49 protein-coding genes (1 of these 49 running past the window's edge) are annotated in these 57,671 nt (G+C 59.0%); 32 read left to right on the top strand and 17 right to left on the bottom strand.

The genetic code is table 11. The features are described from left to right. Both DXD49_RS00245 and DXD49_RS00240 read right to left on the bottom strand, forming a co-directional pair. A protein-coding gene (locus DXD49_RS00245; protein WP_117793880.1) for an ABC transporter ATP-binding protein crosses the window boundary here: on the bottom strand, positions 1-555 show its start. It extends 1,260 nt beyond the left edge of the window; the window shows 555 of its 1,815 coding nt (coding positions 1-555); it begins with the start codon at positions 553-555; the stop codon falls past the left edge of the window. Next, positions 548-1,054: a MarR family winged helix-turn-helix transcriptional regulator gene (locus tag DXD49_RS00240; protein WP_117793879.1), complete on the bottom strand. Its 507-nt coding sequence runs from the start codon at positions 1,052-1,054 to the stop codon at positions 548-550. Before DXD49_RS00240 ends, DXD49_RS00245 begins: the two co-directional genes overlap by 8 nt. Before the next feature lie 689 nt (positions 1,055-1,743). Between DXD49_RS00240 and DXD49_RS00235 the strand changes: the two genes are divergently transcribed. Then, the gene (locus tag DXD49_RS00235; protein ID WP_117793878.1) at positions 1,744-2,568 is read left to right on the top strand and encodes a PfkB family carbohydrate kinase; all 825 of its coding nucleotides are present in this window, start codon (positions 1,744-1,746) and stop codon (positions 2,566-2,568) included. Beyond that, complete coding sequence (locus DXD49_RS00230; RefSeq protein WP_199568905.1) at positions 2,561-2,890, top strand: TIGR04076 family protein; 330 nt, start codon at positions 2,561-2,563, stop codon at positions 2,888-2,890. Before DXD49_RS00235 ends, DXD49_RS00230 begins: the two co-directional genes overlap by 8 nt. A gap of 170 nt (positions 2,891-3,060) precedes the next feature. Here DXD49_RS00230 and DXD49_RS00225 read toward each other — a convergent pair whose 3' ends face one another. The 9 genes from DXD49_RS00225 to DXD49_RS00185 all read right to left on the bottom strand — a co-directional run bounded on the left by DXD49_RS00225 (position 3,061) and on the right by DXD49_RS00185 (position 11,866). Beyond that, complete coding sequence (locus DXD49_RS00225) at positions 3,061-3,507, bottom strand: low molecular weight protein-tyrosine-phosphatase (protein ID WP_117793877.1); 447 nt, start codon at positions 3,505-3,507, stop codon at positions 3,061-3,063. A gap of 161 nt (positions 3,508-3,668) precedes the next feature. After that, the gene (locus DXD49_RS00220; protein ID WP_199407132.1) at positions 3,669-4,874 is read right to left on the bottom strand and encodes a site-specific integrase; all 1,206 of its coding nucleotides are present in this window, start codon (positions 4,872-4,874) and stop codon (positions 3,669-3,671) included. A 72-nt stretch (positions 4,875-4,946) separates the two neighbouring features. After that, positions 4,947-5,552, bottom strand: a complete 606-nt coding sequence (locus tag DXD49_RS00215) for a hypothetical protein (protein ID WP_117734894.1) — start codon at positions 5,550-5,552, stop codon at positions 4,947-4,949. Positions 5,553-5,615: 63 nt separating this feature from the next. Further along, the gene (locus DXD49_RS00210; RefSeq protein WP_117743461.1) at positions 5,616-6,137 is read right to left on the bottom strand and encodes a Rep family protein; all 522 of its coding nucleotides are present in this window, start codon (positions 6,135-6,137) and stop codon (positions 5,616-5,618) included. Between the two features lie 169 nt (positions 6,138-6,306). Further along, positions 6,307-7,251 carry a hypothetical protein gene (locus DXD49_RS00205; RefSeq protein ID WP_147347812.1) on the bottom strand — a complete coding sequence of 315 codons (945 nt, stop codon included), beginning with the start codon at positions 7,249-7,251 and terminating at the stop codon, positions 6,307-6,309. 447 nt (positions 7,252-7,698) lie between these two features. Continuing rightward, the gene (locus DXD49_RS00200) at positions 7,699-7,914 is read right to left on the bottom strand and encodes a hypothetical protein (protein ID WP_117743463.1); all 216 of its coding nucleotides are present in this window, start codon (positions 7,912-7,914) and stop codon (positions 7,699-7,701) included. A 154-nt stretch (positions 7,915-8,068) separates the two neighbouring features. Then, complete coding sequence (locus DXD49_RS00195; protein ID WP_117734898.1) at positions 8,069-8,392, bottom strand: hypothetical protein; 324 nt, start codon at positions 8,390-8,392, stop codon at positions 8,069-8,071. Positions 8,393-8,753: 361 nt separating this feature from the next. After that, positions 8,754-10,292, bottom strand: coding sequence for an ATP-binding cassette domain-containing protein (locus tag DXD49_RS00190; RefSeq protein ID WP_117734899.1), 1,539 nt, complete (start codon positions 10,290-10,292; stop codon positions 8,754-8,756). 824 nt (positions 10,293-11,116) lie between these two features. Beyond that, positions 11,117-11,866: a MurR/RpiR family transcriptional regulator gene (locus tag DXD49_RS00185; RefSeq protein ID WP_158564822.1), complete on the bottom strand. Its 750-nt coding sequence runs from the start codon at positions 11,864-11,866 to the stop codon at positions 11,117-11,119. Positions 11,867-12,164: 298 nt separating this feature from the next. On the opposite strand from DXD49_RS00185, the gene DXD49_RS00180 reads away from it, so the two are divergent. Together DXD49_RS00180 and DXD49_RS00175 are read left to right on the top strand one after the other, a co-directional pair. Further along, positions 12,165-13,490, top strand: a complete 1,326-nt coding sequence (locus DXD49_RS00180; protein WP_089573127.1) for a 6-phospho-alpha-glucosidase — start codon at positions 12,165-12,167, stop codon at positions 13,488-13,490. Between the two features lie 82 nt (positions 13,491-13,572). Beyond that, complete coding sequence (locus DXD49_RS00175) at positions 13,573-15,135, top strand: PTS transporter subunit EIIC (RefSeq protein WP_117793874.1); 1,563 nt, start codon at positions 13,573-13,575, stop codon at positions 15,133-15,135. A gap of 191 nt (positions 15,136-15,326) precedes the next feature. Here DXD49_RS00175 and DXD49_RS00170 read toward each other — a convergent pair whose 3' ends face one another. From DXD49_RS00170 to DXD49_RS00155, 4 genes are all read right to left on the bottom strand, one after another. After that, the gene (locus DXD49_RS00170) at positions 15,327-16,127 is read right to left on the bottom strand and encodes a MurR/RpiR family transcriptional regulator (protein WP_117743849.1); all 801 of its coding nucleotides are present in this window, start codon (positions 16,125-16,127) and stop codon (positions 15,327-15,329) included. A 77-nt stretch (positions 16,128-16,204) separates the two neighbouring features. After that, on the bottom strand, positions 16,205-17,785 hold the full coding sequence (locus DXD49_RS00165) for a PTS transporter subunit EIIC (RefSeq protein WP_117793873.1): 1,581 nt from the start codon (positions 17,783-17,785) through the stop codon (positions 16,205-16,207). A gap of 24 nt (positions 17,786-17,809) precedes the next feature. Then, positions 17,810-19,135, bottom strand: a complete 1,326-nt coding sequence (locus DXD49_RS00160) for a 6-phospho-alpha-glucosidase (protein ID WP_117793872.1) — start codon at positions 19,133-19,135, stop codon at positions 17,810-17,812. Between the two features lie 236 nt (positions 19,136-19,371). Further along, a complete protein-coding gene (locus tag DXD49_RS00155; protein ID WP_233541705.1) occupies positions 19,372-20,610 on the bottom strand; it encodes an MFS transporter in 1,239 nt (412 codons plus the stop codon). A gap of 250 nt (positions 20,611-20,860) precedes the next feature. On the opposite strand from DXD49_RS00155, the gene DXD49_RS00150 reads away from it, so the two are divergent. The 7 genes from DXD49_RS00150 to DXD49_RS00120 all read left to right on the top strand — a co-directional run bounded on the left by DXD49_RS00150 (position 20,861) and on the right by DXD49_RS00120 (position 35,547). After that, complete coding sequence (locus DXD49_RS00150) at positions 20,861-21,718, top strand: hypothetical protein (protein WP_117793871.1); 858 nt, start codon at positions 20,861-20,863, stop codon at positions 21,716-21,718. 77 nt (positions 21,719-21,795) lie between these two features. After that, on the top strand, positions 21,796-22,689 hold the full coding sequence (locus DXD49_RS00145; protein WP_117793870.1) for an aldose 1-epimerase family protein: 894 nt from the start codon (positions 21,796-21,798) through the stop codon (positions 22,687-22,689). An 83-nt stretch (positions 22,690-22,772) separates the two neighbouring features. After that, positions 22,773-23,594 (top strand): transporter substrate-binding domain-containing protein, encoded by an 822-nt coding sequence (locus DXD49_RS00140; protein WP_233541704.1) that lies wholly within the window; start codon positions 22,773-22,775, stop codon positions 23,592-23,594. Positions 23,595-23,603: 9 nt separating this feature from the next. Then, positions 23,604-24,752, top strand: a complete 1,149-nt coding sequence (locus DXD49_RS00135) for an amino acid ABC transporter permease (RefSeq protein ID WP_117793869.1) — start codon at positions 23,604-23,606, stop codon at positions 24,750-24,752. Positions 24,753-24,774: 22 nt separating this feature from the next. Next, the gene (locus DXD49_RS00130; RefSeq protein WP_117793868.1) at positions 24,775-25,560 is read left to right on the top strand and encodes an amino acid ABC transporter ATP-binding protein; all 786 of its coding nucleotides are present in this window, start codon (positions 24,775-24,777) and stop codon (positions 25,558-25,560) included. Positions 25,561-25,632: 72 nt separating this feature from the next. After that, complete coding sequence (locus tag DXD49_RS00125; RefSeq protein WP_117793867.1) at positions 25,633-27,060, top strand: M20/M25/M40 family metallo-hydrolase; 1,428 nt, start codon at positions 25,633-25,635, stop codon at positions 27,058-27,060. A 297-nt stretch (positions 27,061-27,357) separates the two neighbouring features. Further along, positions 27,358-35,547 carry a Spy0128 family protein gene (locus DXD49_RS00120; RefSeq protein ID WP_158564821.1) on the top strand — a complete coding sequence of 2,730 codons (8,190 nt, stop codon included), beginning with the start codon at positions 27,358-27,360 and terminating at the stop codon, positions 35,545-35,547. Between the two features lie 81 nt (positions 35,548-35,628). Here the strand turns inward: DXD49_RS00120 and DXD49_RS00115 are convergent, their stop codons facing one another. Further along, positions 35,629-35,958 carry a hypothetical protein gene (locus tag DXD49_RS00115; RefSeq protein WP_117793865.1) on the bottom strand — a complete coding sequence of 110 codons (330 nt, stop codon included), beginning with the start codon at positions 35,956-35,958 and terminating at the stop codon, positions 35,629-35,631. A 338-nt stretch (positions 35,959-36,296) separates the two neighbouring features. On the opposite strand from DXD49_RS00115, the gene prfA reads away from it, so the two are divergent. The 18 genes from prfA to DXD49_RS00025 all read left to right on the top strand — a co-directional run bounded on the left by prfA (position 36,297) and on the right by DXD49_RS00025 (position 52,902). Beyond that, on the top strand, positions 36,297-37,364 hold the full coding sequence (prfA, locus tag DXD49_RS00110) for a peptide chain release factor 1 (RefSeq protein ID WP_006235697.1): 1,068 nt from the start codon (positions 36,297-36,299) through the stop codon (positions 37,362-37,364). A gap of 589 nt (positions 37,365-37,953) precedes the next feature. Next, positions 37,954-39,204, top strand: coding sequence for a HemK/PrmC family methyltransferase (locus DXD49_RS00105; protein ID WP_117793864.1), 1,251 nt, complete (start codon positions 37,954-37,956; stop codon positions 39,202-39,204). Between the two features lie 68 nt (positions 39,205-39,272). Then, positions 39,273-39,458 (top strand): type II toxin-antitoxin system HicA family toxin, encoded by a 186-nt coding sequence (locus DXD49_RS10020; protein WP_089573106.1) that lies wholly within the window; start codon positions 39,273-39,275, stop codon positions 39,456-39,458. Continuing rightward, positions 39,425-39,916, top strand: a complete 492-nt coding sequence (locus DXD49_RS00095; RefSeq protein ID WP_128620077.1) for a type II toxin-antitoxin system HicB family antitoxin — start codon at positions 39,425-39,427, stop codon at positions 39,914-39,916. Before DXD49_RS10020 ends, DXD49_RS00095 begins: the two co-directional genes overlap by 34 nt. A 134-nt stretch (positions 39,917-40,050) precedes the next feature. Next, a complete protein-coding gene (locus DXD49_RS00090) occupies positions 40,051-40,794 on the top strand; it encodes an L-threonylcarbamoyladenylate synthase (protein ID WP_117734912.1) in 744 nt (247 codons plus the stop codon). A 13-nt stretch (positions 40,795-40,807) separates the two neighbouring features. After that, positions 40,808-42,349, top strand: coding sequence for a glycerol kinase GlpK (glpK, locus tag DXD49_RS00085; protein WP_117793863.1), 1,542 nt, complete (start codon positions 40,808-40,810; stop codon positions 42,347-42,349). A 123-nt stretch (positions 42,350-42,472) separates the two neighbouring features. Beyond that, positions 42,473-43,120, top strand: a complete 648-nt coding sequence (upp, locus tag DXD49_RS00080) for a uracil phosphoribosyltransferase (protein WP_117734914.1) — start codon at positions 42,473-42,475, stop codon at positions 43,118-43,120. Positions 43,121-43,401: 281 nt separating this feature from the next. Beyond that, the gene (locus DXD49_RS00075) at positions 43,402-43,713 is read left to right on the top strand and encodes a hypothetical protein (RefSeq protein WP_117734915.1); all 312 of its coding nucleotides are present in this window, start codon (positions 43,402-43,404) and stop codon (positions 43,711-43,713) included. Between the two features lie 3 nt (positions 43,714-43,716). Continuing rightward, entirely contained in the window at positions 43,717-44,520 is an 804-nt protein-coding gene (atpB, locus tag DXD49_RS00070) for a F0F1 ATP synthase subunit A (protein ID WP_117793862.1), read from the top strand. A 124-nt stretch (positions 44,521-44,644) separates the two neighbouring features. Further along, positions 44,645-44,839, top strand: coding sequence for an ATP synthase subunit C (locus tag DXD49_RS00065; RefSeq protein ID WP_022094262.1), 195 nt, complete (start codon positions 44,645-44,647; stop codon positions 44,837-44,839). Between the two features lie 15 nt (positions 44,840-44,854). Continuing rightward, positions 44,855-45,457 carry a F0F1 ATP synthase subunit B gene (gene atpF, locus DXD49_RS00060; RefSeq protein ID WP_117635548.1) on the top strand — a complete coding sequence of 201 codons (603 nt, stop codon included), beginning with the start codon at positions 44,855-44,857 and terminating at the stop codon, positions 45,455-45,457. Next, positions 45,447-45,923, top strand: a complete 477-nt coding sequence (locus DXD49_RS00055) for a FoF1 ATP synthase subunit delta (protein WP_006235713.1) — start codon at positions 45,447-45,449, stop codon at positions 45,921-45,923. The genes atpF and DXD49_RS00055 overlap by 11 nt, the downstream gene beginning before the upstream one ends. Next, on the top strand, positions 45,923-47,521 hold the full coding sequence (gene atpA / locus DXD49_RS00050) for a F0F1 ATP synthase subunit alpha (RefSeq protein ID WP_117734916.1): 1,599 nt from the start codon (positions 45,923-45,925) through the stop codon (positions 47,519-47,521). The genes DXD49_RS00055 and atpA overlap by 1 nt, the downstream gene beginning before the upstream one ends. 5 nt (positions 47,522-47,526) lie before the next feature. Beyond that, positions 47,527-48,435 (top strand): ATP synthase F1 subunit gamma, encoded by a 909-nt coding sequence (gene atpG, locus DXD49_RS00045; protein WP_117743860.1) that lies wholly within the window; start codon positions 47,527-47,529, stop codon positions 48,433-48,435. After that, complete coding sequence (gene atpD, locus DXD49_RS00040) at positions 48,435-49,889, top strand: F0F1 ATP synthase subunit beta (protein ID WP_006235717.1); 1,455 nt, start codon at positions 48,435-48,437, stop codon at positions 49,887-49,889. Before atpG ends, atpD begins: the two co-directional genes overlap by 1 nt. A gap of 3 nt (positions 49,890-49,892) precedes the next feature. Beyond that, positions 49,893-50,285: an ATP synthase F1 subunit epsilon gene (gene atpC / locus DXD49_RS00035; protein ID WP_117793861.1), complete on the top strand. Its 393-nt coding sequence runs from the start codon at positions 49,893-49,895 to the stop codon at positions 50,283-50,285. Positions 50,286-50,373: 88 nt separating this feature from the next. Next, the gene (murA, locus tag DXD49_RS00030; RefSeq protein WP_117734918.1) at positions 50,374-51,657 is read left to right on the top strand and encodes a UDP-N-acetylglucosamine 1-carboxyvinyltransferase; all 1,284 of its coding nucleotides are present in this window, start codon (positions 50,374-50,376) and stop codon (positions 51,655-51,657) included. Positions 51,658-51,669: 12 nt separating this feature from the next. Next, a complete protein-coding gene (locus tag DXD49_RS00025; RefSeq protein WP_117793860.1) occupies positions 51,670-52,902 on the top strand; it encodes an LCP family protein in 1,233 nt (410 codons plus the stop codon). 251 nt (positions 52,903-53,153) lie between these two features. On the opposite strand, the gene pepT is transcribed toward DXD49_RS00025, so the two are convergent. Next, the gene (pepT, locus tag DXD49_RS00020; RefSeq protein ID WP_117793859.1) at positions 53,154-54,401 is read right to left on the bottom strand and encodes a peptidase T; all 1,248 of its coding nucleotides are present in this window, start codon (positions 54,399-54,401) and stop codon (positions 53,154-53,156) included. A gap of 120 nt (positions 54,402-54,521) precedes the next feature. Between pepT and DXD49_RS00015 the strand changes: the two genes are divergently transcribed. The 3 genes from DXD49_RS00015 (at position 54,522) to DXD49_RS00005 (ending at position 57,407) form a co-directional block, all read left to right on the top strand. Continuing rightward, entirely contained in the window at positions 54,522-54,944 is a 423-nt protein-coding gene (locus tag DXD49_RS00015) for a metal-dependent transcriptional regulator (RefSeq protein ID WP_035138800.1), read from the top strand. A gap of 10 nt (positions 54,945-54,954) precedes the next feature. Beyond that, positions 54,955-55,848, top strand: coding sequence for a homocysteine S-methyltransferase family protein (locus DXD49_RS00010; RefSeq protein WP_117793858.1), 894 nt, complete (start codon positions 54,955-54,957; stop codon positions 55,846-55,848). A 158-nt stretch (positions 55,849-56,006) separates the two neighbouring features. Then, the gene (locus DXD49_RS00005) at positions 56,007-57,407 is read left to right on the top strand and encodes a phosphoglucomutase/phosphomannomutase family protein (RefSeq protein ID WP_117793857.1); all 1,401 of its coding nucleotides are present in this window, start codon (positions 56,007-56,009) and stop codon (positions 57,405-57,407) included. The last annotated feature ends 264 nt before the right edge of the window (positions 57,408-57,671 follow it).

The raw sequence follows: 57,671 nt of genomic DNA, 5'->3' as shown, positions 1-57,671 counted from the left end.
CACGCGCGAGAAGATGGGGCGCACCTTAAAGATAATAAAGAACAGCCCAAAGCCCAGCAGCGGAATGATGACCAGGTAGACCATGGCGACGCTGCCGCCCATGATAAATGCCATGGTAAAGGCGAAGATCAATACCAGCGGCGCGCGCACGGCGATACGGATGATCATCATAAAGGCCTGCTGCACGTTGTTGATATCGGTGGTCAGGCGTGTGACGAGCGAGGAGCTCGAGAACTCATCGATGTTGGCAAAGCTGAACGTCTGGATCTTGTAGAACAGGTCGTGACGCAGGTTCTTAGCGAAGCCGCAACTCGCATGGCTGCAGGTGACGCCGGCAGCGGCGCCAAAAGCAAGCGACGTCAGCGCGATGAGCACCAAAAAGCCCGCGGTGGGAAGCATCTCGGCTACGGTGGCGCCGTCTTTGATGGCATCGATCAGGTTGGCGGTGATAAATGGAATCAGCATCTCGCAGAGCACCTCGCCAAGCACGAGCAATGGCGTGGCAACAGTGACTTTCATATAGTCGCGGATGCTGCCCATGAGGGTTTTAATCATCCAGTTCCTCCCAGGTTACACGGATTTTCTCGAGCATTTCGGCGAGCTGCTCGCGCTCGTCGTGGGTGAGGGCACTAAAGGCCTGCTCTCTAAAGCGAATGCGGGCTGCCTGCTCAACGCGGGCCTTTTCCCATCCCGCATCGGTCAGGCGGATGGTGAGCTGCCGACGGTCTTTGGGATTGCGACTGCGCTCGATAAGACCGCCCAGTTCGAGCTTGGACAGAATCTCGGAAAGGGACCCCGGCTTGAGGTCGAAGTGCATGCCGAGCTCCTGTTGGGACAGCTCGCCGGTCGGCTGCTTGGCGAGTAGGCAGACAATAGGCGCCTTGCCAGATATGCCGCCGCCGTGAAAATGCATGTAATGGCCGCAAAACCCCAGGCCATTGAGGATGCGCTTGGCAAGCTTGTCTTCTGAGCTAACCGCTTCGGGTACATCCGCCGGCTGTGACGGGTCGCCGCCGGGCTCGTGCGAACAAAGGTTAAGAGGTTCATCGCACATGAATTAGTGTTGCTCCTTTCTTTAGTTAGGTAGTGGAATTGTTTTGTGCCTAACCAATCTAGGAGCATGAGAAATGAATGTCAAGGTACCAAACTTATAGTTACGGCGTTTTGCCAAACGCCGTAACCGCTCGACGCTGCAAACGTTCCTAAGCGGCAATCTGGCGTTCAATCGTCGGGCATGGCCACAAGGCCTATGCCCTCCTCTTTCACGCCACCTTGCTCGCTTAGGAACGCTTTCGCTGTCCGTCCTCAATCTGTAGCGCTGCCTGGGTTGGCATTTGAGTGATCCGTGGGGGACGGAGGATAACGGATCATTTTGGGCTGCGGTGACACCCTTCCGAAGCTGCTTTGCCCAAAACTATGCCGGATTACTACGATGAATTCGAAATCTCAGACCTCGGCATTGTTTTCGGAAAATCACAAGCTGTCTACCTGCGGTTTTGCTGGAGTGCAATTTGTTGTGGTTGGAGACTGGCGGTTTATCGTAGTAATCCGGCATAGTTTTGGAATGGTAGTAAATAGGTGGCAGCTACTGTGCCGCTACTGCCGTGATTTGCCTCCCATTTCCGAAACCTTTCCGCAACAATGCGCTCTTCGCGACCCTAGCGACTGCTCACGACGCCTCCTGCGCTACACTTAGTCGCACTGTGGCGCTGCTGCGCCGTGCCCGAACCAAGGGGGACACTCATGAAGAACACTCAGCTGCTGCTGATTAACGATATGTGCGGCTACGGCAAGGTCGCGCTTTCCGCCATGCTGCCGGTGCTGTCGCACATGGGTTACCGTATCCATAACCTGCCGACGGCGCTTGTGTCCGATACGCTCAACTATCCCAAGTTCTACATCCACGACACCACGGAGTACGTGCGTCAGAGTCTTGCCATCTGGGAAGAGCTCGGCTTTGAGTTCGACGCCATCTCGACCGGCTTTATCGTGACCGAGGAAGAGACGCGCATCATCTCGGACTTTTGCCACCGCCGTGCGCAAAAGGGCACCAAGGTGTTCGTCGATCCCATCATGGGCGACAACGGCAAACTCTATGCCGGTGTTCCCGAGTCCACGATCGGCCTCATGAGGCACTTGCTCGAGTGCGCCGACTATGCGGTGCCCAACTACACCGAGGCCTGCCTGCTCACCGACACGCCCATCGCCGAGCAAATCACGCCTGACGAGGCCCGCGTCCTTGTGGACGCCATGCGCGCGCTGGGAGCCAAGTCGGTGGTCATTACGAGCGCTGTGGTCGACGGCACGAACGCCGTCATCGGTTACGACCACGTGGCGGGGGAGTACTTCACGATTCCCTTCGACCTGATCCCGGTTTACTTCCCGGGCACGGGCGACACGTTCTCGGCGGTGCTCGTCGGTCGCGTGATGGCCGGTTGGAGCCTGCAGCGCGCAACGGCCGATGCCATGCGTGTGGTGGCTGAGCTTATCGAGCGCAATGCCGACCAAGAGGACAAGTCCGCCGGCCTGCCCATCGAGGCCTGCCTGGATGTGATTGACCATGAGTAATGCTGACGAGAGCGGCGTCAAGCCTGCGGGCGAGAACAGGCCGCTCGGCGCGCCGCGTGGCAAGCGTCCGCGTATCCGCGTGAGCTGCGTGGATCAGCTGGGTGCGTGCCGCTGCCACCATGGTCACAAGCCCGGCGACGTCTTCGACTTCGACCGCGATCGCGGCAAGATGTGCGCCATGGCCTGTCACGTGGGCTTTCCCTATATCGATATCCTGCGCTATGGCGGAACCGTGCCCGGCAACGAGCCCGGCACGGCAAAGTTCTGCTGCCCCGAGGTCGATACGTTGAACGTTTGGCTCGCCGAGATCGTCGACGAGTAATCGAGCGTAGATTTTCTCCCGTCAAGATAATGAGCGTGGATAATCTCCCGTTTAGAGCGCGCTTGAACGCTCAAAGTGGGAGATTATCCACGCTCAATTTGCATGCGGGAGAAAATCCACGCTCGTTTTATGCCGATGGCGCGGCTCGTGTGTCTGCGCCGCCCGAACGTCTACAGCTGCTCGAGCATGGCCGTGCAGCCGGCGAGCACATCGCGGTACGTGGCATCAAAGTTGCCGGTGTACCAGGGGTCGGCGACGTCGCCGGGTCGATCGGTCCAATCGAGCAGGCGCGAAATCTTGCCGTCGGGGTCGCAACCGAAGATGCGGCGCAGACCGCGCGCGTTCTCGGCATCCATATAGACGATGTGGTCCCAGTCACCATACTCCACGCGACGAACCTGGCGCGCGCGGTGCGCAACGACGGGAATCCCGACCTCGCGCAGCTTGGCGACGGTGCCATGATGCGGAGGGTTGCCAATCTCCTCGGTCGAGGTCGCGGCAGAATCAATGACGAACTCCGCCTCGCGCCCAGCACGGCGCACCAGCTCGGCAAACACCGACTCAGCCATCGTCGAGCGACAGATGTTCCCATGACAGACAAATAGGATTTTGCGCATTGGCTAAAACCTCTCGAATATCAGAGTTTTCGCAGATAATCGCACTGCTTTTTGATCCCTCGTCAAGGACAGAATATCAAATTGATTCATAAATGAGCGGATTATTCTTCTTTCCAGCGTCGTAAGAATTGTCGTAAAGAACGAGGGTTTACGACTTGTTGTCACAATGTTGACCGTCCTTTGCATCCAATTTTCAGCATATCCTCTCTGACGTCGTCGAAATCAAGATGGGTGTATGTGTTAAAAGTCACGTTGATGTCGGAGTGGCCCATGATGCATTTTAGCTTCGCAGGGTTCATTCCCCTGCGTGCCATCTTCGAGCAGAAGGTATGTCGGCAGACATGTGGTGTGATTTTGGGAAGCTCATCCTTGTAGATGCGATTATGTTTCTCTATCGCGTGGTGGAAGTACTTCTCCCAGTGCAGGGCAACACGCGGCATCTCGTTTTTATCAAGAAACAGAAAACCGCTAACACCGTCAACGACCGGCTCACTCGAAGGCTTTAGACGTTGCGCAAGGATACTCCTGAAACACTCTGTCACGGCTTGAGTCATGGGAACATAGCGGATCCCGCTCTCCGTCTTGGGACGTTCGATGTAGTATCGCATGTTGCTGGTCCGCTGAAGTTGCTTGTTTACCCGAATGCTTCCGTTTTTGAAATCAAGGTCTTCGACGGTAAGACCGCAGAATTCAGAAATGCGCAGGCCCGTATTTAGAAGGATGTAGATGGCGTCACGATAGCGGTGAAAGTGTTCATCGCCCTCCACGAAAGCAAGAAATCTGCGTTCTTGGTTAGTGGCCAAGGCCTTGCGTGTAACCATGTCGTTTGTCAGTATCGTTGCGAGCTCGAAATAGAAGGGATTTCGGCGAATCAGGCTGTTCTCCTCTGCCAGTTGAAACGCCGGTCTCAGAACACCACGGATGCTATGGATTGTGCTATAGCGCTTGCCGTGGATTTTTTGCAGGTTGATGAGCCATTCCTTGGCATCAAGGGAGGTGACACCGCATATTCGTCGCGAGCCGAATTCATCTGTAGCAAGAAAATTGAGGATTGTCTTGTAGGCGGCTCGAGTGGATTGTTTCACGGCAGTCTTTGTTTCAGTGTAACGAGATGCGAGTTCGTAGACTGTCATATTGTTCGGCGCGACCTTATCAAGCAGATCGCGCTGAATCTCATGCTCCAACGCGCGCAAGCACGGACTGGCTTTCTTCCCCTTCGGAGTTAGATCATGAGTTGTCAAGGTCCACGAGTAGACGCTCCGCGTTTTACCTCTTGCATCCACATACTTGAAGCAGTAACGGCCGTTTTTTCTCTGGCTTTCCCCGCGTCTGAGGATTCGCCCTTTGCTGTCTTTTCTCACAGTCACTAGCAGGCTCCTTCCTGTTCAGAAAAGAGCCCCGATGCGATATTTCAAGATTATCGCACGGGGCCCGATTGGTTAAGCTGTCAAGTGCGAAACGGTGTCGAGAAGCTCTTTATAAAGAGCGTTGGCGCAGGACGAGGGGGCGAGTCCTCGCGCATAACTCGAATATGGGTTTGTACGAGAGGAACCTTCGACCGGCCAGTATCCGTCGAGATCGTGCCTAAACTCAGAGAGACAGATCTCCCTCGTCTGCATCTCCGCAACGACGGAGAGGCGCCTCTCAAGTTGACCAAATCCGTCGACATCGTTTTGCGGACGATAAGTCGCGGATCGGCGCATCTGTTCTCCATAGAATTCCAAGGGGCTGTAGGGCGTCGTGACGATTACGAGATCGGCGGCTATCGCTTTGTCGGAATATCGGGACGGTGCCATCACCTCATGCTCCATCGCATAGGGATCCGTGATGCGAAGCAGGTCGGCGTAGGGGATGGATGAGGGACGAAGTTCGTCAAGAATCACCGTGTGCTTGCCCTCATACCCCTGAAAGATGTCTCTCGTAGATCCAGAGACGAAGAACGGTTCGCCCTTCCGCTTCGCATAGAGCTTTGCGAGGGTGGACTTCCCCGTTCCAGCAGGCCCGAAGATCCAAACTGATTCCACCCTTCTTTCGCCCTTGAGCATCAACCCCCGCCATTCCCGGGCCTGAACCTGAAGGCGGCGTGCATAAACGTCTTCGATCTGACGCTATGTCCGGGCATATTCGGATCCGGAGAGCTGAGAGATCAAGGACTCCTTGTCGATACGACCTTCGAGAAGGTCATCGAGAAGGACTTTGATGCTGCTATGGGACCTCGTTCGAGCAACGCGCGACTCAATAGAAGCAAGTAGCGCTGGGTAATCGAAATTGGAGCGCACGATTTTGGGGTCGTACTGATGCTTGGATCGTGCGCCATCCGTTCTGTGGCACAGGTAGGAAAAACCGTTTTCCACACCTGCCTTCCAAGCCTCGATGCGCTCAGGTTTATCTCCAAGGAGCTTCGCGATGCTATTGAGCGAGCGCGGATTCTGGAACTCCATCATCACGTGAAGATGCGCGGCTGCCGGACGTCCCGCGTCCGTCGTGTCGCTGTCGTGCACGATGCCCGCATAGCGCTTCGGGGCGAGTGTTTCGATTCTTCGGTACATTTCGTCCACAAGACGGGGCAGGTGATCGAGCTGCTGCTCGTACATCATCGCGCGGGTCTTCATGGGCAGAGAATTGGTCATGGTTCCGAGTCCTTTCTCGTAAATGAGCTATTTCGGGACGATTTTGGAACGCGCCCGAGGGTGCGCCTTGGGATAACAAGCTCCCCAAGGCGCATAAATGAGCAGAATTTCAAGTAATGGAACAATCGACGGGGTCCGCTTTTGCTGCGCGAAGCGGACCCCGCGGTGGTTATTCTCTGAAGTACAGGTCAAGGAGCCGCCCAAGCTCGCGGTACACGGGGAAGTCCATGATCGGAAAATGCACAAAGCCGATGCGGTCGTGCGCCCCGTCCGTACTGCTGAACCAAGCGTCGCCCGGGGAGAAGGTGCGAGGTGCACCGAGGTCGAGCAGGCGTTCCGCGCCCCATATGAGCCGCGCCTCGGGAAGCGTCGGCTTGAAGAGGACGCGGGTGCTGCACGCCGAGCGCAGCATCGACGGCAAGCCCCCCTCCTCAACAGACGCCTCGGCGATCGAGATGATGGCGTAGCAGCCCGCGCTCGCCCCCATCGTTACGATGCGCTTCACCAGCCCATCAAACGTCGCGAGGCAGTAATCGGGGTCCTCCTTGCTCGCGCGCTTGGGAAACAGCGTGCGGAGTGCCACGTACTCATCCATGAAGAGAAGCGAAACGTGAAGCCCCGCATCCCACCAGTGCACGGCGTCTCCCGTCTCTGTCGACCTGTCGTTGAGGAAGCTCTGTCGCTCTTTGATGCTGTCGGCGAACCGTGATAACGCAGACAGGATTGCGCGAGCGTCCCCGTCAGCATTCAGTGAAACCACGCGAGGAAGTCGGGAGGGCTCGGCCTGCTTGGGGTCTATGATGAGGACTTGCGATCCGTGTCCGTCAGGACCAGCCAACAGGGCTTGGAGCAAGAGGGCGATCACGCCCGTGGTCTTTCCAGCGATGAGCATGGAACCGGAGGTGCGGAGGTCGATGCTCGTGCCGTTTTGAACGCGGAATTCGTAGGAGTTCGCCGGGCACAAATCCTCGACACGCGATGCCTTGATCTCTCGATGCAACGTCACATCTTCAAGGAAGAAGGTCACTTGATTGCATGCGACGTCTGCTTCGGCAAGTACGACGGCGTAGCGGGAGAACCTTCCGCGAAGTCGGGAGCTAATGCTAGGTCCCATCTTCGATATTTCTTCTGCCGTTGAGGATGAGGTTGAGATGGCGAGCTCGAACTGTCCAGGAGCCGTCTCTTTGCAAGAGATGTCGGGAAGAAGCTCGCCTTCTCGCAGGTGTAGAGGATTCCCGTAACGTGGATCAAAGAGCCCCTTCCTAATGCGTGCATGCAACCGTGTTGATTCAGATAGCATGACGTAATGTGTGATCCCTCCCGCAAACAACATGGTCCCAGCGAGGCTAAGAGTGGCCGCTGCGGAGGTAAGGTTGCCGCCAAACGCCACCACCGTACTGGACTCTATGGCGATGGGCGCAAGAATGGTGTTCACGAATAGCCCGATGCAATAAACGCACGCGGCGACCGCAAATAAAGCGACCCCCAGCACACAAAGCTTTGCGCTGGGGGTCGAATACACGATCGCCGGTGCGCCACTGGAGTAACGCACCACAATCACCTAGCCCTTCGCGGGGATGACGGTAATGCCGTCCGCCGTGATGGACAACTGGTTGCGATAATCACCGTAAACCTTTGCGACCACGCCGGTGGGAATGACGTGCTGATTGACGGGAATCTCGATATCGTTCGAAACCTTGATGGAAAGCTTCTCGAAACGATTGCTGACCACCTCGCCTTCGTTTTGGTGATACTGCGTGTTATCGGTTGTGATCACCACGTCGATCTTGGTGCCGCGATGCTCTTTGGTGTTTTAATCAACCCATTTACCACCTCCGACACAAAGGAAACGCTTGCCTTTCGCAAAAGCTTCCCAATCTAACTTCATAAACTGATTCAATTTCCTCATACTCGAACTCCTCTCAATCCAATTATTTGCTGACTCCGCGTTGCGGCTCGCCGTGGACATCGAGATAGAGGCGCAGGACGTTGCGCAAGATCTCCTCGACATTTCTTGTTGCGGCATGAAGATCATCGTCCCCAAACATTGCCCCATGGAGCTTCGTGTGGGCACAAAGAATCTGGCGATACATGACGCGAGAGAACATCTCTTCGGCCTTCAGGGCATGTCGAACAGCTCGTTCAGAACAAGTCGGCATGCTCGCCGAAGACTCCTTTATAGACGACATTGCCGTACTGGTTGTTGAGATGGAGCCGCATTCAAACGGTCCGCGCATGATCTTCGGTCGGGTCATACACACCTCTTTCCTAAAATTGGATATTACCGACGATTCGTCAATCGTCATCGAGCACTCGGTGAGCACATCATGCCATAAGCTTCTGAGCTGGGATTATTTCGCAAGGACCTGTCGTTCTCGACGTCCTCTGATGAGAAGAAGTGGGGCGTAATGATGACAAAGTATTCAATCACGGAACAAACACAATTTAATAATCACCCAGATGGGGCAAATATGGACATCCAGATATTGAATCGTCGGTATCGTTGGTGTCGCTGAGCCTTCAGGCTGAGGGGGATGGGCCATTTGCGCTGAGTTGCTTGCAAAACGGGGGAGGGGATATCAGAAGAAGGCGGCTTGCAGAAGACATGCCTGAGCGCTAGAGGAGGGGCTGACCAATAGTGTGCTCCTCTTCTGGGGCCAAATCCAAGCGGAGGGGGCATGAGGCCGAGAGGAACTGCTCGTCATGGCTCACCAAAACAAGCGCGCCGGGAAAGGCGGAAAGCGCTCGCTCGAGTGCCTCCACCGAGTGCAGGTCCAGGTGATTCGTGGGTTCGTCCATGACGATGATTTCGGGGGCATCTAGTATACCGCGGGCGAGCATGAGCTTCCGCAGCTCCCCCGGGCTGATGTTCTCGCCGGACAATATTCGTTCGGGATCCGAATTGAGTTGCGCAACGATCGAAAGCAGGGCTCCACGTTCGGCTTGGGGCAGGTCCTTGATTTCCGAGAGGAATTCAATTGAGGATGAATCGTCGACTTCCTGAGGGATATACAGCGTGCGAATGTCCAATCCCGTGGCCTTGCGGCCTTCCAATATCTCCAGGATATGCTTGACCAGTGTTGTTTTCCCCGCTCCGTTGGGGCCGCTTATGCCCAGATGATCGGTATTTCCCAGATAAATCTCGGGAACCCGCAAAGATTGCCTCGGGCCGCACGGTATGCAATCTGAGCTGACGTGAATCAGTGTTTTGCGCGGGCTGGGTTGCGCTTCCATCCACAAGGTGCTTTCGTAGCGCTTTTCGACATGGTGGGCGTCGACGGCGGCTTGCGCGCGCTGGATTCGGGAGTCCATGCGCGAAGCGAGCTTGCCCGCAACGCCGTCTCTGCCAGTGAGAATGGCGAGTTTGATTCGTGCTTTCGCGTCGTGATCCTTCGGATCGACATGACGGGCGCTTCTCTTGGATGCGGACCGTGAGGCGTTTTCAACGCGCCTGATATACTCAGCCCTCATGCGCTTTTCTTCGGATCGCGCAATCGATTTGGCCCGCGCCGCGCTTTCGCGCTCCAGATTCGCCTGCGAGCGAGCTTGGGAGTAGTTGCCGGGGCGCATGGTGACGTGCCCCGACTCAAAGCACAGGCAGTCCTTTGCCAAGGAGTCGAGCAACGCACGGTCGTGCGAGACGAGGAGGCCAATACCCTTGTACTCGGCGAGTGCTTTGCAAATCTGCCTTCTGCATTCTGCGTCCACATGGTTAGTCGGTTCATCCATTGCCAGAAGATCGGGATTCTGCCAAAGCGCGACGGCTATTTGAATTTTCTTCTGCTCGCCACCGGAGAGCTCGGAAAAACGCCAGAGCATATCATCGGTGATGCGGAGCATCCTTCTGAGGTGCGTGGTCGCCGGGGCGAAGTCGCACGCAAAATCGAAGAGCATGGGCGGTTCGACTCCGGCTTCTTGCGCGCAATATGCGGAGACGAGACGCGGTGAAACGACGCCGCGATCTGGAATCAGAAGTCCGCACGCAATGCGGACGAAAGTTGATTTCCCGCACCCGTTGTCTCCGACGATGCCGTGCCAGCCGGGGGCAAATGTCGCCGACACGTTGTCGAGTGCGGGCATTGCGCTGCCAGGATATGCATAAGTAATATGGGAAAGAACGAGGGTGGTGGAGCTGTTCAAATTGGTTCTTGACATTGTGCCTCCTCGGCATGGGAGGCCGCGTTTTGCCGCATATGCTCTGATTGGCTCGTTCCGACCAACGTGAACGCCCGTCGACTCGAGTCAAGCTGAAAGAAAATGAGTCGACGGCAATGCTCGCAAAGGTAGTGTTTAGGATATACGAGGATCAGTGAAAAGACGATACGACAAATGTGCAGCCAGATTTATTCTTGGATAGATGGCAATTTGCAAATTGGCGTCGATATGTATCGTCTACAGCTTCACGAATCCTTTTCCTTTCCGGGGCGCTGGCTTGGCATATGGGCCTGCGCTGAATTCTTCCGTAGAGTCTAACAAAGCAATAATGCGGACGCAAGGAGGCGTTGCGTCTGAAAGCACGCCATTGCGTTGGACGCTTGAAGGGGTTTGCAAGTCGATTGAAAGAATACTAGTGCATCCGCTTCTTGTAACTAGCATGCGATGGTGGTCGTCGTGAATGTTGAGCGAGGTCATCGACTTGATTTTTCTGGTGTTTGAGATATTAGCTTTCGCGATTTACCCTCCAAATTGCAGAGGTTTGAGACGACCGGAAAGGAATGCTTATGCTCGATTCTCCGTTCTTCAGCTACTGGGGAAAGGCGAAAGGAGTTGCTTTTCTCCATCACGGCAATATCGCATTGGGGCTCAAAGTCGTAAAAACGTCGTAAGGTACGCGATATGGTTCGCCGGGATCCTAACTAGCTAGGCATTTTTCTGAATCTGCAGATATTCCCATGACAGATAAACAGTACGCGTTGCATAGAACGATACCTTTCATATAGAAGGCTGCTAAAGAGTCGAAGCCGGGCGCATACAGAGTTTTATTTCTTAGCCAGTTTGAAGTAGCGCTCAAATATCAATTCGAAAACGTAATAGAACATTAATCGACTGTCGAGGTCCATGCTGCCCAAGCGGATTTCTTTTTGCACGGTGTAGATAGGGTAGTCGGCTAGTTTCGAGAGAGAATTTCGAGAAAAGCCGGTGAGTGTGACGATTTTGCATCCGCGCGTTTTGGCTATCGATGTGGCGTCAATAGACACCTGCGTCTCGCCGCTTACGGAAACGCTGAAGACCAGGTCGTTTTTGCCAAGCAGTTCTGCGTAATGCCTCATGACATGGCGTTCGCTGAGCGTATCGGTGTTCTTGCCCATTATTTTGAGCTTTTCAGCCATCTCGAGGCACGGGTATTTCGAAAAGCCCGAGCAGAAGAACACGATATGCGAGGCGTCCTGGATAAGGCTTACAACCGAGTCGATGACCCGGTCGTTAAGCAGATCTTTGGTCTGTACGAGCTGGGTATCAAGAGGAAGTGCCTCGATAGTGAATCGATTGCGGTCGAGCGAGGCGGAATACGATTGTTTGAGCTCCGTAAACCCCGAGAAGCCAAGCTTATGGGCAAGCCTTACGATCGTGTTGGGAGCGACAAAGAACCGTTCAGCAACGCCCTTAAGCGTGACATCGTCAATATCGTCACGCAGCTCGATGATGTAGCGCATGATCTCGCTTTCGAGATCGTTGAGCTTGCTCTCGCCAGCTCGCACATGATCATAAAAAGATTCTTGATCTTTCATAAGATGTTTCAGCCCCTCGCACCTCGCCGTACATATGGTACCGCTTTGTGTAGCCAGGTGAGAAATCGGTAATCGGTCAAGATTGCCTATTACCCATGAACTGGGCAAACGTACGTGTCGGCCTACACATATCTGTGTCGTGAACGAAATCATGTGTCCCCGTTTCGCATTGACCTGCGCAGGGGCTTGCAAATGATCTCAAGTCGCAAAATATCAATCGAAACGAAGCAAGCCGAGGACAACCGCGGAGCCCAAGGTCTTCGAGAACACCGATCAGCCAACCCTGGAGGGACGGAACATGAAGGATAAGCTCAATATTGTGATCGTTGGCGGCGGCTCCACGTGGTGCCCTGGCATTCTTAAAGCCCTGACCAAGCACATGGACATTCTGCCGCTGAACCGCGTGATGCTCTATGACATCGATGCCGAGCGCCAGCGTCCGATCGGCGAGTTTGGCAAGATCCTCTTCGCCGAGGAGGAGCCCGGTGTGGAGTTTGGTTACACCACCGATAAGGACGAGGCATACACTGACGTTGACTTTGTGCTCTGCCAGATTCGTACCGGCGGCTATGAGATGCGCAGCAAGGATGAGAAGATTCCGCTGCATATGGGAATCATCGGCCAGGAAACGGTGGGCCCTGGCGGCATGGCTTACGGTATGCGCTCCATGCATGACATGGTTGAGATCGTCAACGACGTTCGCGCTCATAGCCCGGAGGCGTGGATTATCAACTACACCAACCCGGCTGCTATTGTGGCATATGGTCTCGAGCGCGTTCTGCCCGATGAGCATCGCGTCCTCAACATCTGCGACCAGCCTGTCAACCTCATGCGCTCTTACGGTCGCCTGCTCGGTCGCGATATGAGCAAGACGGAGCCCGTGTACTTCGGCCTCAATCACTTCGGTTGGTTCAAGCACATCTACGATGAAGAGGGTCATGACCTCGTCCCGCAAATTAAGGAGTACACGGAGAAGAACGGCTTCCTTCCTGCCGATGCCGAGCAGCGTGACCAGTCCTGGCTTGATACCTACGCCATGGTCAAGGACATGCTCGAGGACTTCCCCGACTATCTGCCCAACACTTATCTGCAGTACTATCTGTATCCCGAGTACAAGGTCGCTCACCTCGACCCCGACTACACTCGCTCCGATGAGGTTATCAACGGCCGTGAGAAGCGCGTGTTCGCCGAGTGCGAGCGTGTTGCCAAAGTCGGCACCGCAAAGAACTCCTCGGTTGTGCAAAACGACGCTCATGGCGATATGATCGTGGAAATCACCTCGGCCATTTATCGCAACACCAACAAGACCTTCATTGTCATCGTGCCCAACAACGGCATTATCGAGGGGATGCCCGATGACGCCATGGTCGAGGTCGCGGCAAGCGTGGGCGCCAATGGCCCGCAGCCCTATGCTGTTGGCAAAATCGGTACCTTCTATCGCGGCCTTATGGAGAACCAGTACGCCTATGAGCGCCTGACTGTTGAGGCTTGGATGGAGGGTTCCTACGAGAAGGCTTTGCAGGCACTCACGCTTAATCGTCTGGTCGGTGATGCTAAGAAGGCTCGTAAGGTGCTCGACAAGCTCATCGAGGCGAACAAGGATTATTGGCCGGAGCTTAAGTAACTAGTTCCATATCGCTTGATAACTGTTATGGGGCGTGTGGATTGTAGAGCCGCGCGCCCCGTTTCTTTAAGAGGGGTATCCCATGAACAAAGATGAGCTGCTGGCAAAGTTCCAGCGCCTGGGCAAAGTCCTCATGACGCCCGTGCTGATTCTGCCAATTGCCGGCATCCTCCAGGGCTTTGGCAATGCCTTTACCAGCCCCACCCTTACGGCAGCTGTTCCCTGGCTTGCTGCTCCGGGCTTTGCGATTTTCTTTTCGATTCTCAAGGCCGCAGCCGGCATCGTTATGAACAACATCCCGGTTATCTTCTCGATTTGTCTCGCCTATGGCTTCGCCAAGTCCGAGAAGGCTACCGCGGCGCTTTGTGGCTTTTTGGGCTACATGTGCATGAATTCCGTGATGGGCACGTTCCTTACGGCGACTGGCGTTATCGATCCCGCGAATCTTACGACGGGCCAGAGCACGATTCTCGGTATCACCACGCTCGACACTGGCGTTATCGGCGGTCTTCTGGTGGGCGCAATCGTCGCATGGTTGCATAACCGTTACTACAAGATTGAGCTGCCCGCCGTGTTCTCCATCTTCAACGGTACGCGCTTTATTCCGGCGGTAACGCTGCTCTCATGCAGCATCCTCGCATTGGTCATGTCCTTTGTTTTCCCGTTTATTCAGAACGCTCTCGGTGCGCTGTCCGAGTTCATCAAGACTACGGGTGCCTTTGGTGCATTTGTCTACGGCGCCGGCGAGCGCATGCTCCTGCCTTTTGGCCTGCATCACTTTGTCTATTTGCCGTTCTTCTTCACGTCGCTCGGTGGCGTCGAGACCATCGACGGCCAGACCGTTCAGGGCGCTATCAATATCTACAATGCGATCCTGGGCTCTCCCAGCACGCCGTTTAACATCGAGGTCAGCCGTTTTGTCATGAACGGCAAGGTTATCTTCGCCATGTTCGGCCTGCCCGGCGCTGCACTCGCCTTCTACAAGACGGCGCTTCCCAAGAACAAGAAGAAGACCGCGGCGCTCATGATCGCCATCGTGGTGCCTTGCATCCTCTCCGGCATTACCGAGCCGCTCGAGTATTCCTTCCTGTTTATCGCGCCCATCCTCTACGTGTTCCACGCTCTCATGGCTGGTCTTGCCTATGCGCTGACCTATGCCCTGCAGTTCAACGTGGCTGGCTCCGCGTCCTTCGGTGGCCCGCTCTTGTCGTTGATTTTTAACGGCATTATGGGTGCAGCCAAGGGCTCCAACTGGCAGGTTATCCTGTTCCTTGGCCCCATCTACTTCGTGGTGTACTACTTCGTCTTCAAGTTCATCATTCTTAAGAAGGACCTTAAGACCCCTGGCCGCGAGGAAGAGTCCGACGACGAGGCCGAAAAGGCTCCCAAGACCGTGATCAGCGACCTCATTCCCGCCATCGTTGAGGCAGTGGGCGGCGACAACAATATTAAGTCTGTCGAGGCCTGTTTCACCCGTCTGCGCATCCAGCTCAATGACTGTGACAAGGTGGTTGATGACGCCGAGTTTACCGAAAAGCTCGAAGCGCGTGGCATCGTGCATGTCAACGGCGGCGTGCAGATTGTCTACGGCAACATGGCATCTAACTACGCAACTCAGATGCGCGAGCTGCTGGGTATGGAGTAAACGACTCAACCACACGATCAAGATTAATACAGGTCGGCGTCCGATTCTTCAATCGGGCGCCGACCTGTGCTGTTTTGGGGCGAATGGGCAAGTACATGACGTGCTCGCTGCTCTCTTTTGGCACTGCCTATCGTGTATTCGGACGCCTTGCGACGGTGAGGGCGTTCTTTTCAGTTCTAGCATGTTTGCGGCTAGCGCTGCGCCCGAAGTCGATTTGCACAGCTGATATATAGAGCGTTAACCGCGCTTTGTAGGCTCATGCCCTCAACCAAGGCGGTCGAATACTCGCTGAGTGACTCCGTGCTCACGGGTAGCAAGAGCTCACGCGCCCCGTTGTTATCGAATGCCATGTTGCTCGATATCCAAATAACGCGGCAACCTCGCCGCTTGGCCTCAACGTAAAGATTGAAGATATAGCTCGTCTTTCCTGAGAACGATACAAAGATGGTTAGATCGTCGGGTTGGAGCAGACAGAGCGACGTCTCCTGTCCCTTGACGGAGCCGAATGAGAAGCACAGTCGGTTTACGCGGCTCAGCTTTTCGCAGAGTGAGCGGGCGGCGAGATTGGAGAATGAGCTTCCGTATACGTAGACATTTTGCGCATCGAGAAGCCAGTCAACGGCCTGCTCGAGTCGATCCTCAGTGAGCAGGCGTTTTGTTTCAAGCAAAGAGGTCTCTACGATATCGAAATACCAGGGTATATCGATTTGCTTATGCGCCCTTGCCTCGGTTGTCTCACGCTGGAGCCAAGCGTTGAAGTCGTCAACTTGCTCTTTGAACGATCGAAAGCTCGAGCCGTTCACGCGCCTGCAGAAGCGCGAGATGGTCGCGGGCGATGTATTGCACGCGCGGGCAAGTTCTTCTATTGAGAGCTCTGGGACCTCGTCGTGATGGGAGAGGGCGTAGAGTGCGATGTGGGCGTCAAGGCTGCCGCCCTTCTCGACGTCTTCGATACAAGACCTGAGGTTCGAATAGACCTCGTACATCGACATTCAAATCACTCCAAACAATAATGCCCCGGAGCGGATATGCCATCTCCGGAGCATTGTGGTGAAGCTATGGGACGGATTTATTCCATGCCCAAGTATTCTCTCATTTCGACTTTGTAGACAGAAGCTTTATTGCCGTAAACGATCTGAACACCGCCGCCAACGTGCACGATGGCGCTGGCGCCGAGGTCTTTGGTGAAGACGCTATCGTCCTTGACCAGGGCGGTGTCTTTGAGGCTGAGCCTCAGGCGAGTGAAGCAGGCGTTGACACCCGAGATGTTATCGGCGCCGCCCACGGCTTCCACGATCTGCGGGATGAGCTCGCTTACCTGGACAGGTGCTTTGGAGTCGATGGCCGACGTGTCATCCGCTGCCTGCGTGTCATCATCCTCGCGGCCCGGGGTCTTGAGGTCAAATTTCTTGATAAAGGTGCGGAACAGCACGTAATAGATCCCGAAGTAAGCGATGCCGAGCGGAATGAGCCAGAACCAGTTGGAGCCCTTATCGGCGTTCATGATGCCGTTGAAGATCCACGAGAGGAGCGGTCCGCCGAAGGCGGAAGGCCCGGGCACATTGAACTGTACCAGGTAGGTGAGTACATACGCGATGCCGCACAGCAGAGCGTGGACCACATAGAGTACGGGCGCTACAAAGAGGAAGGAGTACTCGAGCGGTTCGGTTATGCCCATGATGGCGGCCGGGATAACGGCGGCGATCATGAGGGAACCGACCTTCTTTTTATTCTCGGGACGGGCACAGTGGTAGATGGCGAGTGCCGCCGCGGGCAGGCCGCACATGGCGAACAGCACCTTGCCGTTCATGACGTATTTTGAGATGTCGATGTCGTACATCATGCCGGGCGTGTTGAGCATGGCGTTGTAGATGTTGACAGCACCTTCGACGGTCTGGCCGTCAACCTGGATGCTACCGCCCAGAGAAGTGAAGAAAAACGGCAGGTAGATGAAATGATGCAGGCCGAAGGGCAGAAGCATGCGCTCGGAGAAGCCATAGATGAACGCGCCAAACACCCCGGTGGAATCGATGAGTGTCGAGGCGGCCTTTAGGCCGGTTTGCACAAACGGAAACACGAAGGCGAGCGCAGCGCCCACTAGGCTCGCGAAAACGACGGTGAGGGCGGGGACGCAGCGTGTGCCGTTGAAGATGCCGAGCACCGGCGGAAGCTGCACCTTATAGAATCGGTTGTGGATCCACGCGACTACCAAGCCGATGATGATGCCGCCGAATACGCCGGTGTCGAGTGTGGTTACGCCCAGGATGGCGTTCTGACCGGTCTGCAGGTTGGCGGGATCGATGGTGCCCAGCAGGATAAGCAGCTGACCCATGATCGTGTTCATGGTCATGTAGCCGATGAAGCCTGAGAGTGCGGCGGTCGCCTTCTCGGCCTTGGCGTAACCGTAGGCAATGCAGATCGCAAAGAGAACCGAGATGTTACCATTGATAACGTTGCCGGCTGCTTTGATGAGTGTGCTAAAGATCACCATCGGCTCGGTGCCCAAAAACGGGCAGAGCGAGATGAGGTTAGCATTGGAAAGGGCGGAGCCCAGACCGACCAAAATGCCGGAAACGGGCAGGAGGAGGACCGGCGCCATGAGCACCTTGCCGAGTCTCTGGAACTCGCTGTAGAGCTTGCTTTCTTTCATGATGTTCCTTCGATGCGCGGGGAGTTAGGACAGGGTCGGCCAATAATTGCCGTTCGCTTCGATCAGGTCGTCGAGGATTTGGCGCGCGACGGTAGTTGAAGGGACGGTCTTGTTGATCGCGATGGCTTCGAGTGCCTTCTGGTAGGAATGCTCGTAATATGCGTCGACGGCGAGCTTCTCGCTGGCATTCTGCTCTTCGATAAGCCCCTTGTAAAAGGTGGGGATAGCAGGCTGGCTGATGGGTTCGGGGCCCCAAGAGCGCAGGTAGGCGGGGACCTCGACCATGGCGTCATCGGGCAGATTGGGGATGGCGCCGTTATTCTCGACGATTACGAGATAACGTTCGCACTTGTTGTAGGCGATAGAGGCGGCTGCGTCGACGATAAAGTCGCCAAAGACCGTGAAGCTCTGTACGGGGCTCTTGTAATTGGCGGGATCTGCCAGGTACTTGTCGTGCTCGGCAAACATCTCCTTCTCGCGTCCGTTGATGACGTTGTCGGCGCGCGTCCAGTTGGGGTCCATGTCATCTGCCATGTCTTTGGAGTACAGGTAGTACTGCAGGTAGCTGTTGGGCAGATACTCGGGATAGTCCTTCACAATCTTGACGTATTGACCCCAGGTGTGCATCCAGTCCTTGTCCTTGTGATGCTTGTCGCTCACGGCCATGCCGTGCTCGAGAATCATCTGACGGAGCTCCGGCAGACGATCGCGTCCCTGCTTGTCGTAGATTTTGGTAAACCAGCCAAAGTGATTGAGTCCAAAATACATGGGGTCGATATCGCGCCAGCTGGGAAGTCCGAGCATCTTAGAGTACGAGAGCAAGATAGCCGTGGGCATATCGCAGATGTTAAGGATATGGTCGTTGTTAAACTCGCGACGTGTGGCCTCGGCGACAACTGCGGCGGGGTTGGAATAGTTGAGGATCCAGGCGTCTGGACTGTATTTCTTGGCGTAGCGTACGAGGTCGAAGACGCCGGGGATGGACCTGATGCCATAGGAGATCGAACCGCCGGCGCCGCAGGTTTCCTGTCCTACACAACCGTACTTGAGAGGGATGCGCTCGTCCTGGCGACGCATCTGAAGGCCACCCTGGCGGATTTGTGCGAAGACGAAGTCGACATCGGTGAATGCCTTTTCGGGATCGGTCGTCACGACAACTTCAATGTCAGGAGCTTCCTGCTCGATGAACTGCTTCATGATGTCGTAGACGAGATGCATGCGCTTCTCGTCGATGTCGTACAGGGCGAGTTTGCGCAGCGGCAATTCGTTTTTCTTCTGCAATAGGCTCTGGATGATGCCGGGAGTGTGGGTGCTGCCGGCCCCGGCGATTACAACTGCTTTCTTGTCCATGTGGTAAACCCCTTTCGTGTGGATTGACCACTTCAGACTACGAAAGCTTTACCTGCGATTCTACCGATTTTCAGATTGCGAAAAACGATAGCGGTAATCTTAACAGGATGCGTTTTGCGTGGTTAAATAGCGCCGGGAAAGATGCTGACTTGGGCGACGTGTTGCATGGCTGCGGGAGCGAACGCCAGGCGGTCAAAAGATGGTGGGCGGTGCTGCGGCTTTTGGCTGCAATTGCGCTACCCGCGACGACGCTCCCAGCGAGCCAACTTAATCGTCACCAGCGTAAGCGCCCAGGCCACAAGCGAGAACGCGGCGCCCACGGCACCCACGTACGCAATGCCAGCGCTGCTCACAACGGCGCCGCCTACCGCGGTGCCAAACGAAATGCCGACGTTAAACGCCATGGGCTCAACCGAACTCGCGAGCACCATCGACTTGGGATGGCGGCTGCGTGCCACGTCCATAAAGTGCGTGATGCATGACACCGAGAACAGGTACATGAGCAGCGCCAAGCTAAAGACAAAGACCAGCGCGAGCGGCATGGTGCCGCCCACGGCAAACAGCCCGAATAACGCCGCGGCCTGCAGCACAAACGTCACAAGCAGCGCCTTCATGCCAAAGCGCGCATCGATCCATCCGCCCAGGATGTTCGAGATCAGGCAGAACGCGCCATAGGCCATAAGCGTGGTACTGGCTTCGACCGTGCCCATGCCCAGCACCTGCTCAAGATAAGGCGTCACATAGCCGTAGAAAACGTAGACCGACCCCACGCCAAACAAAAAGATGAGCATGCCGGTGATGATGCTCGGCTCGCGTAGCAGCCCCGCCTGCTCGCGGAAGGTGGCGGGCTCATCGGTCTGACCGGAGCGCGGCATAAACGCCACAAGCGCTCCGCAGATCAAAACGGCAAAGGTCAGCGTGCCGTACATGGCCACGTGCCAATCGAGCGTGTCGGCCACAAACTTGCCGATCGAAGTGACAAAGACCATTGCCACGGAAAACGCACCATATACCACCGAGATGGCAAGTGAAGTTTGCTGCGGAGATAGCAGCTCGGGGATGTACGTCACGCCCACGGCGAGCAGCGCGCCCGAGACGGAGCCCAGGACAATGCGCGAGATAAACAGCACCTGGAAGTTGGGCGCCAACGCCATGACCAGGTTGCCGAGCACAAAGACGATGCTGTAGCACACGAGCAGCTGGTAGCGCCGGAAGCGTCCCGTGCTGAGCGCAAGCACCGGTGTGGCGATAGCGTAGACGAGCGCGAACACGCTAATAAGTTGGCCTGCGGTGGCAAGCGATACGCCGAGTTCCGTTGCCAAGTCGCTTTCGATGCCGATGACCACGAACTCGGAACAGCCGAGCGAAAAGCCTAACAACACGAGTAACGCCAGACAGAGCTTGGTGCGCGCAGGGGAGAGCGCGGCGGCGGTTGACTTGCTTTTAGGCGTGGTTGCGGCGATCAAGGTTGTCACTCCAATGTCGCATTAATAAGCGGGATTCAATCCCTGCAACTCTAACAGAATGTGACAAAGGTACAGTCCCTTTGTCACATTCGCGGCGTGGCTGCCGCCCAAACCGTCACAACATTCGATGAAAAGCTCGAAAACGAGGAAAAGCGTCGAATGTTGTGATGGTTTTCCTATCTGTGCCGGCGAGCCGCCGTGCCGTCTGGGGGTATAAAACTAGCAAGTGTATATTTGCGAGGCCTAAGGGGCGCCCCGTATGGATATCGATAACTTTGAATGGTGGTACAGCGAGGGTGAGGCTCCGGACGAGGAGTGGGACGAGCCCGCGCCGCGTGACGTGTCGAGCGACGAGGACGAGACCGGCAACGATGCCGCTGTCGAGCCTGATGCCGCCGAGCCCCTAACCTTTGAACAGGCCTGGGCCCAGGCCGAGGCCGACGAGGCTAAGGCCGATGCCACGGCCACACTCGGTGAGCCGGCCGACATGTCCATCTCGCCGGCAAAGACCCCGCAGCCGCGCCACACCATCGATCCCGGCAGCACGGCATCCTTCAGCATTCTCGACGTGCCCTCGCAGGGTGCCCAGGCGCCCGCGCCCACACGTCGCCCCAATCTGTCTCGCGAGGAAGATGCAGGACGTCGCTCTCCGCTTGGCCCCATCCTTATCGCCTTCATGGCCGGCGTTATCGCATGCTCGGTAATTGGAAACGTCTGGAGCCATGTCGAGCAGCAACGCCAAGACGCCGCCAAGGTCGAGATGTCCGTCGAGCAATCGATCAGCCGTACGCGCTCGGTGCATGTGTCGGTCGAGGTCAAGGACGGCGCGACGTGGGATACCGCACGCGGCGACAGCCAGATGCTCGTCCATATCGTGGGCCGCACGCTCAAGGGTCAGACGATTGACGAGTACCAATACGTCAATTCCGCAGGTGACGGTATCGAACTTAAGCCCGGCGACTACGAGCTCACGGTCGACGAGCCGCCCGTTGCCACCGACGGCACGCGCTTCCGCGCCTCAAAGCGCATGGTTCCCGTGAGCTTTAACTCGCAAGCGCCCGATACGGTCGACTCCACGCCGCAGGGCGGGTTCGACCTGTACGTGGCCACTCAATAATTACGCGCCGCCCCGTCCCGCAGCCAAGAGTGGGACAATAGCCCTCGACACTGTTGTTTACTTTTGGAGGAAGTAGCATGTCCACCGTCACTACCATCAAGCGCGGCGGCCTTACCGCGGCCATCGATTCCATGGGCGCCCAGCTCACGAGCCTTGCCCTCAACGGCAACGAGTATCTGTGGCAGGGCGACCCCGCCTTTTGGGGCAAGCATGCGCCCATCCTGTTTCCCATTGTGGGCTCGCTGCGCAACAACACGGCAACGTCTGCGGCCGGCACCTGCGAGATGCCGCGCCACGGCCTCGCGCGCATCGTCGAGCACAAGCTGGTTGAGGTCTCCGAGGATGGCTCGTCTGTCACCTACGAGATTACCGACACGCCCGAGTCGCTCAAGGCGTTCCCGTTCCACTTTAAGCTCAACATGACCTATGCCCTGACCGGCGACGCCACCCTCACGCAGACCTTTGCCGTCACCAACACCGGCGACGTGGACCTGCCGTTCTCGGTGGGCGGCCACCCCGCATTTAACGTGCCCGCCCCCGGTGCCGAGGACGAGGCGTTCGAGGATTACGAGCTGGCGTTTACCGAGGCCTGGACTAACGAGGCCCCCGTCATCACGCCCGATGGCCTTATGACGTTCGAGGGCAGCTACAAGGCCCCCGATAACTCGGACGTGCTGCCCATCACGCACCGCAGCTTCGATAACGACGCCATCATGTTCACCGATACCCCGGGCTCCACGCTCACGCTGCGCGGCCGCAAGTCGGGCCACGGCGTCAAGATTGACTTTGAGGGCTTTAAGTACATCGGCGTGTGGTCTGCCGCCAACGACGCGCCGTTTGTGGCGCTCGAGCCCTGGACCGGTCACACCACCATGGACACCGAGGACGACGTCTTCGAGCACAAGGTCAACACCATCGTCGTGGCCCCCGGCGCCACCGACGAGCGCTCCTTTAGCGTTACCCTGCTCTAGAGGTTCCGCCGTTCTAGCGAACGGCGGGCCGGTCGACGCTGCGCGCCACCCAGAGCGACAATTTGTCATTCAAAAGGCAAGGCATGACCAGAAGGTCTACGCCTTGCCTTTTTCATGCCAACTTGTTCGCTCTGGGCGGCGGTCGCGAAGACCTGTCCGATTCTGTGATCGGCAAGGACAAGATCCGCATCGGCATGGAGGCGGCCTACGCCCCATACAACTGGCAGGTCTCCGAGGCCAGCGAGTACACCATCCCCATCGACAACGTGCAGGGCGCTTACGCCGATGGCTACGATGTTCAGATCGCAAAGATCCTCTGCAAGGCCCTTGGCGGCGAGCCCGTTGCCGTCAAGCAGAGCTTCTCGGGCCTCATCGATTCGCTCAACAACGGCCAGATCGACCTCATTATTGCCGGCATGAGCGCCACGCCCGAGCGCGAGGAGTCCGTCGGCTTTTCCGATCCGTACTTTATCGGCTACTTTGGCCTGTTCGTAAAAGAGGGCTCGCCCTACCAAAGCGCGACCAAGCTCAGTAACTTTAGCGGCGCCACGGTGCTCGGCCAAAAGGACACGATGCTCGATACCGTCATCGACGAGATCCCGGGCGTCGTCCACAAGAATCCGGTCGATTCGGTGCCCACGGTGTTTTCGAACCTGCTACAGGGCACCTGCGACGCCGTGACCTACAACACCGAAAACGAGAAGGGCTATATGGCCCAAAACCCGGGCATTGTCCCCATTCATTTTGCCGAGGGCGAGGGCTTTAAGCAGGAGGTCACGTCAAACGTCGGCTGCCGCAAGGGCTCGGACAAGCTGCTCAAACTTATCAATAAGACGCTCAAGGGCGTCAGCCAAGAGGAACGCGACCAGATGTGGGACGCGTGCCTCGACCGTCAGCCGGCATAGAGAGGCAGCATGAAAACCGTTAATCGTCTGGCCTCTTTAATTAAGGCCGACCACCGTTATGTGTATCTGGGCACGAGCGTTATCGCGGCGCTCGGTCTGGCGTTTAGCCAGCGCAACCCCACGCCGCTGAGCTTCTTGGCGCCCACGGGTGTGTTCCAGGACTGCCTCTGGGCGATTCTGTGGGCTTGGATTGTCGTATCGGCGGCAGCGCTCGTCACCAAGCTCATGCATTGGAATGACTATCGCCAAAAGTCGCCGTTTGCATCCGAGCGTTGCCGTCGCAGCGCGCGCCTGGGCAGCTATGTCGTGGTTGCCATCGCGGCGATCTTCTTTATCGACCGTTGCGTCATGTCGTTTATCGACCTGGTGCAGGTGAGCATTGTCTCGGACTCCAATCCCAGCGACTTTCTGTCGAGCTTGGTCTACATGACCTACAAGAGCGGCGACTTCTTTATCCGCGGTATCGAGATCACCATCGCGCTTGCCACCTTCGGCACCGCCATCGCCTTTTTCCTGGCACTGCTCTTTGTGTTCCTGCGTATTCAGACGTTCGATCGCGTGGATAACGACCTGGTGCGCTTCTTTAAGAGCATCGGCCGCGGCTTTACGACCGTCTACTCCACCATCGTGCGCGGCACGCCCATGATGGTCCAGGGCCTGCTCATCTATTACGCGGGCTTCACCGTTTTGCGCGGCATGGGCTTCGAGACTGCCCAGGCCAACCAGATCTGGAGTACCTTCACCGCCGGCCTCGTCACCATCTCGCTCAACTCCACCGCCTATATGATGGAGGTCCTGCGCGGCGGCATCGAGTCGATCGACCCCGGTCAGGCCGAGGCGGCGCGCTCGCTGGGTCTGTCGCAGTGGCAGGCCATGCGCAAAGTTGTGTTTCCCCAGGGCATTAAAAACGCGATCCCGGCGCTCGCCAACGAGCTCATCATCAACATCAAGGACTCGTCGGTGCTCTCGGTCATCGGCGTGTTCGACCTCATGTACGCCACCACTACCGTCGCCGGCGTGTACTACCGCCAGATGGAGGTCTACTGCGTGGCGCTTGTGGTCTACCTGATCCTGACGCTCGTGGCGAGCCGCCTGCTCGAGGCCTTTGGCAAAAAGCTCGGCGCCGAGGCCCCGGCAACGCTGCCCAGCTCCAACTAGGCTCAAGACGAGGAGAATCATCATGGCAGATACCGCCACTACCGGCGTTGCGGCCGCCGCACAGACAAATGAGCCGCTTATCCGCGTCGAGGGCCTGCGCAAGAGCTTCGGCTCGCTCGAGGTGCTCAAGGGCATCGACCTGTCCGTTAATCCCGGCGAGGTCGTCACCATCATCGGCGCCTCGGGTTCGGGTAAGTCGACCTTCCTGCGCTGCTTCAACCTGCTCGAGACCCCGGACGCGGGCCATATCTGGTTCCATGGCCAGGACCTCACGGCCGAGCGCTGCAACATCAACAAGCTTCGCGAGGACATCGGCATGGTGTTCCAGGGCTTTAACCTTTTCAACAACATGGATGTGCTCGACAACTGCACGCTCGCGCCCGTTACGCTCAAAAAGATGAGCGAGACCGAGGCCGAGAAAGTCGCGATGGAGCATCTGGCGAGCGTGGGGCTCGAAAAGTTCGCGCACGCCGCCGTGGGCCGCCTGTCCGGTGGTCAAAAACAGCGCGTGGCCATCGCCCGTGCCCTGTGCATGAATCCGCAGATCATGCTGTTCGACGAGCCGACCTCCGCACTCGACCCCGAGATCGTGGGAGAGGTGCTCGAGGTCATGCGCAAGCTCGCTGCCGACGGCATGACCATGGTCGTCGTCACGCACGAGATGGCCTTTGCCCGCACGGTGTCCGACCGCGTGGTCTTTATGGACCAGGGCGTGGTGCTCGAGGATGCGGCACCGGCCGAGCTCTTCGGCAACCCCAAACACCAGCGCACCCGCGAGTTCCTCTCGCGCTATCTTGAGGACAAATAACCGATCGCAAACGCTTATGTGGCAGGGCCGCTCCGGTGGGGCGGCCCTCGTCACCACAATCGAAAGGATGTCATGGCCGAGGTTTGGCGCTTCTTTGCGCATGAGGATGATTTTGCCGATTTGGACGAAGCTGGCGCGAGCGAGCGCTTGGGTCGCGTGCTGTCGTTTCCGACCATCTCGAGCATGGATGCCGAGGCGGTGGACTGGCAACCGTTCGACGACCTGCGCGCCTATATGCAGCAGGCCTGGCCGCGCGTGTTTGCGGCGGGCGAGGTCGAGCTCATCGGCCATTCGCTGTTGGTGACGCTTGCCGGCTCCGACCCCGCTCTCAAGCCCGTTATGTTCATGGGCCACATGGACGTGGTCCCCGTGGTGCCGGGTACCGAGGCCGACTGGACGCACGCCCCCTTTAGCGGGCACGTGGACGATACCTACATCTGGGGTCGCGGCGCTGTCGACATGAAGGACCAGGTCGCAGGCATTCTCGAGGCAGTTGAGTATGCGCTGGCGCACGGCTGGGAGCACGAGCGCACGCTGCTCCTGGCCTTTGGCCAGGACGAGGAAACTACGCAGTGCGGCGCGGGGGCGATCGGTCGCGTGCTCGAGGAGCGCGGCATTGAGCTTGAGTACCTGATCGATGAGGGCGATTACCGCATCGCTCCGGCTGCCGAGTACAGCGCGGGCGAGGGTTGGCTCATGCACGCCGACCTGGCTGAGAAAGGTTATGCCGACATTGTTCTCAAGACAAAGAGCGCGGGTGGGCATTCTTCCAACCCCTACGGCGGCACGTCACTCGAGATGCTGAGCCGCGCCATCGCCGCAATTTGCGATATCGAATGGCCGACGCGTGTGACCGACTTGCTTGCCGCCCAGCTCGTCGAGTTGGGGCTCTACACGGCCGATGAAATTGCCGCCAACAAGGACGCCATCGTGCGCGAGTGCCTCGCCAGCAAGAAGCTCTATCCGCTCGTGACCACCACTTGTGCACCGACCCAAATTGAGGGCGGTAGCACCGGTGCTAACGTGATGCCGCAGGATATGTGGGCAAACATTAACTTCCGCATGCTCGAGGGCACGAGCGTGTCCGACGTTGTGGCGCGCTGCCGTGAAGCGGTTGCCGGGGCGGACCTTGCCGGTCGTGTCGAAGTGGAGCTGGGCCCCGGCAGCTCCGAGCCCTCGCCGTCCCCGCGCATCGGCGGGCCGGGCCTCGAGGCCGTTCGCACCATCGCCGCCCGCTATTTCCGTGATCCCAAGCCGACGGAGGAAAACGGATCGTCTGCGGTGGGCCAAGAGCCGATGAGCATCGTGCCCTCGACCGTGATTGGTGCAACCGATGCCGCCAACTACCAGCGCATTTGCCACGAGTGCATCCGCTTCTCCGCCTTTGTGGTCGACGATGACGAATGCGACCGCGGCGTCCACGGCACCAACGAGCGCATCACCCGTCGCGCCTACCTCCAAGGCATCCGCTTCCTCATCGCCCTGCTCCACACGCTCTAGCATGCGACAAAGGGATTGAGCCGATTTCATCGGTAATGAGACAAAAACTGTCATAGAATAAGACTAAGATATCTTAAGAGACATATGCTGGGGTTGGTATTCCTTGAACGACTGCGGGCATGTGCCAGACTGCCTCGGCCCCCGGGGAGCGCCCGGGCAGGTCGCCGTGCGACTGGGGAGGAAATTATGCAGGAGCTCAGAGAGACGACGTCTCGACTCGTGAATATTGCTACCGGGGGGGGGTGTCTAAGCAGGGAACTTCCTGGTGAACACCGGCCGCGCGAGCGGTGGTCCGTCATGTCTTGTGGCCGTCGTCGCGGGCTGCGCTCGGTCTCACCATATGCGATTGTTCTGGCCCTCGCCATCGCGCTGACGGCGAGTTTCTTCCTGCCGCTTCGTGCCGAGGCGGCAATTTCGGACCACACGGTTCCGACGATTTCGCCTTCGGGGACAACAATCAACCTGTTTGATTACTGGGTGAATCCCGATAACCATCTGTCGGTTTCCGGCAACGGCGGCATCAACAAGAACCACCGCTTCCAGTTTAACGATGGCCAGGGTGATGCACCGCTCAACCATTGGACGGGCGACACGAACCCGCAGCCCGGCATTGTCAGCAACACGCTTTCAGACGGCTACCCGCAGCTTTCCGGTACCTATGGCGGCGACTCCCTCCGCTATCTGTTCGATTCCTCTGCCCAGACCGGCAAGACGTCCCATTTTGGCGTGACGGGCCTCCTCAAGGTTCAGGACGGCTACTACGTCTATGACAGCTCCGAAAACTACGCAGCCTACAACGCTGACAAGAATGCCTTCGACGTCTATGACACCTGGGGCATTGACAAAGTGGGCGATTCGTCCCATCGGGGTCAGTTCTTCCCGTTCGATGCGGCAGACAAGGTGTTCAAGGAGGAAAGCGGCCGGCTCGTCCAAAATGGCATCACGGCAGACAACGCCGGTAACCACGTCAACCACCACTTCGGCCTCTCAATGTCCACGCGATTCGTGCAGCCCAACGGCGGCCTGACGAACGATAAGAAGGACATGACCTTCGAGTTCGCCGGCGATGATGACGTCTGGGTGTTCATCGATGATGTCCTCGTGGGTGATATCGGCGGTATTCACAGCCGTGCGAGTCTGAATATCAACTTTCATACGGGCGACATTAAGGTGAACGACAAAAGCGACGGCACGCTGCTGAGCAAGTACCAGGCGGCGAAAAAGGGCACTTCGGGCTTCGACGGCAACACCTTCAAAGACGGCACCAACCACACCCTCAAGTTCTTCTACCTGGAGCGCGGCGCCACCGACTCCAACATGGAGCTCAAGTTCAACCTCGTGACGGTGCCCGAGTCCGACATCATCAAGTTCGACCAGGACGGCAAGTTCGTACAGGGTGCCGAGTTCGCGCTGTACAAAACAGACGGGAAATTTAAAGATACGACCAATAACGAGAACGCGCTTCTCGGATCCGGCACCACGGACGAGGCCGGCCACCTAACGCTCACGAACAAAGTTGACAACGGCGTCATCAACTTCGACGATCTCTACAACAAGGGTCACGACAACAAGTACTACCTCCTGAAGGAGACGTGCGTACCCAAGGGATACCGCTCGAGTCTCACGGCGACGCATGGCAGTATGCAGCTCGAGTACGTGCCCGCGAGCGCTGAGAACGGCGCGGGCGGCGTCATCATCAACCGCGGCGGTATGGACGCGGGCAGCGTCGTGTGGAAGACCGGTGCGTTCGCCGCCGCGAAGGTGACCATCACCGCGCCGTCGACCGTGTACAAGGCAAAAAATGACCTGACGAAGTCCGACAAGACCGTCAAGCTAGACTCCGGCATACTGTTCGCTGTGGTGCTCAAGCACGATAAAAGCGCAGGCACGGATATCAAAGATCAGAACAATTGGTACGCCGTGTCGGGCGATCCATCGACGGGAGCGGGATACACCCTCGCCAAGGAGCCGAGCAAAGCCGGCGCTATCGAGGCGGCGAAGAAGGACCCGCACGCCTTCACGCTCAACACGAGCGGCCAGTACCAGGTAGAGATTCAAAATCTGCCCGGCGACATCTCCAAGTACTACTACCTGCTGAGCGGTAATGACCGCAAGGATGCCGAGTACACGGTGGCCATCTACCACACAACGGCGAGCTCGATCGGCGACGCGACGCCCGAGAACACCGTCCACGTGTACAGCGACGACATCGCAGACGGCACGAACTTCAAGCGACAGTTCGCCACGCGCTTGCTCGTCACGAACATCCAGAACCGCCTGTTCGTGCAGAAGACCGATACCGAGGGCAACCCCGTAGACGGCGCGAAGTTCGGCTTGTACACGGACGGTCAGGTGACAACAGACGAGAACGGCAAAGTCGTGCTCAACGGCGACCAGATCCCCTACGACACCTTGACGACGGGGCAGGTCAGCAACCCGATCCAGCTCGAAGGGGCGGGCATATTCCCGTGTACGAGCGACGGCAACAAGCCGCTCGTGAAGGGCGCCTACTTCCTAAAGGAGGTCTCGGCGCCCAAGGGCTTCCTGCTTAACGACACGCTCACCAAGGTGATTGTGGACGATTACGGCGTCCATGCCGATGCTGGTACGGCCGATGACGGCGTCTCGACGTTCGTGGGGCCGGGCACGCTTATGAAGAGTCTGGGCCAGTTTGGCGCAGAGGGCGACATCGACAACACACTCACGTGGATCAAGGGTATGCGGCAGACATCGGATGGCGTGACCGATGGCGGTAATCTTTCGTGGAGCGATGTCGATTCCGCCGGTGCCGGCGACACGGTACACCTCAAGTACGGCGCCAACGGACGTATCTACCAGTATGGGCCCACCAAGGCGGGCGAACCCTACCGCCTGGAGACCGAGACGGGCTGGATACGTATGGGCATCACGCAGGATGAACCTGGTGTCACTAATGCGAAGGGCGCCCGCGCCGATCTGGGCGACATGAACCTGAATGCCCTGTTCACGGGCACCACCTGCGTGCGCGTGGCGAACGAACGCGAGGCGAGCCTCGAGGTGACGAAGAAGGTTGACGTGCCCGATGGCCTGACGGGCAATAAGGACGCGAAGTTCACCTTCAAGTTCACCGTGCCCGAGGGGAAGACCTACAAGGCTGCAGTGTTCAAGAACGCTGGGGCCGGAAAGCAAGCCGGCGACGTGTTCGATTTGAAGAACGGCGACACCCATGCTATCAAGGCCGACGAGACGATTCGCGTGTACGGTCTTGGCGAGGGCGACGAGTACGCGGTGCAGGAGCTGACCGGCGCAGACAAGATGCCCGCGGGCTATAAGCTGACCGGCCGCAAGCAGGGTACCACGAATCTGACCGGCGCAGGCGATAGTATCACCGGTGAGATCGAGAAGCAAAAACCCGACGGCACGTTGGCCGAAGCCAACAAGCTGGTGTTCACAAACACCTACAAGGCGGAAGCTAGCGACGAACTGACCCCGCAGGTAACGAAGAAGGTCTCCGGTGTTGAGAGCACGGAGAAGGCGTTCTCGTTCACGCTGACCGCCACGGAAGAGACGCAGAAGCAGATCGATGATGATGACCTCAAAGTCTCGGATGCTCTGGCGGGCAATGAGCATGCCGAGTCCAAGGCCACGAGTGGCAAGATCATCAAGGACAAGGGCCAGACGGTCGACTTCTCCGGCATGAAGTTCAACAAGGCCGGTACGTACACGTTCACGCTCACCGAGGCGCACGACGCCGACGACGACGCGGCGGTGGACGGCGTGCAGAACTCCGGCTGGACGATGGACGCCTCGACCTATACCGTCACGGTGAGGGTCGAGGATAAGAACGCCAAGCTGACTGTCACAGGCGTGACGGTGGAGAAGAGCGGCGATGACAAGCGCGAGACGCTTGAGGTCAAGAACGGCAAGGTGAACCTCGCCACCTTCAACAACAGCTATGCTGCGAAGGGTTCCGTGACCCTGGCGGCGAAGAAGCAATTTACGGGCGGCACCCTTGAGAACCAGCAGTTCTCATTCCAGGTGAAGGAGGGCGATAAGGTTGTCGCCGAAGAAAAGAACGATGCCAATGGCGACATCACCTTCCCGGCCATTGATTACACCGAGGCTGGTGAGCACGACTACGCCATCAAGGAGGTCGAAGGCTCCGACCCGACTATCGTTTACGACGGCAAGACGGTGAAAGTGCGCGTTAGCGTCACCGATAACAAGAACGGCACGCTGAGCGCGACCGCCACCTACGACGGCAAGGCCGACGCTCCGACCTTCACCAACTCGAAGCCGACGGCCGACGCCACTATCGAGGCGACGAAGACCCTCAAGGGCAAGGACCTGACGGCTGGTGCGTTCACTTTCGGTCTATATCAAGGCGACACGACTACGGTTGATCCCATCCAGACTGTCCAGAACGACAAGGACGGCAAGATTAAGCTCATCCTCACCGGTCTGACCATAGGCGAGTACGACTACACGCTCAAGGAGGTCGCTGGCGGCGATTCGACCATCACCTACGATTCCGCGGCGGTGAAGGTCCACGTCTCGGTGAAGGCGGACGGTGACAAGGCAAAGGCGACTGTCACCTATGACGACAAGAATGCCGCCCCGACCTTCACCAACAAGTACCAGCCTGCCGAGACCTCGGCTACACTCACGGCGAAGAAATCGTACGTGAAGTCCGACAACACGCCGATCGTACTCAAGGGCGGCGAGTTCACCTTCGATGTGTACGAGGGCAACCTGACGGCTGAGCAGCTGAAGGGCAAGCAGCCCATCCGGGCCGCTGAGAACGGCGAGGGCGGCACCGTCACCTTCCGGGTCATCAACTACACCAAGGCCGGCGAGTACAAATACACTATCGCGGAGCAGAAGGGCGACCTGTCCCACGTGACCTACGACGATACGGTGCACCACGCTGTGGTGAAGGTCGTGGACAACGCCGGGCAGCTGGAAGCGAGCGTCACCTACGACGACGGCAAGACGGATGCCCCCACCTTCAAGAACACCTATACCGCAAAGGGATCCGCGGAGCTGACGGCGACCAAGGTCGTCGCGGTCGCGCCGGGCTTCACGCACGACACCACGCTGAGGGGCGGCGAGTACACGTTCGAGCTGAAGGACGCCGACGGCAAAGTGCTCGATACCATGAAGAACAAGGCCGATGGCACGGTGAAGTTCACGCGCAAGTTCACGCTCTCCAACCTGGGCGGCACTGCGAGCAAGGACTTCACCTACACCATCGCGGAGAAGCCGGGCACGGAGCCGGGCATGGTCTACGACACCCATGCGCTCATCTACAAGGTGACGGTCGCGGAGGATGGCACCGGCTCGCTGACGGCCACACCGCAGGTAACGAGTGGAGACAAGACCTTCACGAACACGTACCACCCGAAGGAGACCTCGGTAACGCTCAAGGCGACGAAGCGCTTCACGGGTGGCGAGCTCGCAGGGGGCGACTTCACGTTCCAGCTGCTCGACAAGGATGGCAACGTGATCCAGACCGTCCAGAATGACAAGGACGGCAAGGTCGCCTTCCAGGCAATCAGCTACGACACGCCGGGCGATCACGACTACACCATCAAGGAGGTTGCCGGCAACGACCCGACCGTCGTGTACGACACGAAGGACGTGAAGGTCCACATCAAGGTCTCCGATGAGAAGGGCGAGCTAAAGGCGACCGCCACCTACGACGGCGAGGCCGACGTTCCGACCTTCACCAACTCGAAGCCGACGACGGACGTTACCGTCGAGGCGACGAAGATCCTCACGGGCAAGGACCTGACGGCCGACGCGTTCACCTTCGGCCTGTACGACCAGGCCGGCAACGAGGTCGCCAAGGGCACCAACGACCGGGGCGGCAAGGTCGAGCTGGCCGTCAAGAACCTGAACCTGGGCGAGTACGACTACACGCTCAAGGAGGAGAAAGCCGGCCAGACCGTCGACGGCGTGGCCTACGACGCCAAGGAAGTCAAGGTCCACGTCAAGGTAGAGCAGAACCAGGGCGACAACAACAAGACGAAGGTGACCGTCACCTATGACGGTGCCGCTACGGCTCCCACCTTCAACAACACCTACGACGCAAAGGGTTCCGTAACCCTGACGGCGACCAAGACCATCAAGGTTGCGGACGGCTTCGACCACACGACGAAGCCCGCGGACGGCGAGTTCACCTTCGACCTGAAGGACGCTGCCGGCAACGTGCTCGACACCGCGAAGAACGATGCAAACGGCAAGGTCAGCTTCACGCGCGAGTTCCAGCTCTCCGACTTGGACGGCGCCGCGAGCAAGGACTTCACCTACACCATCGTGGAGCAGCCGGGCGCGGAGCCGGGCATGGTCTATGACAGCCATCCCCTCACCTATACGGTGACGGTCACGGACGGCGGGAACGGAGCACTGAATGCGAAGGCGATCGTGACGAGCGCATCCGGCTCGGATACCTTCACCAACACCTACCAGCCGGCCGCGACCGGCCTGGCCCTTGGTGCGCAGAAGAGCTATGTGAAGAAGGACGACAACACGCCGATCGTCCCCAAGTGCGGCGAGTTCACCTTCGATGTGTACGAGGGCAACCTGACGGCTGAGCAGCTTGCCGGGGCCAAGCCCGTCCGGACCGCGACCAACGGCGCGGACGGAAGTGTTAACTTCGACGCCTTCTCCTACGCGAAGCCGGGCACGCACGAGTACACCATCGTGGAGCGGAAGGGTGATCTGGCCTACGTGACCTACGACGCCGCGGTGCACCATGCCGTGGTGACGGTTGCGGACAATGCCGGCACGCTGCAGGGGAGCGTCGCCTACGACGGCACGAATGTCACGAAGCCCAGCTTCACCAACACCTATGAGGCACAGGCGACGGACTCCGGCGCGATCGCCCTCACCAAGAGCGTTGACGTGCACGACGGCAGCTATCAGCTAAAGGCGGGAGACTTCGCCTTCGAGCTGGTGGGGTCTGACGGCTCGGTGATCCAGACCCAGAAGAACGATGCGCACGGCAAGGTTGCCTTCGACAAGCTGACCTTCGACCATGCGGGCACCTTTACCTACACGGTCCGCGAGGTGCAGCCGACGGACGACGCGCCGGGCGTGCCGGGCGTGACCTACACCGGCAAGACGTACACCCTGACCTATGTGGTGGCAGACAACAACGACGGCAAGCTGGTGGTGGAGAGCTCCACGGCGAAGCCGAGCGAGGGCACCGAGAACGGCGTAACCCCCAACACCATGACGTTTGCGAACAGCTACCAGCCGCGCGCGATCTCCTACCAGATCTCCGGCACCAAGGTGCTTGAGAATACCGATTCGGCCACCATGCGGACGCCCGCCGATGGCGAGTTCACGTTCGCGCTGATTGACGTGGCCACCGGGCAGGAGATCGACCGGACCACGAACGTGGGTAACGCGTTTACCTTCAAGGCCATCTCGTACACCGCGACTGGTTCGCATGCGTACCAGGTGAAGGAGGTTGCGGGCCAAGATGGCACCATCACTTACAGCGATGCGGTGTTGGATGTGACGGTGAGTGCGACCGACGACGGCAGCGGCCAGCTGACCGCGACGGCGAACAAGACGGCCGCGGATCTGACCTTCACCAACACCTACACGCCGACGGCAACGACGGCGACGATTACCGGAACGAAGGCCCTGACCGGCCGCGACCTGGCCGAGGGTGAGTTCTCCTTCGACCTGAAGGACGCCGACGGTAACGTGGTGCAGACGGTGCAGAACGGCGCCGACGGCACGTTCGGCTTCGCGCCGCTGCAGCTGGATAAGGTGGGGACGTACGTCTACACCGTGTCCGAGCGGGCAGGGGCGACGGCGAACGGCGTCACCTACGACACGACGGTCTTTACCGCGACGGTGACGGTGACGGAGAATGCGGAGACGCACGCGCTGGAGACGCAGGTTGCCTACAGCAAGGGCGGCAAGGCTGCGGATGCGGTGGCATTCAGCAACAGCTACGCGCCGGCCGCGACTGAGGTGAAGCTGGGGGCCTCCAAGGTGCTGAGCGGCGAGGACCTGAAGGAAGGGCAGTTCTCCTTCCAGCTGAAGGATGCCGACGGCAAGGTGCTGCAGACCGCAAAGAACGCGGCGGACGGCACGGTGGGCTTCGAGGCGATCTCGTACGACAAGCCCGGAACGTACGCCTACAGCATCTCCGAGGTGGACGACGGTCAGAAGAACGTGACGTACGACGCGGCCGAGCACCGGGTAACGGTGACGGTGACGGACGACGGTGCGGGCCATCTGGTGGCGACGGTAACCTATGACGGCGCCGTGGCGCCGGTGTTCAAGAACACGTACACGCCGCCGACCACCCCGCCGACGGAGCCGCCCGCCAATCCGCCGAGCAAGTCACCGGTGCCGAAGGAGGAGAAGCCGGGTCTGCCGTATACGGGCGATACCAGCTTGTCGCCGATGGCCCTGGGTGGCATCGCGGGCGGCGCGGTGGTGCTGATCGCCGCAGGCGTTATCCTGCGGCGCCGGAACCGGTAGCTACGGCGGCCGAGAAGGGCTTTGATTGAGGGCGGGTGGTCGCAGGGCGCGGCCGCTCGCCCTTTTTGGTGAAAGGCTATGTTAACCCGCCGTTTGCACGTCCGGCTCCAGATGGAACTCGTACTCCGGCTCCATCATCTTCTTCCGGATCTTTTCGTAGCGCCCGTCGTCGAGCTGCTCGCGCATGAGCGACGTCCTGTCCCCGACGCGTGCGGCCTCGCGCAGCCATCTGAACCACATCAGGCAGCTGTGGAGCCTGCGGGTCGATACGCCCTTGAACCTCTCGAGGAAGTGGCCGAGCGAACCCTGCGCTTCAGCATCCTCTGGACCGTGTCCCGCTCGTACCCGGTTGAGCCTGCCGTGGGTCCTCGGGACCGCCCTCGCGGCGCCCTTCCCGCCCTTTCCGGACATGGCGTCCTCCGATCTCCCGGGGCCGGCCGATCCGGCCCTCAGGGTATCGGATTCCCAAATTTATCCGTATATGTGCGGATGAATGCGGGAGGCATTCGGATGAAGTTGTATTCAAGGAAAGAGACTGACCCTTTGTCGCATTCCGTGCGGGTTATATGCAGGTATGCCTGCGCACGCTATCATGTATGGGTTAGACCGCAACTATGTACCTCATACGCGAAGGGATGCGCATGTATCTGAAGATCGACATGTTCTAGCTGGGCTTACCCCCGCAGTGGCGCCGCGCGCCCCATCAACTCTGCCGATTTTCGCCTTCACGCACATAAAGGAGTCCCGCCATGCGCGACAAGCTCGAAAAGATCATTAAGGCCTACGAGGAGCTCGAGAAGAAGCTTTCCGACCCGGCCGTCGCCTCCGACATCAAGGAGTTCACGCGTCTCAACAAGGAGTATGCGCACCAGTCCGACCTCATCGCCGCCTCGCGCGAGTACATCGGTGCGCTCGATGACATCGAGGCTGCCAAGGAAATGCTCCGCGACACGACCGACGCGGACGAGAAGGAGATGCTCCAGATGGACATCTCCGAGAATGAGGAGAAGCTTCCCCAGCTCGAGGAAGACATCAAGTACATGCTCATCCCGAGTGACCCCAACGACGACAAGAACACCATCGTCGAGATCCGCTCCGCCGCCGGTGGCGACGAGGCCGCCATCTTCGCCGGCGACCTGTACAAGATGTACCAGCGCTTCTGCGAGTCGCGCGGCTGGAAGACCACCGTGCTCGACTCCAGCCCTAGCGAGGCCGGCGGCTTTAAGTCCATCGAGTTCAAGGTCGAGGGCGACCGCGTCTACTCCGTCATGAAGTTCGAGTCCGGCGTGCACCGCGTCCAGCGCGTTCCCAAGACCGAGTCCCAGGGCCGTATCCAGACCTCCACGGCGACCGTCGCCGTGCTTCCCGAGGCCGAGGAGATCGACGTTCAGATCAACCAGTCCGACCTGCGCATCGACACCTACTGCGCCTCCGGCCCTGGCGGTCAGTGCGTTAACACTACCTACTCCGCCGTGCGCATCACCCACCTGCCCACCAACACCGTGGTGCAGTCGCAGGAGCAGCGTTCCCAGATCCAGAACCGCGAGGTCTGCATGCAGATGCTACGTGCCCGTCTGTACGAGATGGAGCTCGAGAAACAGCAGGCAGAGCTCGGTGCCGAGCGCCAGAGCCAGATCGGCCACGGCAACCGTTCCGAGAAGATCCGTACCTACAACCAGCCCCAGGACCGCGTGACCGATCACCGCATCGGTTTCAACTCCACCTACAACGGCGTCCTTCTGGGCGATCAGCTCGGCACCGTCATCGAGGCGCTCGCCGCCGCCGAGCGAGCCGAGAAGCTGGCACAAGCTGTGTAGGTTCCGCCGTTCTACCGAACGGCGGACCAGCCGACGCTGCGCGCCGCCCAGGGCGACAATTTGTCATTCAAAAGGCAAGGCATGACCAGAAGGTCTATGCCTTGCCTTTTTCATGCCAACTTGTTCGCTCTGGACGTCGCTCGCTGACATTGCCAAAACATTGGCGTTTCCTTGGTTGTCAAATGATCCGTAGGGAGTCATTGGTGACATTGCCTTGATATTTTATTCAGTCGGCTGTTATGGCATTTGAGCTGCTTACCTGCTTAAGGTAATTGACGGCATAAGTCCGCTATCGAAAATATTGCTCGAAAAATCGTCCAAGAAGTCGCGGGGCGATTTTTGACGCGTCGCGCGTCAAGCGATGTGGCAAGTTTTTGGTTAGATATTGGTCAGTTTTGGGGCAACCTTGTCAAAAACTTGACGGATGCAAATCTAGACGTCGGCGAATGAACACTTTGAGCGAGCCCGGTGCAAAATTCTGGGCTGATTCTCGATAATCGCCTTCAATCGTCCCTTGCCAAGCGCTGGCCTCGCGTACAATCTGCTCCGACATTCGCGCGCCGCCCGGCGCTTAAGAGGGGAGGGCCCCATGGCAAACGAGATCTGGACCATCAAGCGTTGTCTCGAGTGGACCAAGGAGTACCTGGCCGAGCGCGGCGAGGAGCATCCCCGTCTTTCTGCCGAGTGGCTGCTGTGCGCAGCTACGGGTCTGGCGCGCATCGACTTATATATGCGCATGGACGAGACGCTCAACGCGGCCCAGCTCGAGACCATGCACGCGGCCGTCGTTCGTCGCGCCAAGGGCGAGCCGCTGCAGTACATCACCGGCAGCACGCAGTTTCGCATGATTGACGTCGCGTGCGCTCCCGGTGTGCTCATTCCGCGCCCCGAAACCGAGATGCTCGTCGAGGAAGTCCTCAATTATCTGGATGCCGAGGTGCTGAGCCCCGAGGCCGCTGCCCGTCAGCGTGTTGAGCTGCCTTGGAACGATGAGGTCGAGCAGGCCCGCAAAGCCGAAGCGGCGCTGGCCGACGAACGCGCGACCGCCGAGCGCCGTGCTGCCAACCTGACGGCCGCCGACGAGGCGGCGCTGGGTGGCGACGTGCTGGGCAGTCGCGCCTATGCCGAGGAACTAGCCGATCGCGAGGCCGAGGAAGCCGCCGCGCAGGCAGCAGAAGCCGAAGCCGCAAAAGCCGCCGAGCCCGAGCTCGACGAATACGGCATCGCCATCGAGGGTGCCGATCAGAAGATGGCTTCAGCTCAGGATGCCGCTGCGCCTGCTCCAACCGAGCCCCGCATCGCCCGCGTTCTCGAGGTCGGCTGCGGCACGGGCTGCATCTCGCTCTCGCTTGCCTGGGAGCGACGCGGCCACGTTACCTGCACCGCTACCGATATCGAGCTGCGCGCCATCGATCTGGCCACCAAAAACCGCGATGCGCTCGGGCTCACGGCAGATGAGGTCGCCTTCAGCCTCACAAACCTGGTGAGCTCCATTCCCCGTGAAGAGTGGGGCACCTTTGACGTACTCGTCTCCAACCCGCCCTACATCCCCACCGATGTCATGCGCTCGCTGCCGCACGAGGTCAAGGACTTTGAGCCCGATCTGGCGCTCGAGGGTGGCGCCGACGGCCTCGATATCTTCCGCCGCCTGCTCAACGCGGCGCCCTACATGTTGCGCGCCGGCGGCCTCTTTGCCTGCGAGCTCTACGAGGGCGCGCTCGACGCTGCGGCCGAGCTCTGCCGCCAAGCGGGCCTGTCGGACGTGCGCATCGTCCACGACCTCACCGATCGCCCCCGCATCGTCCGAGCCATCGTCACCGAGCCCAAACAGCGCCAGTAATATTTATTAACTGGTTAGCAAAAATTATAAATTAGTTTATAATTAGGACGGCTGAAAGAGGTCGGCCCATGCAACCTCCTACCTTTCGGGAAATCATTGCCCTACTCAAGCACGATGGATTCGTGAAGGTCGCGCAAGTCGGTAGTCATGCTAAGTATGTTTCTGGTGACCGTGTTGTCACCGTGAACGGCTCTGGTGGCGATCGACCAAAGAAGGGCACGTGGGCAAGTATTCGTCGCCAAGCTGGATGGTAGTTGGAGGCAAAATGAGGCAGCGATTTACCTATGACTGCGTTCTCATAAAAGAAGACGACGGTTACTGCGCCAGCTTCCCGCAGATTCCCGGCGCCTTTGCCGATGGCGATACGCGCGAAGAAGCGATTGCCCATGCCACCGAGGCACTGATGGCGTTTTTGGCCGACGACCTCAACAACGGTTTGACTCCGGCAGGGTACGAACGCTCGGCCGAGGTCGTGGCCCTTTCAGTCGAAATCGACCACGAGGACGCTCGGGAAGCGGCGTGCCGAACATTTAAAGACGCAGCGCTGGACCTCAAAGTCTCCGCTCCGCGGATTACCGCGCTGGTCAAAGCCGGAAAGCTCGATGTTGAACTCGTCGACGGCCGTCGGATGATAACGATAGACAGCATCGAGCGCTACGCCGCCCAAGAACGCCACGCCGGCAGGCCAAAGAAGTTCGTCGCAGTCCAATAACCCCCTCACTTTCACCGACTACTAGAGCCGCTCACCAAACCAACATGCGCTCTGGGCAAATAGGTTGAACGTTTCGTGCGAGAATGCCCCACAGTAAACAAACTTGCACCAGAGCGTAAGGGGCTGGCATACACATGCAGACGGTCTATCGGGTATACGAGGGAACGCGCGAGCCGCATCGGCTTGCCGTCGAGCGCACGGCCGAGGTGCTCGGCCGCGGCGGCCTGGCTTTGATCCCGACCGAGACCGTCTACGGTGTCGCCGTGGCAGTTAAAGCCTTCTCCGATGCCGTCCCCCAAGATACAAGCGAGTTCCCGTCGTGGTCATGCGACCCGCAAGCCACCGTCAATGGCGCCGCGGTCCCTGCGCTCGGTACCGGCTACCGCCGCATCTTCACTCTCAAGCAACGTGAACTCACGCAAACCGTCGCTTGGCTGGTCGATGGCGTCGAAGCGCTCGACCGCTATGGCGTGGATATCCCGGAAGATGCCCGCGTACTCGCGCGACGATGCTGGCCGGGAGCCCTGACTATCGTGATTAAGGCAGCCCCCTGCGTGCCGACCTTTATGCGCGCTGCCGACGACACCGTGGCCCTGCGCGCTTCGGCCTCTCCCGTGGTCCAGGCGCTCATCCGCGCCTGCGGCAGTCCCCTTGCCTGCACGAGCGCCAATACGCACGGCGCGCCCTCGCCGGCAAGCTTTGCCGCCGTCGAGGGTCGCATCCTGGAGGGGGTCGATGTTGCCGTCGACGCCGGTGAGACCCCGTGTCGCGACGTCTCGACCATCGTGTCGTTCCAGCACGGCGGGCTCCAGATCCTGCGCCAAGGCGCACTTCCCGCATCAGAGATCGAACGGGTCCTGTCCGACCCGATGCAATAGAAAGGTGTAAGCGATGTCGTTGAATCTGGGCAGCCTGGGCATGGAAGATGCCTCGTTTAACTTTGGCGGTTCCTACATCATGGCGCTCGACTGCGGCACCACCTCGGTACTTGCGACCATCGTCGACGAGTACGGATGCATCGTCGCGCAGGCGCGTCGCAGCGTCAAAACCAGTTTTCCGCGTCCCGGTTGGGTAGAGCAAGACCCCATGGCGGTCCTCGCCAGTCAAATCGCCGTCATGATGGAAGTCCAGTTTAAGAGCGGTATCCACTCCGACCGCATTGCCGCCATCGGCATCTCCAACCAGCGCGAGACCACGGTGGTCTGGGACCGCGTGAGCGGTCAGCCGATCTATAACGCCATCGTATGGCAGTGCCGCCGTACCGCGCCGGCAATCGACGCGTTGGTTGAACAGGGTTGCGAGGAGTTGGTGCGCTCCCGCACGGGACTCACGCTCGACCCGTATTTCTCGGCCTCCAAGGTGCAGTGGATTCTCGACAACGTCGACGGCGCACGCGAGAGCGCGGCGGCGGGCGACCTCATGTTTGGCACCATCGACACCTGGCTCATCTACAACCTCACCGGCGGCCAGGTCTTTGCCACCGACTACACCAATGCCAGCCGCACGGCGCTCTTTAATATCCATACGCTCGATTGGGACGACGACCTGCTGGCGCTCTTTGACGTTCCACGTTCCATGATGCCCGAGGTTCGCTGGAGCTCGGGCGACTACGGCCGCGTCGCGAGCGACATCATGACCAACACGCCGCCCATCATGGGCGTGGCGGGCGACCAGCAGGCGTCGCTGTTCGGTCACTGCTGTTTCCGTCCCGGCCAGACCAAAAACACCTATGGCACGGGTTGCTTTATGCTCATGAACACCGGCGACGAGATCGTCGAATCCAAGAACGGCCTGGTCTCCACCATCGGTATCGCTGCGAACGGGAAGATCAGCTATGCACTCGAGGGCTCCATCTTCGCTGCCGGCTCCACCATGAACTGGCTTCGCAACAACATGGGCATCATCTCGAGCGTGAGCGAGTCGGCACAACTCGCCGCTTCGATTAACGACAACGAGGGCTGCTACTTCGTTCCCGCCTTTGCGGGTTTGGGTGCTCCCTGGTGGGACCCGCATGCTCGCGGTATCGTGTGCGGTCTGACCGGCGCCTCGAGCCGTGCGACCATCGTACGTGCCGCCTGCGAATCCATGGCATATCAGAGCTACGACGTGCTGCGCGCCATGGAGCAGGACGTGGGGCTTTCGATCGAGCGCCTGTCTGTCGATGGCGGTGCCTCGCGCAACGAGTTCATCATGCAATTCCAGGCCGACCTGCTGGATATCCCCGTGCTGCAATGCGAGACGGTGGAGACCACGGCAATCGGTGCCGCGTACTTGGCGGGTCTTGCCGTCGGCTATTGGGAAGACCTAGAAGAGCTGGAGCAAAATGCCCAGATCGTTAGGACCTTCCTTCCCCACATGTCTGCCGAGCGCCGCGAGCAAAACCTTGCGGGCTGGCGTGATGCAGTCAAGCGCTCGCTCAGTACCGCACAGTAGGGCTGCGATGGGCTGCTCGATACAATAAACCGCTAAACTAATGCTTGGCGTTCGGCGGCAACATTGCTGCGCGCCTTGTCAGCAAGGCCGTTTTGCGGCCGCAACGAAAGGGGCAATCAACCCATGACCGTCACCTACGACGCGTCCCGTGTGACGCTTGTCGATCACCCGCTCGTCCAGCACAAGCTGTCGATCCTGCGCGACAAAAACACCGGCACCAACCAGTTCCGCCAGCTCGTGCGCGAACTCGCGCTTTTTGACGGCTACGAGGCCATGCGCGACCTGCCTATGGAAGACGTCGAGGTCGAGACCCCCATCACTACCGCCACGTTCAAACAACTCGCCGGCAAGAAACTCGCCATCGTGCCCATCCTGCGTGCGGGCCTTGGCATGGTCGACGGCATCCTCGACCTGGTGCCCTCCGCTCGCGTGGGCCACATCGGCATGGAGCGCGACGAGGTTACCCACGAGCCGCACGAGTATTACTGCAAGATGCCCAAGGATATCGACCAGCGCACCTGCCTGGTCGTCGACCCCATGCTCGCCACGGGCGGTTCGGCCGAGATGGCCATCAGCTACCTGCGCGAGCGCGGTGTCAAGGACATCCGCATGCTGTGCATCGTCGCCGCGCCCGAGGGTCTCAAGTCGCTGACCGAAAAGGACTCCGGCGTACATATTTATACGTGCGCCATCGACGATCATCTCAACGAGGCAGCCTACATCGTTCCCGGCCTGGGCGACGCCGGCGACCGCATCTACGGCACGCTCTAGTCGTCGGGCCTTATCGGCTACGGTCACAAATACGAAGAAATGGTGCGCGCGGGCGAGCAAAAGACGTCCACGCGCACTCCTGTTAACGGACGTTTAGCCCAGAGGGGTTCGAGAAAAACGTATTACCTACCTGCGACATAAAGAAGGTCTTAAGAAAACGAACAGGTGAGTATTAACCGATGCTTTTTCGGTTGTACTTTAGCGATTGGCTCGTAAAATAGTCACCAATGTTTGGCGGGAACTGTTCTGGGAAGCGTTAAAGAAGGAAAGTGAGGACGCCAGTGTTTCAGATAGCCGATCTGCTCGCTATCGTTGCAGGCGTCATCGCGGGCGCGGTCGCCTTTCTTCCCTTTGTTTTTACGCTCAAGCCGGTTCTTGACGATAAGCAGAATGCGGACATGCTCAAGGGCATGGTGAGTCTGGCGGTCTCGGCAATCGCCCTGCTCGTCTTTACCTTGGTTGTGTTTGTGTTGTTCGGAGAGGCATTTCGCATGTTCCTCCTGGGCGAGGCGATCGGCTTCGTGGCCTTTATGGCCGCCTGCACGGTTCGCGTCGCCAAGGCGCTGCGAGATCCTCATGAGGTCGAAAGGTAAGTCGTGGAAATTTTTGAAAAGCTGCCTGATGAGATTAATCATCTGGTTAGCGAGTTCAGCTCCACCCCCGTCGTGGGCGATCTGAGCTGCGGCATCACGCAGTACTCGTTTTGGCTGATCGTCTCCACGATCGTGCTCCTGATCGTCCTAGCCGTGTTCAAGAAGAAGCAGACCCTGGTTCCCAAGGGCTTCTTCGTCAACGGTTTCGAGTACATCATCGAGTACGTCGAGAACGATATCGGCAAGGGCGTCGTGGGTGAGAACTGGAAGAAGCACTTCCCGTTCCTGTGCTCGCTTTTCCTGTTCATCCTGATCAATAACATGATCGGCCTGATCCCGGGAATGAAGCCCGGCACCGGCGCAATCGGCTCCACCGCCGCGCTCGCCATCTTCGCCTTCGCGTACTTCATCTACTACGGATGCAAGGCTCACGGTGTGATCGGCTACATCAAGAGCCTCGCCCCGCAGGGCGTGAGCTTCCCGATGAACGTGCTTGTGTGGGTCGTCGAGCTTTTCTCGACCTTCCTGCGCCTCATCACACTCGCCGTCCGTCTGTTCTGCAACATGTTCGCAGGACACGTGGTCATGGGCTCGTTCGCCATCATGGCGAGCATGTTCATGCAGCCGCTGCTTCAGCAGGTTTCCGCGGCCCACGCCGTCGGTGCCCTGCCTTCGCTGGCCTGGCTTGCTATCCTCATCCTGATCTATGCGATCGAGCTTGTGGTCGGCGCCATCCAGGCTTACGTCTTCACAGTCCTTACCGCCGTGTATGTCTCTGAGGCAGAGGAGGTCGCGGAGGAGGAGTAGTCTTCCGTTCGCGTCTTAAAGGTAAGGCAATTCGTTAAACCGCCGGTGCCCGTACCCATGGAGCCCGGCAGTTATAAAAAGGTTATCCTGCGTGAAATAAGACACGCACGACAAAGGAGGAATCGTGGGAGTTATCGGTTACGGTCTCGGTGTTATCGGCGCTGGTCTTGCTATCGGCCTGTCTGCTCTGGGTGCTACGGGTGCTATGGCCCGTCAGCCTGAGGTCCAGGGCCGCGTGTTCACCGTCTTCATCATGGGCTCCGCCTTCGGCGAGGCTCTGGCTCTGATCGGCTTCGTTGTCGCGCTGATCGTTAAATAGCACGGAGCGTCAAGTATGAATCTTTCATCCCAGAAGAGCGCGATCGCACTCTCCGCGTCCGCGGCCGCGCTGCTCATGCCGGTTTCCGCGTTCGCCGAGGACGGCGCTGCCGGTGCGGACATCCTCATCCCTAAGATGGCGGAGTTCATCCCGGCGCTTATCGCCTTCCTGATTATCTGGATCGTGCTGGCCAAGGTCGCCCTGCCGGGCATCATGAAAACCATGGAGGAGCGCGGCAAGAAGATCGAGGAGAGCCTCGACGAGGCCGAGAAGACCAAGCAGGAGGCTATCGCCAAGCGCGCTGAGTCCGACTCGATCGTCACCGACGCCCGTCGTCAGGCTGCCGACATCGTTCTCGAGGCCCGTAAGGACGCCGAGTCCGAGCGCGCCCGTATCATCGAGGCTGCTCACAAGGAGGCAGAGGAGATCATCGCCAAGGCCCATACGACTGTCGAGGACGAGCGCAAGTCCATCTACGCCGGTGCCGCGAGCTCCATCGCCGACCTGTCCGTTGCCGTCGCCACCAAGATCGTGGGCGAGGCACTCGAGGACGAGGCCGAGCAGAAGAAGCTCATCGAGCGCTACATCCAGGAAGCAGGTAGCCTGAATGCCGACTAGCCGCTATCAGGACAAGGTGCTCGAGACCTATGCGCGCTCCCTTCTGGAAGCCGCCAAGGCCGAGAACCATGTGTTCGAGGACCTCGAGATGATCGAGCGCTTGGCTTCTGCCAGCCCCGAGATCATCGCCGTGCTCGACACCATGTCCAAGCGCGACCAGCTCGACCTTCTTCCCAAGGTGGCAGCTGCCTTTAAGTATGTTGCCGAGGAAGACGAGGATGTAGTGGGCGTGACCGTCACCACGGCGATCCCGCTCGACGACGAGCTGCGTCAAACCATCACTAAGAAATGCGAGCAGGACTTCGGCCGCAAGGTATTCCTTATCGAGCAGGTCGACCCGTCTATCGTGGGCGGCCTGGTGCTCGAGGCCCGCGGCGAGCGTCGTGACATTTCCGTCAAGACGCAGCTGCGCATCGCGCAGGAGACCCTCGCAAACTCTGCTAATTCGTACGGAGGTGAAGCCTAATGTCCGAAACCCTCAATGCCCAGGATATCGCCAAGAAACTGCAGGAGCAGCTCACGAGTCTCTCCGCGACGGTCGATACGCATGAGGTTTCAACGGTCGACGAGGTAGGCGACGGCATCGCGCGCGTCTCCGGCCTCAAGAGCGCCATGGCAGGCGAGCTTCTGGAGTTCAAGAGCTCCGATACCGGTGAGACCGTCTTCGGCCTTGCCCAAAACCTTGACCGTGACGAGGTCGGCGCCGTTCTGTTTGGTGCCGTCGACTCCATCAAGGAAGGCGACGAGTGCCGCACCACTGGCCGCATTATGGATATCCCTGTGAGCCGTGCTATGCTTGGCCGCGTCGTCAATCCGCTCGGCCAGCCCATCGATGGCCTGGGTGACATCGTCGCCACGCACCGTCGTCCCATCGAGTTCAAGGCCCCCGGTGTCATCGACCGTACCCCGGTGTGCGAGCCGGTTCAGACCGGCCTGTTGGCTATCGACTCCATGGTGCCTATCGGCCGTGGTCAGCGTGAGCTCATCATCGGCGACCGAAAGACCGGTAAGACCGCCATTGCCATCGACGCTATCCTCAATCAGAGCGGCAAGGGCATGGTCTGCATCTATGTCGCCATCGGCCAGAAGGCCTCCACGGTTGCCAACATCCGCGAGACCCTCGCTCAGCACGGTGCGCTCGACTACACCATCATCGTTTCGGCCACCGCTGCCGATTCCGCCCCTATGCAGTACATCGCGCCTATGGCCGGTGCCGCTATCGGCGAATTCTTTATGTACAACGGCGAGGATGGTAAGCCCGCCAACGAGACCAACCCCGGCGGTCACGTGCTCGTCATCTACGACGACCTGTCCAAGCAGGCTGTGGCCTACCGTCAGATGTCGCTGACGCTGCATCGTCCGCCCGGACGCGAGGCCTATCCTGGCGACATCTTCTACCTGCACTCTCGTCTGCTCGAGCGTGCCGTCAAGATGTCCAAGAAGAACGGTTACGGCTCCATGACGGCCCTGCCGATCATCGAGACCCAGGACGGCGATGTCTCGGCCTACATTCCGACCAACGTCATTTCCATTACCGATGGTCAGATCTACCTGCAGTCCGAGCTCTTCTTCCAGGGTCAGCGCCCGGCAGTCGACGTGGGCATTTCCGTGTCCCGCGTTGGTGGCGACGCGCAGACCAAGGCCATGAAGCAGGTCGCCGGCAACCTCCGTCTGGACCTCGCTTCGTATCAGGAGCTCGCCGGCTTTACGCAGTTCGGCTCCGACCTTGACGAGGCTACTCAGAAGCAGCTGACCCATGGTGCCCGCATGACCGAGCTCCTGAAGCAGCCGCGTTATAAACCATTTGAGGTTGGCGAGCAGATCGTTGCGCTGTTCGCTGGCAACGAGGGCTTCCTGGACGACCTGGAGATCGCCGACGTGCTGCCTTTCCGTGCCGAGCTCATCGAGTACATGGACAATGGCTTTGGCTTACTGCTCGACAAGGTTCGCGCCAAGAAGATCGATGATGACACCAAGGCTGAGCTCTTGCGCGTCATCGGCGACTTTAAGCAGCAGTTCATGGCCAAGCACCATTCGGATGTTTCTGGATCAGAGGAGAACTAAGCCCTATGGCCAACCTTCGCGACATTAAGAAGCGAATCTCCTCGGTTACCACGACCAAGCAGATCACGCGCACGATGGAGATGGTCTCTACGGCCAAGATCCGTCGTGCCCTCGATCGCTCCAAGCAGGCCGAGCCCTATAAGGAGGCGCTGACCGACGTCATGTTGACGGTCGCCGGCGACGCCTCCTGTTCGGGCACCGATCCCATGCTGCAGAAGCATGAGAGCGTCAAGCATGGCCTGATTGTCGTCATTGCCTCGGATCGCGGCCTTGCCGGCGGTTTCAATACGACAGTGGAGCGTACGGCCGAAAAGCTCGCCGCTTCTTGGGCGAACGACGGCATCGAGTGCGAGATCATCGCGTGCGGGCGCAAGCCGGCCACGTATTTTCGCGACCGCGCAAACGTCATCATGCACTTTGAGGGCAACTCCTCTGAGCCCGATTTCAATCAGGCCCGCATGATCTCCTCTCATATCTGCGATGCGTATCGTGCCGGTGAGCTTGACCGTGTCGAGCTTGTCTACCACCACGCAAAGAACCGCGTGGATCAGGAGCTTCGCGTCGAGCATCTGTTGCCGCTCGACCCCGAGATGATCGCTATGGCCCACGGTCCGCGTAAGAACGAGACCGACGCCCCTAAGCGCATCTCGTCCACGTTCGAGTTCGTGCCCTCTCCCGAGCATGTTCTCGGCAAGCTTGTACCGTCGTATATCCTGACGGTCATCTACCAGGCCCTGATCGATTCGGCGGCTGCCGAGCAGGGTGCACGCCGCAAGGCCATGCACTCCGCGACGGAAAACGCCACCGCGATCATCTCGACCCTTACCCGCACGTATAGTCGCGTGCGCCAGGCTTCGATCACGACCGAGATTAACGAGATCGTCGGCGGAGCCTCAGCATTGGAGGAACAGTAATGGCTAATAACACCGTAAAGCTTGCGGTCGAGGAAGCCACCAAGAAGACGACTGCCGGTGATGGTCGCATCGTGCGTATCATCGGCCCTGTCGTCGACGTCAAGTTTGACGGCGCGGTGCCCCCGATCTACAACGCGCTCACGGTCGAGGCCGAGACCCCGATCGGTCATCTGAGCACGATCCTCGAGGTCGAGAGTCAGCTTCCGGGCGGCGTCGTCCGCACGGTCGCCATGTCCTCGACCGACGGCCTGCAGCGCGGCCTCATCGCCACCGATACCGGTGAGCCCATGAAGATGCCCGTTGGTCCCAAGACGCTCGGCCGCATTTGGAACGTCATGGGCAAGCCCGTCGACGGCAAGCCCATGCCCGAGGTGGAGGAGTTCTACCCCATCCACCATGCAGCGCCCCGCTTTGACGAGCTCACCACCAAGACCGAGATCTTCGAGACCGGCATCAAGGCCGTCGACCTGCTTGAGCCCTACATCCGTGGCGGCAAGACGGGCCTGTTCGGCGGCGCCGGCGTCGGCAAGACCGTTCTGATTCAGGAGCTCATCAACAACCTCGCCCAGGAGCACGGCGGCACCTCGGTGTTCACCGGCGTCGGCGAGCGTACCCGCGAGGGCACCGACCTGTTCCTCGAGATGAGCGAGTCTGGCGTTATCGACAAGACCTGCTTGGTCTATGGTCAGATGAACGAGCCGCCCGGAGCGCGTCTTCGCATCGGTCTGGCCGGCCTTACCACCGCTGAGTATTTCCGTGATCGTGGCCAGGACGTCCTGCTGTTCATCGACAACATCTTCCGCTTCTCCCAGGCAGGTTCCGAGGTTTCCGCACTGCTGGGCCGTATGCCGTCCGCCGTTGGTTACCAGCCCACGCTGGCAACCGAGATGGGCGACCTCCAGGAGCGCATTACCTCGACCAAGACGGGCTCCATTACCTCCGTCCAGGCTGTCTACGTCCCCGCAGACGACCTGACCGACCCGGCGCCTGCCACGACGTTTACGCACCTCGACGCCACCACGGTTCTTTCGCGTAGCATTTCGTCGCTCGGCCTGTTCCCGGCTATCGACCCGCTCGCGTCTTCCTCCGACGCTCTCGATCCCTCGATCGTCGGCGAGGAGCACTACCGTGTCGCCGTCAAGGTCCAGGAGCTCCTGCAGGAGTACTCCGACCTTCAGGACATCATCGCCATTCTGGGTATGGACGAGCTGTCCGAGGAGCAGCGCCTTACGGTCAACCGCGCTCGTAAGATTCAGCAGTTCCTCTCGCAGTCCTTCCACGTCGCTGAGAAGTTCACCGGCAACCCCGGTGTCTACGTCCGCGTCGAGGATACCGTCCGCTCCTTCGCCGAGATTGTCGACGGCAAGGCCGATGACCTGCCCGAGCAGGCTTTCCGCTATGCTTCCACGATTGAGGACGTGCGCGAGCGCGCCCGCAAGATGGGGGAGAAGTAGGTTATGCGTATCCGCATCGTGTGCCCCGTGAGCTGCGCCTATGAGGGCGACGCTGCGTTTGTGTCGATTCCGTCCACGGATGGCGAGTTTGGCGTTCTGCCTGCTCACTCCAGCGAGATCTGCACGATCGACCGCGGTTACGTTCGCGTTTCCGATAAGGCCATGGACACTGTCGACCACACGTTTGCCGTGGCCGGCGGCTATGCCCAGGTTGCGGACGATGTCGTGACCGTTCTCGCCGAGCGCGCTTGCGATCTGGCGACCGTCGATGCCGACAAGCTTAAAGCTGATATTCAAGGTTTTGAAGAGAAGCTGGGTAATTTGTCGGAGGATGATGCACGCCGCGCCTACCTCTATAATGAAATCGCATGGTGTAAGCTCAAGCTTGCCCAATAGTCAAACGATTTAACGTTCGACCATTTGCGAACACATCATGCCCGGGATGGCCCAGCCACCCCGGGCATGCTTTTTGAAAGGGTAGACCTTGGATATTATCCGCGTTGAGGGTGGCCATGCCATCGGAGGCTCCGTGCCCGTTTCGGGTGCCAAGAACTCCGCGCTCAAACTCATGGCGGCAACGCTTCTGGCGCCGGGCAAGACGACGCTGCAGAACGTGCCCGATATTTCCGATGTCCACGTGATGGGCAAGGTGCTCAAGGGCATGGGCGCTACGATCGATGTTCTCGACGAGCACACGCTCGAGATCGATACCTCTCAGGCCGATTCTTGGGAGGCCCCCTACGAGCTCGTTGCCAAGATGCGTGCTTCCACCGCCGTCATGGGACCCCTGCTGGGTCGCTTCCATCGCGCCAAGATCGCCATGCCGGGCGGCTGCAACCTGGGTGCTCGCAAGATCGATATGCACATTCTGGGTCTTGAGGCCCTGGGCGTAGAGTTTGATACCGCCCACGGCTACATCAACGCCAGCGCGCCTCAGGGCCTGCGCGGCACCACCGTCACGCTCGAGTTTGCCAGTGTCGGTGCGACCGAGAACCTCATCATGGCCTCTGTGCGCGCACAGGGCACCACGGTTATCGACAATGCCGCCCGCGAGCCCGAGATCGTCGATCTCGCCAACATGCTCAACGAAATGGGCGCCAAGATTGTCGGCGCCGGTACGCCTGTCGTGACCATCGAGGGCGTGGAAGAGCTCCATCCCGTTACCCATCGCGTGGTGGGCGACCGCATCGAGGCCGGTACCTTTATCGTCGCCGGTGCGCTGATGGCTGACGATCGCGGTGTCGACGTCACGGGTTTTTGCCCCATCCATCTGGGCATGGTGCTCAAGAAGATGGAGCTCATGGGCATCGATTGCGAGCGTACTGACGACGGCGTTCACGTGAATCGCGCCGAGCGCATCAAGCCGGTCGACATCCAGACGCTTCCGTTCCCCGGCTTCCCGACCGACATGCAGGCACAAATTATGGTGCTCTCCGCCCTCGCCGATGGCAGTTCCGTTATTACCGAGAACATCTTCGAGAATCGCTTTATGTTTGCCTCTGAGCTGGTGCGCATGGGTGCCGACATTCGTATCGAGAGCCATCATGCCATGATTCATGGCGTCAAGGGCTTCTCGGGTGCACAGGTCACCTCGCCCGACCTTCGTGGCGGCGCGGCGCTTGTGGTTGCCGGTCTTATCGCCGACGGCGTCACCGAGGTCTCTGCCATCCATCACATCAAACGTGGCTACGAGCAGTTTGTCGAAAAGCTGCAGGCGCTTGGCGCGCATGTCGAACATGCCACCGTCCCCGATCCCGTCATCTACTAATGCAGGTTGCCTATGTTTAACAAGAAGCCCCTGGCGGATAACACCCGAAGACCCTCGACTGGTGCGCAGGCCAAGATCTACAGCCGCGACAACGTCGCTCGCTATTCCGAGCGCGCCCGCCAGCGCCGTCGTAGCCACACGATTCGTCACGTCGCGCTCATTGTCGTGCTTGGCGTGCTGCTGAGTGCCACTACCGCTGCCGGCCTGTGGTTTGCCACCATTATGGGCAAGCTCGGCGATTCTAATGTCATTACCGACAATCTGCGTCGGGTTCTGGTTGACACCGATGAGGCAAAGGATCCGTTCTACGTGCTGCTTCTTGGCACCGACGGCCGTCCGGGCGAGGATACGTATCGTGCCGACTCGATTATCTTGGCACGCATCGACCCCACGCAAAAGCAGGCGACGCTCATTTCCGTTCCGCGCGATACCAGGGTCGTGTACAAGGGCGAGACCATGAAGATCAACGCCTGCCATACCGTTGGCGGCGCCGAAGCCATGGTCGAGGCGGTCAACGAGCTGTGCGGTGTTCAGATTTCCCACTATGCCGAGGTCAGCTTCGACGGTATGCAGGCGCTGATTGATTCGGTTGGCGGTATCGACATTAACGCAACCGATGATGTTGACGACCCCGAGCACCTGGATATTAAGATTACCGCTGGTCAGCAGCATATGGACGGAGCTACCGCCCTTACCTATGCCCGCTGCCGCTACATCTATGCCGACGGCGATTACACGCGCATGCGCCACCAGCGTCAGGTGCTTGGCGCCCTTGCCAACCAGATTCTCAATAACTTCGATGCCACGAAGATCTTTGGCCTGGTTAATTCGCTGTCCGATATGCTCGTAACCGATATGAGCGTTCAGGATATCGTGTCTACGGTCAACGCCATGCGCGGTATGGATGTCGACGGTATCTACTCGGCCAACCTGCCCTCGTACGCCGACGACAGCACCATGATCGACGGTGTGAGCTACGTCTTTGTCTACGAGGACGAGCTCAAGGAAATGATGGAGCGTGTCGATGCCGGCAAGGATCCCAAGGGTCCCAACACCATGGGTCTTTCCGACGGTTCCAGCTCTACGATTGGCGACCTGAACAACAATACGTCTGACGACTACGCAAACGGTACCGCAACCTCATCGGTCAGCTCTGACAATTCCGATGACTCAAGCGATTCGAGCGATTCGGACTACTACGAAGAGCCCACCGGCGACGGTAACGGCTACGAAGCCAACTACTAAGTTACGGCGTTTTACCAAACGCCGTAACGGCTCGACGCTGCGCGCCGCCCAAGGCGACAATTTGTCATTCAAAAGGCAGGGCATGACCAGAAGGTCAATGCCCTGCCTTTTTCATGCCAACTTGTTCGCCTTGGACGTCGCTCGCTGACGTTGGCTCAACCTGCGATGTTGACTACTCCCCTTGTATCAAAAACCGCCCCGTTCTCTGTAGAGGACGGGGTGGTTCGTCTTTTGGGCTTATGCAGCCAGGCTTATGCGAAACGGGCGACGAGCTCCTGCAGGACGTCGGTCATCTTGACGAGCGAACTGACCGGGACAAACTCGTTGACGCCGTGGTAGCAATAGCCGCCGGTGGAAAGGTTGGGGCAGGGCAGACCGCGGAACGACAGCTGCGCGCCGTCGGTGCCGCCGCGAATCGGCAGCACTTGGGGCTCAACGCCGCAGGCAAGGTAGGCTTCCTTGGCAACATCAATAAGCTCGGGATAGTCACGAACGATCTCGGCCATATTTCGATACTGCTGCTGAATCTCGACCGTCACGCGCTCCTCACCCAGGCGCTGGTTGAGCATCGAGGCGGCGGCATCAATAAGGTCGAGTTTCTGCTGGAACTTGGCGGCGTCATGGTCGCGGACGATATAGCGCGCTGTGGCGTGATCGACGGTTGCAGATACACCCTCAAGGTGATAAAAGCCCTCGTAGCCTTCCGTATACTCCGGGCGCTGCACGTAGGGGAGCAACGCGTTGAAGTCGCAGAACAGATTGCCTGCGTTGACCATACGGCCTTTGGCGTCGCCCGGGTGGATGGACTGGCCCTCAAAGCGGACGGTCGCCTCAGCGGCGTTAAAGCACTCCCACTCCAGCTCGCCGATGGGGCCACCGTCGACCGTGTAGGCGTACTTGCAGCCAAAGGTATCGATATCCAACAGCTCGGCTCCGTGGCCGATCTCCTCGTCAGGGCAGAAGCAAATGCCGAGTGCGGGATGGGGCAGAGAAGGGTCCTGAGCGATACGCGCGACAAGCGACATGATCTCGGCGACACCTGCCTTGTCGTCCGCGCCCAGCAGCGTGGTGCCATCGCTGCAGGCCAGGTCCTCACCCGCGAGGTCGTTCAGGGCGGGAAGCTTGGCGGTACTCATGGCAACGGGCTTACCGTCAACCGTGCCGCAGACCAGGTCGCCGCCTTCGTAGTGCACGATGTGCGGCTTCACGCCGGCGCCCGGTGCAACTTCGGTGGTGTCGAGATGGGCGATCAGGCCCAGGGCAGGCTTGTTCTCAGCGCCCACACTTGCGGGGATATGTGCGCAGACATAGGCGTGCTCGGTCACGTGGGCATCTTCCGCACCAAGCTCGCGCAGCTCTTCAGCCAGCACGTTGGCAAGGTCAAACTGAACGGCGCTCGAGGGTACCTGGTCGCAGTTTGCATCCTCGGACTGCGTGTTGATCTGGACGTAGCGCAAAAAGCGCTCGAGGACATCGGGGTTCGTGGTGGTGTTTTCCATAAAGACCGCTCCAATCTTGGTCGTCGTGTGCAACAAGAACTCTAGCACGGTATGCCACGGCATACCGCGACGCTTGGATGGGGTAGAATCAGCCAATGAATGCAGAAGGGACGGAAGATCATGGATACGACAAATAGCTCGCGCGAACTACATCTGACGGTGGCGAACGAAGACTACTTGGAGTGCATGGTTCGCATTGAAAGCGAAGAGGGGGAAACCAACGGCGTGCGATCGGTCGACATCGCGCAGCGCCTTGGCGTCTCCAAGGCATCGGTCAATAAAGCGGTTTCGGCGCTCAAAGCATCCGAACTTGTCGAGCAATCGCACTACGGCAAGGTAGTCCTGACCGATCGCGGCCGCGAGGTTGGTACGGCTATCTGGTACCGTCATCGCCTCATCCGCACGTTTTTGGTTCAGGAGCTCGGTGTCGAATTTGAGCGAGCCGATTCCGAGGCCTGCATGATGGAGCATGCGCTTTCCGAGGACACGATGAACCGCTGGCTCGCCTATCTCGAAAAGCAGGGAATCAGCGTCGAGGAATAGCGGGATATATATGGATACGAGTTATTACAACCGCTTTGGTGCCGAGGAACTTACGCGCCGCTTGTCGAGCGAGACCTTGTTGGCGCAGGGCCCCATGGGCAGTGTTCTGTTGAGTGAGTACGATGCCGCCGACATTCCACCGGCGTTTTGGAATCTGGCAGAGCCGCAGACCGTTTCTCGTATTCATCGCTTGTATGTCGCCGCCGGCGCGCAGGTGCTCATTACCAACACCTTTCAGGCATCAAGCTATGCCCTCAAGCACGATCAGATTGCGCCGTCCGTGGCGGAGGTCAATCGCGGGGCCGTCGACGATGCCCGCCAGGCGCACCCTCAGCTGCTGCTGGGCTCGATGGGCCCGATCGGTATCGAGTGGTTTGCCGAAGACTCTGTCGAGTATCGTGAAATCCGAGGCATTGCGCGCGAACAGGCGCACGCCTTGCTCAATTGTGGTGTTGACGGTCTGCTGATCGAGACGGTGACGTCTATCCGTAATTTGCAGCCCATGCTTGCCGGCGCCCGAGATGCCGCCGACAGCATGCCTGTCCTGGTGAGTTTTGTCGTTGACGATAAAGGTGACCTGTTGGGCGATGGCCTCAACATCGAGGCGGCCGTTTTGTACGCCGAAAAACACGGCGCAAACTCGGTTGGTGTTAATTGCTGTTCGCTTGCGGCCGCGAACGCGGCGGTGCCCAGGATGGTTGCATCGGCGACTACTCCCGTCACGGTGCGTCCCAACGTGGGCGATCCGGTCCAGACTCAGGATGGCCCCGTATGGCACGAGAACCCAGAAGCTTTCGCGCGCGCATGCATCGAATGGAGACATGCCGGTGCCGCAATGGTGGGCAGTTGCTGTGGAACCACGGCAATCACTACGGCAGCGATGGCCGAGGCGCTCGATATATAAAGGGCAAAACCGCTCCATACGGGGCGGTTTTTTTATTGCTTGCATGTCCTCGGCAGCATTTGCCCAAATGGTGAATGCTGGTGCCGACAGGTTGCCGAGTGCGTGCTGCGGGTATACCTCATGCGTACCATGATCCAAACACTGTGAGGTGTCTGCGCGTGTGCGCGATAATTCATTTTGGAACTGACGGTTGGCGCGCCCGCGTCGACGACGACTTTACCGTCGACAACGTTGCCCGCATTGCCGATGCCGTCGGCGAGTTGTGGCAAAAGATCAATCCCGGCAAAACAGTATATATAGGGTTCGACACCCGGCCGCAGGCGCGCGAGTTTGCTGAGCTTGCGGCAGGCGTGCTTGCCGCTCACGGATTGGACGCAGTGCTCGCATCTCGGCCTGTTCCGACCCCCGCCCTTACGTGGGCGGCGGCGTATGACGGTGAGGCGTGCGGCGCGCTCATGGTGACGGGGTCCCATCATCCGCAGGGCTATCTGTGCCTCAAGATTCGCATGGGTGACGGCTCGACCGCCAACCAGGATGTCATCGAAGAGCTCGAAGAGACCATGGCTCCCGAGCCAATGGGGATCGAGGGGCAATATCGCACCGCGGATATCATTCCTGACTATATGCAGGCGGTGGCATCGTTTGTCGATGCCGAAGCCATCCGCGCCGCGCACCTGCGCGTGGTGGTTGATCCCATGGGCGGTGCAGCCCAGGGCTATCTAGCTGACTTGCTGCGCGAGCTTGGCGTTGAGGTGCACGAGATTCATGCCGGGCAGGCACCTGACCAAGAAGATATCTGCCCCGACCCCGTTGAGCCGTGGGTGGACGCTTGCGAGCGCACGGTTATCGAGGACGGAGCTTGCGCTGGCCTGGTGACCGACGGCGACGCCGACCGTATCGGCGCGGTTGACGAGCGCGGCAGATATATACATCCGCATCAGATCATGGCGCTCGTTTTGGGCGACTTGGTTCAATTTCGTAATTTGGAGGGGCGCGTCGTCGTCAATCTCTCATGCTCGACGCTCGTGCGTCGCATTGCCGAGGCGCTTGGCTGCCGCGTGACCGTCAAACCAGTCGGTTTCAAATATATAGCGGCCGAGATGAAGAAGGGCGGCGTCCTCATAGGCGGCGAAGAAGCCGGTGGTATCGGCATCGCCGCGCATATGCCCGAGCGCGATGGAATCCTCGCCTGTCTGATTCTGTGCGAGCTTATGGCAAAGACGAACGCGCCTTTGGGCGTTCTGGTCGACCAACTCGAGGACAGTTTTGGTAAGACGAGTTACGGTCGACGCGATTTGCGCCTTGAGGCCGAAGATGCCGAAACGTTACGAACCCTGCTGCCGGGCGTAAACCCCAAGTCGATTTGTGGCAAGGTGCCGCAAAACGTTAGTCATATGGACGGCTTGCGTCTGTCATTTGAGGATGACACGTGGCTGCTGGTCCGTCCTAGCGGGACCGAACCAGTGGTGCGCGTCTACGCCGAGGGGTTCTCGGTGGAAGAACGTGATGAGTTGCTCGATGCTGGCTGTGCTTTAGCTAGGGGGACGTATCCGCTTTAACCATGAGACTGCCTTATATAAAGAGATGCTCGGCGAGCGGTAGTTAACGGCTGGCAAACGTTAGTCGGATCACAAGATGTGTAGGAAATGTGTACGCCCTGATTCCCGCCCGCGGGGCCCCTCCGGTCTGGCAATATATCTCCTTGCCGCGCGGCCCGGTCGAACCGGATCAGCCGCTAAGCGTGCACCTTGAGAACCGGATACTGCGAGGATGGACACTAACTTCAGTGTCGCATCCGGGCAGACATCGAACCATTTGAAATG

It is taken from the genome of Collinsella sp. TM05-38, from assembly GCF_003466445.1.
Classification (GTDB): domain Bacteria; phylum Actinomycetota; class Coriobacteriia; order Coriobacteriales; family Coriobacteriaceae; genus Collinsella.
Note: the sequence above shows the minus strand (reverse complement) of the source record. Positions and strands in the feature narration are given on the sequence as shown.

Bases quoted from the DNA above. Each gene is read 5' to 3' on its own strand.
- DXD49_RS00130 (WP_117793868.1), top strand. From the start codon at position 24,775: ATGGCAGATACCGCCACTACCGGCGTTGCGGCCGCCGCACAGACAAAT.
- DXD49_RS00150 (WP_117793871.1), top strand. From the start codon at position 20,861: ATGGATATCGATAACTTTGAATGGTGGTACAGCGAGGGTGAGGCTCCG.
- DXD49_RS00240 (WP_117793879.1), bottom strand. From the start codon at position 1,054: ATGTGCGATGAACCTCTTAACCTTTGTTCGCACGAGCCCGGCGGCGAC.
- DXD49_RS00190 (WP_117734899.1), bottom strand. From the start codon at position 10,292: ATGTCAAGAACCAATTTGAACAGCTCCACCACCCTCGTTCTTTCCCAT.
- DXD49_RS00115 (WP_117793865.1), bottom strand. From the start codon at position 35,958: ATGTCCGGAAAGGGCGGGAAGGGCGCCGCGAGGGCGGTCCCGAGGACC.
- DXD49_RS00105 (WP_117793864.1), top strand. From the start codon at position 37,954: ATGGCAAACGAGATCTGGACCATCAAGCGTTGTCTCGAGTGGACCAAG.
- DXD49_RS00180 (WP_089573127.1), top strand. From the start codon at position 12,165: ATGAAGGATAAGCTCAATATTGTGATCGTTGGCGGCGGCTCCACGTGG.
- atpG (WP_117743860.1), top strand. From the start codon at position 47,527: ATGGCCAACCTTCGCGACATTAAGAAGCGAATCTCCTCGGTTACCACG.
- atpA (WP_117734916.1), top strand. From the start codon at position 45,923: ATGTCCGAAACCCTCAATGCCCAGGATATCGCCAAGAAACTGCAGGAG.
- DXD49_RS00055 (WP_006235713.1), top strand. From the start codon at position 45,447: ATGCCGACTAGCCGCTATCAGGACAAGGTGCTCGAGACCTATGCGCGC.
- DXD49_RS00215 (WP_117734894.1), bottom strand. From the start codon at position 5,552: ATGCTCAAGGGCGAAAGAAGGGTGGAATCAGTTTGGATCTTCGGGCCT.
- atpD (WP_006235717.1), top strand. From the start codon at position 48,435: ATGGCTAATAACACCGTAAAGCTTGCGGTCGAGGAAGCCACCAAGAAG.
- DXD49_RS00195 (WP_117734898.1), bottom strand. From the start codon at position 8,392: ATGACCCGACCGAAGATCATGCGCGGACCGTTTGAATGCGGCTCCATC.
- DXD49_RS00230 (WP_199568905.1), top strand. From the start codon at position 2,561: ATGAGTAATGCTGACGAGAGCGGCGTCAAGCCTGCGGGCGAGAACAGG.
- DXD49_RS10020 (WP_089573106.1), top strand. From the start codon at position 39,273: ATGCAACCTCCTACCTTTCGGGAAATCATTGCCCTACTCAAGCACGAT.
- DXD49_RS00120 (WP_158564821.1), top strand. From the start codon at position 27,358: ATGTCTTGTGGCCGTCGTCGCGGGCTGCGCTCGGTCTCACCATATGCG.
- prfA (WP_006235697.1), top strand. From the start codon at position 36,297: ATGCGCGACAAGCTCGAAAAGATCATTAAGGCCTACGAGGAGCTCGAG.
- pepT (WP_117793859.1), bottom strand. From the start codon at position 54,401: ATGGAAAACACCACCACGAACCCCGATGTCCTCGAGCGCTTTTTGCGC.
- DXD49_RS00170 (WP_117743849.1), bottom strand. From the start codon at position 16,127: ATGTCGATGTACGAGGTCTATTCGAACCTCAGGTCTTGTATCGAAGAC.
- DXD49_RS00140 (WP_233541704.1), top strand. From the start codon at position 22,773: ATGACCAGAAGGTCTACGCCTTGCCTTTTTCATGCCAACTTGTTCGCT.
- DXD49_RS00145 (WP_117793870.1), top strand. From the start codon at position 21,796: ATGTCCACCGTCACTACCATCAAGCGCGGCGGCCTTACCGCGGCCATC.
- DXD49_RS00175 (WP_117793874.1), top strand. From the start codon at position 13,573: ATGAACAAAGATGAGCTGCTGGCAAAGTTCCAGCGCCTGGGCAAAGTC.
- DXD49_RS00205 (WP_147347812.1), bottom strand. From the start codon at position 7,251: ATGGGACCTAGCATTAGCTCCCGACTTCGCGGAAGGTTCTCCCGCTAC.
- DXD49_RS00185 (WP_158564822.1), bottom strand. From the start codon at position 11,866: ATGAAAGATCAAGAATCTTTTTATGATCATGTGCGAGCTGGCGAGAGC.
- DXD49_RS00160 (WP_117793872.1), bottom strand. From the start codon at position 19,135: ATGGACAAGAAAGCAGTTGTAATCGCCGGGGCCGGCAGCACCCACACT.
- DXD49_RS00010 (WP_117793858.1), top strand. From the start codon at position 54,955: ATGGATACGAGTTATTACAACCGCTTTGGTGCCGAGGAACTTACGCGC.
- DXD49_RS00125 (WP_117793867.1), top strand. From the start codon at position 25,633: ATGGCCGAGGTTTGGCGCTTCTTTGCGCATGAGGATGATTTTGCCGAT.
- DXD49_RS00235 (WP_117793878.1), top strand. From the start codon at position 1,744: ATGAAGAACACTCAGCTGCTGCTGATTAACGATATGTGCGGCTACGGC.
- DXD49_RS00165 (WP_117793873.1), bottom strand. From the start codon at position 17,785: ATGAAAGAAAGCAAGCTCTACAGCGAGTTCCAGAGACTCGGCAAGGTG.
- DXD49_RS00210 (WP_117743461.1), bottom strand. From the start codon at position 6,137: ATGACCAATTCTCTGCCCATGAAGACCCGCGCGATGATGTACGAGCAG.
- atpF (WP_117635548.1), top strand. From the start codon at position 44,855: ATGAATCTTTCATCCCAGAAGAGCGCGATCGCACTCTCCGCGTCCGCG.
- DXD49_RS00025 (WP_117793860.1), top strand. From the start codon at position 51,670: ATGTTTAACAAGAAGCCCCTGGCGGATAACACCCGAAGACCCTCGACT.
- DXD49_RS00090 (WP_117734912.1), top strand. From the start codon at position 40,051: ATGCAGACGGTCTATCGGGTATACGAGGGAACGCGCGAGCCGCATCGG.
- atpC (WP_117793861.1), top strand. From the start codon at position 49,893: ATGCGTATCCGCATCGTGTGCCCCGTGAGCTGCGCCTATGAGGGCGAC.
- DXD49_RS00135 (WP_117793869.1), top strand. From the start codon at position 23,604: ATGAAAACCGTTAATCGTCTGGCCTCTTTAATTAAGGCCGACCACCGT.
- upp (WP_117734914.1), top strand. From the start codon at position 42,473: ATGACCGTCACCTACGACGCGTCCCGTGTGACGCTTGTCGATCACCCG.
- DXD49_RS00015 (WP_035138800.1), top strand. From the start codon at position 54,522: ATGGATACGACAAATAGCTCGCGCGAACTACATCTGACGGTGGCGAAC.
- DXD49_RS00225 (WP_117793877.1), bottom strand. From the start codon at position 3,507: ATGCGCAAAATCCTATTTGTCTGTCATGGGAACATCTGTCGCTCGACG.
- glpK (WP_117793863.1), top strand. From the start codon at position 40,808: ATGTCGTTGAATCTGGGCAGCCTGGGCATGGAAGATGCCTCGTTTAAC.